Source organism: Rhodococcus sp. SGAir0479 (assembly GCF_005484805.1).
Lineage (GTDB): Bacteria > Actinomycetota > Actinomycetes > Mycobacteriales > Mycobacteriaceae > Prescottella.
Genome location: NZ_CP039432.1, coordinates 2,459,724 through 2,517,394, shown reverse-complemented (window position 1 = coordinate 2,517,394; position 57,671 = coordinate 2,459,724). Strand labels below are relative to the sequence as shown.

Here is a 57,671-nt window from a genome sequence, read left to right as displayed (position 1 = left end):
CGAATCCCGTCGGGGCTACCACGGAAACGTCCTCCGATCTCGGAGGGTTTTTTCGCGGAGCGAGCTTGTGGAGAACGCAGTCCTGGCCCCGTCGTCTAGCGGCCTAGGACGCCGCCCTCTCAAGGCGGTAGCGCGGGTTCGAATCCCGTCGGGGCTACAAGAGCGGAACACCCTCCGATCGTCATCGATGATCGGAGGGTGTTCCGCTTTCTCGTCGTAGCGATCGGTTTCCCGCGGGCGATTCCTAACCACTCTTGCGGCGGAACTGCCGTTTGTGGTCGGCGCTGCCGTGGGCGTCGTGCACCTTGGACTGTCCGTCCAGATGGGCGGTCGCGGCGGTGCGTGCGTGATTCTTGCGATCGAGCGCCTCGCGGAACTGACGTTTGATGTTCTCGGACCCGGGTTCGGCCACGTCGTCCTCCTCCCTGTCGTCGGTCCTCGGAATGTACCGCCGAGGGGGAGGAGGCGTCGCGTGGTTTTTCGGTCTACAGGTAAGCGGCCGTGGATCCGCCGACCGGCATCGCGGGCAGCCCGAGCTTCCGGTGGTCCCACGAGCGGACGCGCTCGGGCACGACGCGGACGGCAATCCGCTTGTGCAGCATCATCTCGACTGCGGGCTTGACGTCCTCGGAGTACGGGCCGGTGTAGCGCTCCCAGATGCTGATGCCGACCTTGAAGAGAGCCTCGGGGTCGTCGACGATCTCGCCACGGCCCTCGATGGAAACGCCACGGAGGGTGTCGTAGGTGTCGCCGTCCTCGATCATCATGGTGAGCCGGCCGTCACGGCGCAGATTGACCGCCTTCTGGGACTTCGCCTTGGTCTCGAACCACAACTCACCGTCGATGACGGCGTACCACATCGCGACGAGGTGCGGCATGCCGCCGGGGCCGACCGTCGCCATCGTCGAAACGCGACTGCGTTCGACGAATCGGGTGATCTCGTCCTCGGTCATCCTGATCTGTCCGCGCTGATTCGTCCCCACCGCACTACCTCCGCTCGACTGGAATTCGTTCGAACAAGACTGTGCCACGCATCACGTTCGCGGCGGCGGCGTGGGGCCCCGTGCCGCTCACAGGCGTTTGTGCAGTGCCTCCGCGGCTGCGAGGAGATCGGCGGCCCAACGCGCACCCGGACGTCGGCCCATACGGTCGATCGGACCCGAGACGGAGATGGCGGCGACGACGTTGCCGGCGGCATCGCGCACCGGCGCGGCGACGCTCGCGACGCCCTGTTCGCGCTCGGCGGCGCTCTGCGCCCAGCCGCGACGCCGAACCTCGACCAGCACCCGTTCGCCGAACGAGGCGTCGGGCAGAATTGCTCTCTGGGTCTGAGGATCCGCCCACGCGAGCAGAACCTTGGCGCCCGAGCCCGCGGTCATCGGCAGGCGCGCGCCGACGAGAACGGTGTCCCGGAGGCCGGTCGGCGGCTCCATGGCCGCCACACACACCCGCTGGGTGCCCTCGCGTCGGTACAGCTGCACGCTCTCGCCGGTGATCTCGCGTAGGCGGGGGAGCACCAGGGCGGCCGCGTCGACGAGCGGGTCGGTGGCGCTGGCCGCCAGTTCGCTCAGGCCGGGTCCGGGGCACCACAGACCGTCGTTGTCGCGAGTGAGGAGACGGTGGACCTCGAGTCCCACCGCGAGCCGGTGTGCCGTGGCCCGCGGCAGCCCCGTCCGGTTGCACAGTTCGGTGAGGCTGCAGGGCTGTTCGGCCACTGCGTGGAGTACGCCCATTGCTTTGTCGAGTACCCCGATGCCGCTATGCTGTCTCATAGGTCGATACTCCGTTCTCGCATATTGGGATCATAGCCGAAGTGCGGAGCGGATGGTTCGGCACATCACGCGACACGGGTCAGCCCGGAAACCCGGCGGCGCGACATCGGAGATTGCAGAGGTGGAAGAGATGGCTCACAGAGGACGCACTCTGGCCGAGAAGGTGTGGGACGAGCACGTTGTCGTGCGCGGAGAGGGTGAGGGTGCGGCGCAGAAGCCGGACCTGATCTACATCGACCTGCACCTCGTGCACGAGGTGACCAGCCCCCAGGCCTTCGACGGGCTGCGGCTCGCCGGCCGCAAGCTGCGCCGGCCGGACCTGACGATCGCCACCGAGGACCACAACGTCCCGACGGTCGACATCGACAAGCCGATCGCCGACCCGGTCTCGCGCACGCAGGTCGAGACCCTGCGCAAGAACTGCGAGGAGTTCGGCGTCCGGCTGCACCCGATGGGTGACCTCGACCAGGGCATCGTGCACGTCGTCGGTCCCCAGCTGGGTCTGACGCAGCCCGGGATGACGGTGGTCTGCGGTGACAGCCACACCTCCACGCACGGCGCCTTCGGCGCTCTCGCAATGGGAATCGGCACCAGTGAGGTCGAGCACGTGATGGCGACGCAGACGCTGTCGCTGCGTCCGTTCAAGACCATGGCGGTCACCGTCGACGGTGAGTTGGCTCCCGGCGTCACGAGCAAGGACCTCATCCTCGCGGTCATCGCGAAGATCGGTACCGGTGGCGGACAGGGGTACGTGATCGAGTACCGCGGTGAGGCCATCCGGAAGCTGTCGATGGAAGCCCGGATGACGATCTGCAACATGTCGATCGAGGCCGGCGCCCGGGCCGGCATGATCGCGCCCGACGACATCACGTACGAGTTCATCAAGGGCCGTCCGCACGCACCGCAGGGAGCCGACTGGGATGCCGCGGTGGCCGCGTGGAACGAGTTGCGGACCGACGACGACGCGGTCTTCGACACCGAGGTGCACATCGACGGCGCGTCCCTGACCCCGTTCGTGACGTGGGGAACCAATCCCGGCCAGGGTGCTCCGCTGGGGGACGCGGTGCCCGATCCGGCCGATTTCGCCGACGAGAGCGAACGATTGGCTGCGGAGAAGGCTCTGGCCTACATGGGTCTGGAGGCCGGTACTCCGCTGCGCGAGGTCGCGGTGGACACCGTCTTCGTCGGGTCGTGCACCAACGGACGTATCGAGGATCTGCGTGCTGTCGCAAACGTTCTGAAGGGGCGCCGCGTCGCCGACGGGGTCCGGATGCTCATCGTTCCGGGTTCGATGCGCGTGCGCGCGCAGGCGGAGGAGGAGGGTCTCGGTGAGATCTTCACCACGGCCGGGGCGGAGTGGCGGCAGGCCGGCTGCTCGATGTGTCTGGGAATGAACCCGGATCAGTTGGCTCCGGGCGAGCGTTCCGCGTCGACGTCCAATCGTAATTTCGAAGGCCGCCAAGGAAAGGGCGGTCGTACGCACCTCGTCTCGCCCGCAGTGGCGGCGGCGACCGCGGTCCGGGGCACGCTGGCGGCACCGGCAGACCTGGCACTGGGCTCGAGGAACTAGGAGAAGAACGATGGAAGCCTTTACCACCCATAAGGGAATCGGTGTTCCGCTGCGCCGCTCCAATGTGGACACCGACCAGATCATCCCGGCCGTCTACCTGAAGCGGGTGACCCGCACCGGCTTCGAGGACGGGCTCTTCGCGGCATGGCGGAACGACCCGGAGTTCATCCTTAACGTCGAGCCGTACGACAAGGGAACGGTTCTCGTGGCCGGGCCGGACTTCGGTACCGGTTCGTCCCGCGAGCACGCAGTCTGGGCGCTGTCGGACTTCGGATTCCGGGTCGTGATCGCATCGCGCTTCGCCGACATCTTCCGGGGCAACGCCGGCAAGGCCGGTCTGCTCGCCGCGCAGGTCGACCAGAACGACGTCGAGCTGCTGTGGAAGTTGCTCGACGAGCAGCCGGGCCTGGAATTGGTCGTGAACCTCGAGGACAAGACCGTGACCGCCGGAACGACGGTGGTGCGCTTCGAAATTGACGACTACACGCGGTGGCGCCTGCTCGAGGGCCTGGACGACATCGGACTCACGTTGCGCCAGGTGGACGCGATTTCGGAGTTCGAAAAGTCAAGGCCGTCATGGAAACCTACGACGCTTCCGGCGCGAGTCGCGAACGACATTTGACGCAATCCGAATCCTGATGCGGCCCCCCGATCTATCACAGATCGGGGGGCCGCGCTTGATGAGAATTGGCGTGCCGCATAGACTCTTGCCGATTTCGGGTTTACCGTAGTTCGTAGTCGGTCCGACGGTGGACCATTAGTTTGCGGAGGAATTTCCATGAACAAGGCAGAGCTCATCGATGTTCTGACCGAGAAGCTCGGCACTGATCGGCGCACCGCCACCGAGGCCGTCGAGCACGTCGTCGACACCATCGTGCGTGCCGTTCACGCCGGAGAGAGCGTCACCATCACCGGTTTCGGCGTCTTCGAGCAGCGCCGCCGCGCCGCCCGCGTCGCTCGCAACCCGCGTACGGGTGAGACCGTCAAGGTCAAGCCGACGTCGGTGCCGGCCTTCCGTCCGGGCGCTCAGTTCAAGGCGCTCATCGCCGGTGGCCAGAAGCTCCCGGCCAGCGGTCCGGCCGTCAAGCGCGGCGCTGCCGAGCCCGTGAAGAAGGCTGCCGCCAAGAAGACGGCCGCCAAGAAGACCGCGGCCAAGAAGACTGCCGCGAAGAAGACTGCGGCCAAGGCTCCGGCCAAGACCGCGGCCAAGAAGACCACGGCGACCAAGGCTCCGGCCAAGACCGCAGCGAAGAAGACCGCCACCAAGACCGTCGCCAAGAAGACCACGGCGACCAAGGCTCCGGCCAAGACCGCGGCGAAGAAGACCACGGCGACCAAGGCTCCGGCCAAGACCGCGGCGAAGAAGACCACTGCGGCCAAGAAGACCACTGCGACCAAGGCTCCCGCCAAGACCGCAGCCAAGAAGACTGCGGCCAAGGCTCCCGCCAAGACCGCAGCGAAGAAGACCACCGCCGCCAAGAAGACCACGGCGGCCAAGAAGGCTCCGGCCAAGCGCGGCGCCCGCAAGTGACGCGTCCGGCGCCTCGGCGTCGGCGGAACCCTCCGTAAACGAAACTCGGCGGCCACGGGATCACTCCCGCGGCCGCCGAGTTGTTTTCCGTGTCCGGCGCGCTCAGTTCGCGGCGCGAACGACCGGCAAGGGGCTGTCGATGTGATCGGCCGCCACGAGGCGCCCGCCCGACATCGACAGAACCCACGTGCTGGCCTTGCGGTTTCGTGCCGGCGGCAGTGTCACCCCGTCACGATCGGCCCACCACTCCAGCAGATCCGGGATGACACCGCCCTGGCTGCAGATCACCTGGACGCCGCCCAGCGCGGCGATCTTGCGGGCCCGGGCACGTGCTCCGGACGGGTCCGCGGCATAGCCCTCCTCCGACAGCAGGGGCTCGATCCGGACCGGTACCGAGAGCGCCTCGGCGAGCGGTTCGACCGTCTGGACGCACCGCGTGCGGTCGGCCGAGCAGACATCGCTCGCGCCGAAAGCCTGCAGTTGGGGGACGAGCGCTTCCGCCTGGAGCCGCCCCTTGGTCTCGAGTGGCCGGAGGTTGTCGTCTCCGGTGTACTTCTTACGGCTCCCGGCCTTCGCGTGCCGAACGAGCAGCACCGTCGTGGTATCCGGCGGCAGCTGCGCGAATCGCCTGAGAATGGTCCGATCCATCGGATACGAGAGTTGCTCGGCGACGCGATCGAGCGGCAGCCACAGCATCTCGTCCACTTCGTCGTTCGGCTCGAAACGTCCCGAGACCGCCTCTGCCGCCCAGTATTCGACCCGCTTGAGCTTGCGGTGCCCAGGTATCGGATATGTCACACCTGAGAGATGACGGCCCAATTGCGCGTCGATTCCGGTTTCCTCCCGGATCTCGCGAACCGCGGCGACAATCGCCGTTTCCCCCGGATCGAGTTTTCCCTTGGGGAACGACCAGTCGTCATACCGCGGTCGGTGAATCAGGGCGATTTCGATCTCATAGGGATTCGAGGGAGACTTCCGCCACAGAACGGCGCCGGCCGCGAAAATGTTTGCTTTGACAGGTTTGTCGGTCGTCGAATTGTCGGGGTGCGGCTTGTCTGAACTCAAGGGCTCCGTTCCTTCCATCGGCCGCGGGCCGCGGTGCTCGGCAGGGTGAATCGGGGAAACGCGGTCAGGTGTGGGACCGGCGACGGCGCATCATCTCCTCCTGGTGCTCACGCACCTCCTCCCCACGAGCGGGCGAGGCCTTCCAACTGCTGTCCGGCTGCAGGACCCAGCATCGCGTCGTCGGATCCAGCGCGGATTCGAAGATCTCGTCGAGTTGGCGCGTCAGCCGCGGATCCTTGACCTGTGCCATCACCTCGACGCGGCGATCGAGGTTGCGGTGCATCATGTCCGCGCTGCCGATCCAGAACTCGTTCGAGCCGCGGAAGTGCATGATCCGGGAGTGCTCGAGGAAACGTCCGAGAATCGAGCGCACCTCGATGTTCTCGCTCAGGCCCGGGACACCGGTCCGGAGCGCGCAGATGCCGCGCACGACCACCTGTACCGGCACGCCGGCACGGGAGGCGCGGTACAGGGCGTCGATCACCTGCTCGTCGACGAGCGCGTTGGCCTTGAGCCGGATTCCGGCCTCGCGCCCCGCCTGCCGGTGCTCGATCTCGGCCTCGATGCGGCCGATGATGCCCGCGCGCACGCCGTACGGAGCGACCAGCAGGTTGCGGTACTGGGACTTGCGTGAGTAGCCGGTGAGCGAGTTGAACAGGTCGGTCAGATCGGCACCGATCTCCGGAGCCGCCGTCAACAGGCCCACGTCCTCGTACAACCGCGCGGTCTTGGGGTTGTAGTTGCCGGTTCCGATGTGGCAGTACCGACGGATGGTCGAACCCTCGCGCCGCACCACCAGGCAGGTCTTGCAGTGAGTCTTCAACCCCACCAGGCCGTACACGACGTGAACGCCGGCCTGTTCCAGTTTGCGCGCCCACTTGATGTTCGCCTGTTCGTCGAAGCGCGCCTTGATCTCGACGAGCGCGACCACCTGCTTGCCCGCTTCGGCGGCGGCGACCAGCGCGTTGACGATGGGCGAGTCACCCGACGTCCGGTACAGCGTTTGTTTGATCGCGAGAACCTGGGGATCTGCCGCGGCCTGCTCGATGAAACGCTGCACGCTGGTCGAGAAGGAGTCGTACGGGTGCTGGACGAGAACGTCGCCGTCGCGGAGCGTGGAGAACACGCTCTTCGGGGTCTCCCGTTCGCCGAAGGCCGGATGCGTCGCCGGGACGAAGGGCGCGTCCTTGAGGTTGGGCCGGTCCACGCCGTAGACCTGCCACAGGGACGAAAGATCAAGTAGACCAGGCACTTGGATGATGTCGCCGGGGTCGACATCGAGTTCGCGGAGCAACACTTCGAGCATGTGCTCGGTCATGTCGTCGGCGACCTCGAGCCGGACCGGGGAGCCGAACCGCCGGCGCGCGAGTTCGCGTTCGAGAGCCTTGAGGAGATCCTCGTCCCGGTCCTCGTCGACCTCGAAGTCGGCGTTGCGAGTGACCCGGAAAGCGTGGTGTTCCACAACTTCCATCCCGGGGAAGAGGACGTCGAGGTGCGCGGCGATGAGGTCCTCGGTGGGGAGGAACGCCGCGATCGCGCCGGGCGCGTCCCCGGTCCGCGTGACCCGCACGAACCGGTCGACGTTGTCGGGAACCTTCACGCGCGCGAAGTGTTCGCCACCGGTCGTGCCGTCCTTCACCGTCACCGCGAGATTCAGACTCAGCCCACTGATGTACGGGAACGGGTGCGCCGGATCGACCGCCAGAGGGGTCAGCACCGGGAAGACCTGTTCGTGGAAGTGGTCCGACAGACGACGACGTTCCTCACCGTCGAGGTCCGCCCACCCGATGATCGAGATGCCCTCGGCGGCCAGTGCGGGGCGGACGGAGTCGAGGAACACTCGGGCGTGCTTGTCGGAGATCTCTTGTGTCCGTTTGCCGATCAGTGCCAGCTGCTCGCGCGGGGACAGGCCGTCCGCAGACCGGACGGACAGCCCGGTTTCGTCTCGACGCTTGAGGCCCGCGACCCGGACCATGTAGAACTCGTCGAGGTTCGACGCGAAGATCGCCAGGAACTTCGCGCGTTCGAGAAGGGGCAGCGACGTGTCCTCGGCCAGCGCCAGCACCCGCGAGTTGAAGTCGAGCCAACTGAGTTCGCGATTGAGATAGCGATCGCGCGGCAGTCCGCCGTCCTCCGGGCCGGTCGGCGTCGCGGCGGGCGGGGCGGTGGGAATGCTCGGGCGGACGCCGCCGTCACCGCCACCGGCGGGAACCTTCCGGTCGGTGCCGACGCCGTCTTCCGACGGACGGGCGGTGTCTGTACGTGATTCGAGTGCTCTCCCGTTGCTCACTCCTCGATCATCCCTCGAGAATCGGAGGCGCGACAATCGATCACACGCAGTTCACGGCGAGGACCGTCGTGCGACACCGGGCAGACACGTGATCCGTTCGAGAACTGCTCGCGTCGAGGGCCCGAGCCCGAGCCGGGTGGCGGCCGTGAGATCGGCGACGGTGTCGACGTCCTGGCGCAGTCCCGGCCAGTCACCCTCGAGCACCTTGGCTCCGGACGCGATGTGGCGGGCCGCCGAATCCGTTCCGAACCGCGGCTCGAGGGTGCGTCCGGGCCCGCACGCGAAGAGCGCGGCGGTGCCGCTGCCGGTGTGGTCCACGACGATCGCACGCCCGGCGCGCCGCGCGGCTCCGAGCGCGTCGAGCAGTTCCTCGGGGCGCAGGGCCGGCAGGTCCGCCTGCAGCGCGACGAGATCCGGCGCGCCGGCCGCGAATCCCACGCCGGCCTCGGCTGCCGCCAACGCCGCGTTGAGCCCGTCGTCGCCGGTCCGTGCGGGCTCCGGATCCGGCCAGTGCCGGACGCCGTGGCGTTCGGCGATCGCGGCCACCGCCGGGTCCGGCGTGACGACCGTGACGCCGGAGCCCGCAGCGGCACCGAAGCCGGCGTCGACGAGCGTGGCCAGAGTGTCGTGGAGCATCGCGGCGACGAGGTCGGCGCGGTCGGTGGCGGACAGGTGGTCGGCGAGCCGGGACTTCGCGAGGCGGAGTTCCTTCACCGCGATCAGGACATGGGCGTGCACCGGTCGCTCGGATCGGTGTTGCGCGTCCACGCGCGCAATCTTGCCAGCAGCCGCGTCGAGTCGGGGACGGGCAGCCGGAGGGGCGCGGAGAGATATCGTGTTCTGGTGCCGTCGGCGGAGCGGGCAGGTCGACGCGCGGCGGTGTGTGAGTGGTGACGACACGAGTGACGAGCGCGGAACGGAGGGGCAGCGTGAGCAAGGCGGCAGTGCTGGGGGCTGGTTCGTGGGGCACGGCGTTCGCCAAGGTGCTCGCCGATGCGGGGACGGATGTCACGCTGTGGGCGCGCCGCGCGGAGGTCGCCGACAGTGTCGCCACCCGCCACGAGAATCCGGACTACCTGCCGGGAATCGTGCTGCCGACAGCGGTACACGCGACGACCGACCACGAACAGGCGCTCGACGGCGCCGACATCGTCGTACTGGCGGTGCCGTCGCAGTCGTTGCGCGGCAACCTCGAGCACTGGTCGGCCGCGATCGGTCCGGACGCCACGTTGCTGAGCCTCGCCAAGGGCATCGAGAGCGTGACGCTGCTGCGGATGAGTGAGGTGATCTCCCAGGTGGCCGCGGTCGATCCCGCGCGGGTGGCGGTGCTGTCGGGCCCCAACCTCGCCGGGGAGATCGCGCTGGGCCAGCCGGCCGCCACCGTGGTCGCCTGCACCGACGAGGCGCGCGCCATCGAGATTCAGAAGTCTTGCGCGACAGGATATTTCCGTCCGTACACCAACACGGACGTGATCGGCTGCGAGGTCGGCGGTGCGTGCAAGAACGTCATCGCGCTCGCGTGCGGTATGGCGTCCGGGATCGGGCTGGGCGAGAACACGATCGCGAGTCTCATCACCCGCGGCCTCGCGGAGATCATCCGACTGGGTGTCGCGCTGGGCGCGAACGCGGCGACACTGGCGGGTCTGGCGGGCGTCGGCGACCTGGTCGCCACGTGCACCTCGCCGCTGTCCCGGAACCGGTCCTTCGGGGAGCGGCTCGGCCGCGGCGGATCCCTCGAGAGCGCCCAGGCCGCGACGAACGGACAGGTGGCGGAGGGCGTCAAATCCTGCACCTCGGTGCGCGCGCTCGCCGCCGCGCACGGCGTCGAGATGCCGCTCACGGACGCCGTCCACCGTGTGTGTCACGAAGGAATGGCCGTACGCGACGCGGTCGGTATGTTGCTGGGACGCCGCGTCAAGCCGGAGTGACGGCCCGCGGCAGCGCGATCCGGCGGCTCGGGCGGTGCGGACGGTCGAAGCCGGCGACGGTACGGTTTGGGGCGTGAACAATCCGCGTACCAGGGTCGCCGTCGTCTTCGGCGGCCGCAGCAACGAGCATTCCGTGTCCTGTGTATCCGCCGGCAGCGTCCTGAGGAACCTCGACCCGGACCGCTACGAGGTGGTACCGATCGGGATCACGACGGACGGTGCGTGGGTACTGGGGTCCGCCGATCCCGCCGCCCTCGCGATCAAGGATCGCTCGATGCCGACGGTCGACGCGGACGGGACGGCGCTGGCGCTGACGGCCGACCCCACGCGGGCCGGTGCGCTCGTCGCGCTCGACGAGTCCCGGGCCGGGCAGGCGCTCGCCTCGGTCGACGTCGTGTTCCCGGTACTGCACGGCGCGTACGGCGAGGACGGCACCATCCAGGGACTGCTGGAGCTGGCCGGCATCCCGTACGTCGGTCCCGGTGTCCTGGCCAGCGCGGCCGGAATGGACAAGGAGTTCACGAAGAAACTGCTGGCCGCCGAGGGCCTCCCGGTCGGCTTCCAGGTGGTGTTGCGGCCGGGCACTGCGGGCCTCACCGAGGAACAGAAGCAGCAGCTGGGCCTTCCCGTCTTCGTCAAACCCGCCCGGGGCGGTTCGTCGATCGGCATCACGCGGGTGGCCGACTGGGCCGACTTCGACGCGGCGGTCGCGCACGCACGCGAGCACGACCCCAAGGTGATCGTCGAGTCCGGCGTCGTCGGACGCGAGGTCGAGTGCGGGGTCCTCGAGTTCCCCGACGGCGACGTCCGGGCGAGCGTCGTGGCCGAGATCCGGATGCCCGACGCGGCGGGCGACGAGTCGGCCTTCTACGACTTCGACACCAAGTACCTGGACGACGTGTGTGAGTTCGACGTCCCCGCCGACCTCGACGACAGCGTCAGCGAACAGATCCGCGCGCTCGCGGTGCGGGCCTTCCGAGCGCTCGACTGCCAGGGCCTGGCGCGGGTCGACTTCTTCGTCACCGCCGACGGCCCGGTGATCAACGAGATCAACACGATGCCCGGCTTCACGTCGATCTCGATGTTCCCGCGCATGTGGCAGGCGGCGGGTGTCGAGTACGCCGAGCTGGTGTCCACACTGGTCGACACCGCGCTGGCCCGGGGCACCGGACTGCGCTGACACCGGGCCGCGCGAGGCCGGGCTGCGTCGGACTCAGGGGTTGGAGATCGGCGCCGGGTCGAGCGGCTGCGGAGGCAGCGCCTTCGACACCGCCGCGGACGCGTCCTGCAGCGGCGTGGGACCGGACCCGTTGGGGACGGTGACCGCGACGTAGACCCCGCGGTCGACCGCGTACCACGTGCTGGCCTCGATGCCCTGCGCGGCGCCGGAGATCTCGAACCACTGCACGCCGTCCACGACGCTGAGCGGCGACGCCTGGTCGAACTCGGGCGGTCGCGGCAGCCCGCACCGCATCACCACGGGATCGCCCTCGGCCGGTTGCCATGCCGCGGTCGCCTCGGGCGCCGGATCCCGCAACTGGGCGCGGGTGTAGTCGCCGAGGCTCTCGGGCAGGTCGGACATGAGCGTCGTGCACTCGCTGGACTGCGCGGCGGGCGCCTCGACGGGGCCGAGACCGACATCCTCCTTGGCGGGGGAGCGGTTCGCGATCGCGGCGGCGGCGATCACGCCCACGACCAGCGCGACGGGCAGTGCCACTGCCGTCGCGATCAGCGCCGGGTGGCGCTTCTCGGTGGGTTCGGTTTCGGAAGCTGCGGGGGCATGCGGTTCGGGTTCGGACATCTCAGTTCTCGGTCGGCGCGGCCGGAGCCGCGATCTGGCAGGTCAGGATCCGGGTGATGCCCGGCACCTTCTTCATGTCGTCGACGACGTCGGACAGGCCCGACTCGACGGGGGCGCCCACTCGGGCGATCACGTCGTAGGGTCCCCGCACGTCCTCGGCGGAGGCGACGCCCGGGATCCGGGACAGCGTCGCTGCGACCGCGGCGGCCTTCCCGACCTCGGTCTGGATCAGCACGAATGCCTGCGCCACGGGTCCATCCCTTCCCGTCGTCGTGCGCCGTCGTCTCGGTAGAGTCACCGCCGTCTCGGTAGTGTCTCCGGGACCGCGGGCAGACCCGTACCGGGATGTCCGGCCGCAAATTAAAAGGTACCCCAGTCGCGATGCCAGTCCGAACGTGTGACCTGGCGCGACCGGCCGGAACGACGCATTCGAACGATACTTCGGAGGACGATCATCGACACCCCGCGCACCGGGCGGTACCAGGCCGACCCCACCGTTGCCGAACTCGGCGAGTTCGCGGTGATCGGCCGCGCGGTCGAGCGGCGGCGGCAACCGCCCACGACACTTCTCGGGCCCGGCGACGACGCCGCGGTGGTACGGGCCGCCGACGGCCGCGTCGCGGTGTCGGCGGACATGCTCGTCGAGGGCCGGCACTTCCGGCTGGACTGGTCCACGCCCGAACAGGTCGGCCGGAAGGCTGTGGCGCAGAACGGTGCCGACATCGCCGCGATGGGCGGCCGGCCGACCGCCTTCCTGGTGTCGTTGGGCTGCCCGCCCGACACCCCCGTGTCGGTGGCCTCGGGCATCTCGGACGGCATCGGGCTCGCGGCGGAGGCGCTCGATGCCGGCGTGGTCGGTGGAGACCTCGTGCAGTCCGCCGCCGTCGTGGTGTCGGTGACCGTGCTCGGCGACCTCGAGGGCCGCGCACCGGTGCTCCGCTCGGGCGCCCGCGCCGGTGACGTCGTCGCCGTCGCGGGAACGCTGGGGCACTCGGCCGCGGGTCTGGCGTTCCTGTCGACCGCGCATGCCGGCACCGATCCCTCGTCCGCTCCGCTGATCGATGCGCACCGTGTGCCGTCGCCCCCGTACACGGCGGGTGTGGACGCCGCCCGTGCCGGCGCCCACGCCATGACCGACATCTCCGACGGCCTCGTCGCGGACCTGCGCCACATCGCGGAGGCGTCGGAGGTCCGGATCCGGATCGACCGCCGACTCTTCGGCGGCGACCCGCTACTGGAGGCCGCGGGCGAGGTGCTGCACATCGATCCGTGGGAGTGGATCCTGACCGGTGGCGAGGATCACGCGCTGGTGGCGACGTTCGCGCCGGAGACCGAACTGCCCGCGGGATGGACCGTGATCGGGGACGTCGTGTCGGGGGAGGATGCGCCGGGGGTTCTGGTCGACGGACGGGACTGGGCGGCGTCCGGCGGCTGGCAGAGCTTCGACGCGGGATAGGTTGCAGACATGGCTATCTATGCACTCGGTGATCGCGAGCCGGACATCGCGCCGGACGCCTACGTCCACCCCGACGCCGTCGTGATCGGTGCGGTCACGCTCGGAGCGGGCGCGTCGGTGTGGCCCCAGGCGGTACTGCGCGGCGACTACGGCACGATCAGCGTGGGCGACGGCACCAACATCCAGGACGGCACGATCGTCCACTGCACGTCGATCGACGCCACCGTCATCGGGGCAGGCTGCGTGGTGGGCCACAATGCCCACATCGAGGGCGCCACGATCGGCGACCACTGCCTCATCGCGTCCGGCTCCGTGGTGCTCAACGGTTCGGTCGTGGGCGCGGGGTCGATCGTCGGCGCCGGTGCCGTGGTCCCGTTCAAGTTCGAGGTGCCGCCGCGCAGCATGGCGCTCGGGGTGCCGGCCAAGGTGCGGGAGGGCTACGAGGTCCCCGAGGGTCATCTCGACCTCAACGTGAAGCTGTACCAGGCCAACGCCGCGTACTACCGCGACGCGCTGCGCAGGCTCGACTGATGGTGACGAAGGAATTGGTCGACCTGATCGATCCGGGCTGGGCCAAGGCCCTGGCGCCCGTCGAGGGGCGGATCGCCGAGATGGGCGACTTCCTGCGGGCCGAGGTCGCGGCAGGACGCCGGTACCTGCCGGCAGGCGCCGACGTGCTGCGCGCCTTCACGCAACCCTTCGAGGACGTGCGTGTGCTGATCGTCGGCCAGGATCCGTATCCGACTCCGGGACACGCTGTGGGGCTGAGCTTTTCGGTCGCGCCGGACGTGCGGCCCGTGCCGCGGAGCCTGAACAACATCTTCGCCGAGTACAGCCGGGACCTCGGCTACCCGACCCCCTCGAACGGTGATCTCACCCCGTGGACCGAGAACGGCGTCCTGTTGCTCAACCGGGTGCTCACCGTCGCGCCGGGGGAGGCCGGATCGCATCGTCGCAAGGGCTGGGAGGCCGTCACCGAGCAGGCGATTCGCGCGCTCGTCGAGCGCGGGACGCCGATGGTGGCGATCCTGTGGGGCCGCGATGCGGCCACCCTGAAACCGATGCTGGGTGATGTCCCCACCGTGGAATCGGCGCACCCCTCGCCGTTGTCGGCGTCACGTGGGTTCTTCGGGTCCCGGCCCTTCAGCCGCGCCAACGCGCTCCTGACGGAACTCGGTGCGGACCCGGTGGACTGGCGTCTGCCCTGAGGACGTGCGTGCCCGGTCGCCGGGACGGTGGAGTCCGGACCGGCGACCGGGGCACGAGGGTTCGGGACTAGGCGTCGCGGACCGAGGAGAAGTCGGGACGACGCTTCTCGACGAAGGCGTCGACGCCCTCACGTCCGGTCGCTCCGTCCGCCGCGGCGGAGATGGAGGCGGTCTCGGCGTCGAGCTGTTCCGACAGCGTGTTGGTGCGGCTGCTCACGAACAGGGCCTTGATGCCCGCGTAGGAGGCGGTCGGACCGGCGGCGAGCATGCGCGCGAGCCGCAGGGCCTCGTCCTGGACCTGGTCGTCCTCGACCAGGCGACTCAGCAGACCCAAGCGGCACGCCTCGTCGCTGTTGAGAACGGCGTCGGTGAGCAGGATCTCGCGGGCCCGCGACGCCCCGACGATCCTGGGCAGAGTCCACGACATGCCGCCGTCCGGGGTGAAGCCGATCGACGGGTACGCCGGCCGCAGCTTGGTGGAGGTCCCGCCGATCGCGATGTCGGCCAGGCACACGATGGACATACCGGCGCCGGCCGCCCAACCGTGGACGGCCGCCACCACCGGCGCGGACGTCTCGTCCAGGGCGCGGACGAACTCGTGGAACGCGCGCGCGATCTCGCCGACGAACTCGCCGCGGTTCTCCGCCGACGCGAAGGCCCGCACGTTGCCGCCGGCGCAGAAGTTCGCGCCGTCACCGACGAGAAGCACGGCGCGCACGTCGTCGCCCGCCTCGCGCAGGGCCGCGGTGGCCTGAGTGATGCCCTCGATGTCGAGCGAGGTTCCGTTCGCGGCGGTGGCCACGGCCACGCGCAGAACACCGTCCTCGATCCGGACATTGCTGGGTGCGTCTGTTGCAGTCACGTGGAGCACAGTAGTCGCCACGCGCGGGGAGGACGCCAGTGCTGTCCCATCCACCGCGACTGTCTCGCGCACCGAGCCGAAAACGACTGGACCCCCGACACTTCGGTGTCGGGGGTCCAGTCGAGAACTGTCCGGGACGGCGTCTCAGCCGCGGACGACCTTGCCGGCCTTGAGGCAGGAGGTGCAGACGTTCAGCTTCTTGGTGTTGCCCGGGGCAACCTCGGCACGAACGGTCTGGATGTTCGGGTTCCAGCGACGGTTGGTACGCCGGTGCGAGTGCGAGACCGACTTACCGAAGCCGGGGCCCTTGGCGCAAACGTCGCAGACGGCAGCCATAGTCGCGAACTCCTTGTGATAGTCAAACATTGTCTTGTTGCGGCGCCTTCGAACACGCACAGCTGAGCTGCTCGTGCGAGGCAACCTAGCAAGGGTAACCGCTCCCGCCTCGAATGGCCAAATCACCATGGTCGTGACGGAAAAGGGCACCCCGAACCTCGTCGAAGGACTCGACAGACCGTACCTTCCACGGTTCGGGCGCAGGACAGGAGGGTTGTCCGTCGTCCCCGCTAGGCTGGGCCGACAGGACCGGCGGCCGCGTGACGGGTGCCGGTCCGGTGATCGTGCGAGGTCGGTGCAGGAGAGGACAGGCGAGTGCTCGAGGTCCCGGAGACGGTGGACGGCCCGACCCTGCACCGGTGGGCCCGCGCGTGCGTGACCGGTCTCGAGCGGCACTGCGACGAGATCAACGACCTCAACGTCTTCCCCGTCCCGGATGCGGACACCGGCACCAACCTCCTGGCCACGATGCGGTCCGCGGTTCGCGCCGTCGACGCCCCCGCCACCGGCTCCGCGTCGTCGGTCGCCCGGGCACTCGCGCGGGGAGCGGTGTCGGGGGCGCGGGGGAACTCGGGCGCCATCCTGTCGCAGGTGCTGCGCGGATTCGCCCGCGGCATCACGGACTCGGCGACCCCCGAGGTGCTCGACGTGGACACGGTGCGCTCGGCGTTCCGTCACGCAACCGACCTGGCGCTCGACGCCGTGAGCGTCCCGATGCCGGGAACGATCGTGACGGTCCTCGAGGCCGCGGCCCGTGCCACCGACACGGCCGGGGCGGACACGGGACTGTGCCAGCTCCTGCGCACCGCCGCCGACGCCGCCGCCGACGCGCTCTCGCGCACCCCCGCCCAACTCGACGTCCTCTCGGCCGCCGGGGTGGTCGACGCGGGTGGTCGCGGACTGGTCGTCATCCTCGATGCGCTCGTCGAAGTGGTGACCGGGCACGCGCCGGAGCGTGCCCCCGCACCTGCCCGCCGCACCGGCGCAGTGGACGCCGAGCACCCGGCGCCGCACTTCGTGCACGAGGCGTCGGGACAGGACTACGAGGTGATGTACCTCGTGTCGGACAGTGATCGCGGTCGGATCGACGCGCTCCGGTCACGGCTCGGCGACCTCGGCGACTCGGTAGTCATCGTGAGCGACGGCGGTGACGTCGATGACGCCGGGGCGACCTGGTCCGTGCACGTGCACTGCGGCGACGCGGGCGCCGCCGTGGAGGCGGGGCTCGCGGCCGGAACGCTCTCCGAGGTGCGCATCACGTGCTTCGTGCTCGACGCGGCGCGGACCGCGGTCACCGGCCGGGGACCACGTGCCGTCGTGTCGGTGGTGGAGGGCGACGGCGCTGCCGACCTGTTCGCCGCCGAGGGCGCGCACGTGCTCCGCGCGGACGGCGGGCTCTCGCGCACCCGGCTGCTGGCCGCGATCAGGGGCACCGGCCGGCGCGAGGTGCTGGTCCTGCCCAACGGAGCACTGCCCGCCCAGGACCTCGTCGCCGTCGGCGCCCAGGCACGTGCGGACGGGCGCGAGGTGGTGTTCCTGCCGAGTTCCTCGACCGTCCAGGCGCTCGCGGCGCTCGCGGTGCACGACCCCGGACGGATCGCCGTCGACGACGCGTTCTCCATGTCCGAGGCTGCCGCCGCGACCCGGTGGGGTTCGCTGCGCATCGCCGAACAGCGCGCGCTGACGTACGTCGGAACCTGCGAACCGGGCGACTGTCTCGGACTGGTCGGGCACGAGGTGGTCGTGATCGAACCCGACGTCGCCACCGCGGGCTGCCGCCTGGTCGACCTGGTGTTGGGGGCGGGCGGCGAACTGGTCACCATCCTGTTGGGTGCGAAGGCGTCCGAGGAACTGGGCGCGCGCGTGGAGGCGTACATCGCCGCACGGCACCCGGGCGTCGAGGTCATGGTGTACCGGGGCGGGCAGAGTCGCGACCTGCTGCAGTTCGGCGTCGAGTAGGACGTCGAGTAGGACACGGAGGGACGGCACGAGGATGGCAACGCTGAACGATCGTCTCGACCAGCTGTTGGGAGCGAAGACGGCCGACGCGCTCGTCGACGCCTTCGACATCCGCACGGTCGAGGACCTGTTGCGGCACTACCCGCACCGGTACGCCGCGCAGGGGCGGGAGCTCACCGAGAAGGAGCCCGAGGAGGGCTCGCACGTGACGATCATCGCGCGGGTCGTCAAGGCCGACGTCGTGAACATGAAGAGCCGGCGCGGGCAGATGCTCAAGGTCGTGCTCGCCGCGGAATCGCAGAGCGTGGACGTCACCTTCTTCAACCCGCACAAGGTCAAGCACGCGGTCCGTGCCGGGGTGCGGGCGATGTTCTCGGGCACGGTCAAGTACTTCCGCGGCAAGTGGAGCCTGACCCATCCGAGCTATCTCATCCTGCCCGAGCCGACCGACGGGGAGGATCCGGTGGTGTCCATGGCGCACGTCAAGGGGGCCGGTGCCCTCGCCGGAATGGCCCGCGCCACCCAGGACACCGGGGCCTCGGTCGACATGTCGATCTTCGATCGGGAGCTGATTCCGCTCTATCCGGCGACCCGGGAGGTGGAGAGCTGGACGATCCTGCGTTGTGTCCGGCAGGTGCTCGATCAGCTCGACACCGTCGACGACCCGCTGCCGCGTGCGGTACGGGAGGAGCACGGTCTGATCGGTCTGGACGAGGCGCTGCGCAAGGTGCACCTGCCCGACCACCGCGACGACATCGGCCAGGCGCAGGAACGGCTGCGCTTCGACGAGGCCGCCGCCCTGCAGTTGGTCCTGGCCCGGCGTCGCCGGGACGTCGCGTCCCGCGTCGCCCCCGAGTGCCCACCCGAGCCGGACGGGCTCGCGGCCGCCTTCGACCAGCGGTTGCCGTTCGAGCTCACCGAGGGGCAGCAGGAGGTGGCGCGCGAGATCGCCGCCGACCTCGCCCGCCCCCACCCGATGAACCGCCTGCTGCAGGGCGAGGTCGGTTCGGGCAAGACGATCGTGGCGTTGCGCGCGATGCTCCAGGCCATCGACGCCGGATACCAGTGCGCACTGCTCGCCCCCACGGAAGTGCTTGCAGCGCAACACGCACGGTCCCTGCGCGAGTTGCTCGGGCCGCTCGGCGTCGCGGGCGAACTGGGGGCCGAGGACGTCGCCACCAAGGTGACGCTGCTGACCGGGTCGATGTCGACCGCGGCCCGGCGGGCGGCGCTCCTCGACATCGTGACCGGTGACGCCGGCATCGTGATCGGCACGCACGCGCTCATCCAGGACCGGGTGGAGTTCTTCGACCTGGGCTTCGTGGTGATCGACGAGCAACACCGCTTCGGCGTGGAGCAGCGTGACGAGCTGCGTTCCCGGGCGCGCGACGGCATCAGCCCGCACGTCCTGGTGATGACGGCCACCCCCATCCCGCGCACGATCGCGATGACGGTCCTCGGCGACCTCGAGACGTCGACGTTGCGGCAGCTCCCGCAGGGCCGCGCCCCGATCGTCAGCAAGGTGGTCGCGGCGCGGCAGACCCCGCAGTGGGTGGGCCGGGCGTGGGAGCGGATCAGCGAGGAGGTCGCCGCCGGCCGCCAGGCCTACGTGGTGTGTTCCCGGATCGGCGACGGTGAGAGCGACGCGGAACTGATCAAGGCGGGCAAGGAGCCGCCCGAGACGACGTCGGCGGTGGACCTGTTCGACCAGTTGCGGTCCGGACCGATGCGGGACCTGCGCCTGGGTCTGCTGCACGGGCGGCTGCCGTCGGACGAGAAGGACGCGGTGATGCGCGATTTCACGGCCGGCGAGATCGACGTGCTGGTGTGCACGACCGTCGTCGAGGTCGGGGTGAACGTCCCCAACGCGACGGTCATGGTGCTCGTGGACGCCGACCGGTTCGGTGTCAGCCAGCTCCACCAGTTGCGCGGTCGGGTGGGCCGGGGCAGTCACCAGGGACTGTGCATCCTCATCACCGACATGATGCCGGGCTCGCCGGCCTTCGAGCGGCTCACCGCGGTGGCCGGTACCAACGACGGCTTCGAGTTGGCGCAGCTGGATCTGCGTCAGCGACGCGAGGGTGACGTCCTGGGCGCGGCACAGTCCGGCAGCGCCACCACGCTGCGGCTGCTGTCCTTGCTCGAACACGAGGATGTGATCGAGGCCGCCCGCGAGTTCGCCCGCGACGTCACGGAGGCGGACCCGGATCTGGCCGAGCACCCCGGACTCGCGGCGATGGTGGCGTCCGCGCTGGACGCCGAGCGGATCGAGTTTCTGGAGAAGTCCTAGCTGGGAGCGCCCGTGACGGATCCGCGACGCGTCCCGGGCGGTGCCCCCTCCTTCCCCCCTTTGCAAACTTGCCGATTTCGCACGTCAGCGGTGCTGTTTGCAAAGGTTGCAAAGAGTCCGCATCGTGGGAAGGGTGGTACCGCGAAGTGATGCGCGGCACGGTACTTTGCTTCCCATGTTCACCAAAGTCCTCGTCGCCAACCGCGGCGAAATCGCGATCCGCGCGTTCCGTGCCGCCTACGAACTGGGTGCCGGAACGGTGGCGGTGTTCCCGTACGAAGACCGCAACTCGGTGCACCGTCTGAAGGCGGACGAGTCGTATCAGATCGGGGAGGTCGGGCACCCGGTCCGCGCCTACCTGTCGGTCGACGAGATCGTCGCCGCGGCCGAACGCGCCGGCGCGGACGCGATCTACCCCGGGTACGGGTTCCTGTCGGAGAACCCGGATCTCGCAGCGGCATGCGAGGCGAACGGGCTCACGTTCGTCGGTCCGTCGGCCGACGTGCTCGAGTTGACCGGCAACAAGGCGCGCGCGATCGCGGCGGCGAAGGCCGCGGGTCTGCCGGTGTTGACGTCGTCGGAACCGTCGGCGGACGTCGATGCGCTGTTGGCAGCGGCGGAGGACATGGAGTTCCCCGTCTTCGTGAAGGCCGTCGCCGGCGGCGGTGGTCGCGGTATGCGCCGGGTCGCCGAGCGCGCTCAGCTGCGGGAGTCCATCGAGGCGGCCTCGCGCGAGGCGGAGTCGGCGTTCGGCGATCCGACGGTGTTCCTCGAGCAGGCGGTGGTCGATCCGCGGCACATCGAGGTCCAGATCCTCGCCGACGGCGAGGGCAACGTGATCCACCTGTTCGAGCGGGACTGCTCGGTGCAGCGTCGCCACCAGAAGGTGATCGAACTGGCGCCGGCCCCCAATCTCGATCCTGCGCTGCGGGATCGGATCTGCGCTGACGCGGTGGCGTTCGCCAAGCAGATCGGCTACCGGTGCGCCGGCACGGTCGAGTTCCTCCTCGACACCCGTGGCAACCACGTGTTCATCGAGATGAATCCGCGCATCCAGGTGGAGCACACGGTGACCGAGGAGATCACCGACGTCGACCTGGTGCAGGCCCAGTTGCGGATCGCGTCGGGCGAGACGCTGGCCGACCTCGGACTGTCCCAGGAGTCGATCACCATCCGCGGGGCCGCGTTGCAGTGCCGGATCACCACCGAGGATCCGGCCAACGGCTTCCGTCCGGACACCGGCCGCATCACCGCCTACCGCACCCCGGGCGGTGCCGGGGTGCGACTGGACGGTGGCGCCCACCTCGGGGCCGAGGTGGGCGCGCACTTCGACTCGATGCTGGTCAAGCTCACCTGCCGGGGCCGCGATCTCACGGCCGCCATCGCCCGCGCCCGGCGCGCGGTGACCGAGTTCCGCATCCGCGGTGTCGCCACCAACATCCCGTTCCTGCAAGCCGTTCTGGACGACGACGACTTCCGCGCCGGACGCGTGACGACGTCGTTCATCGAGCAGCGGCCGGAGCTGCTGACGCTGCGCAGTTCGGCCGACCGCGGCACCAAGATCCTCAACTACCTGGCGGACGTGACGGTGAACAAGCCGCACGGCGAGCGGCCGACCGCGGTGTACCCGCACGACAAGCTGCCGAAGATCGACCTCGACGTCGCACCGCCGGACGGCTCCCGGCAGCGGCTGCTCGCGCTCGGCCCGGAGGGGTTCGCGAAGGCCCTGCGTGAGCAGAAGGCTCTCGCGGTCACCGACACCACGTTCCGGGACGCGCACCAGTCGCTGCTGGCCACCCGCGTGCGCACCTCGGGTCTGCTCGACGTCGCCGGACACGTCGCCCGGATGACGCCCGAACTGCTGTCGATCGAGGCCTGGGGCGGGGCGACCTACGATGTGGCGCTTCGGTTCCTGCACGAGGACCCGTGGTACCGCCTGGCGGCGCTGCGCGAGGCCGTACCGAACATCAACCTGCAGATGCTGCTGCGTGGACGCAACACCGTCGGCTACACGCCGTACCCGGAGAAGGTGACCCGCGCGTTCGTCGAGGAGGCCGCGGCCACCGGTATCGACATCTTCCGAATCTTCGACGCACTCAACAACGTCGACCAGATGCGGCCCGCGATCGAGGCGGTCCGCGAGAGCGGCACCACCGTCGCCGAGGTCGCGATGTCCTACACCGGCGACCTGGCGAACCCGAACGAGACCCTCTACACGCTGGACTACTACCTGCGCCTGGCGGAGGAGATCGTCGAAGCCGGCGCCCACGTGCTGGCGATCAAGGACATGGCCGGACTGCTGCGTGCCCCCGCCGCGACCAAGCTGGTGACGGCGCTGCGTTCAAACTTCGACCTGCCCGTCCACGTGCACACCCACGACACCCCCGGCGGCCAGCTGGCCACGTACCTCGCCGCGTGGCAGGCCGGTGCCGATGCCGTGGACGGTGCCGCCGCCCCGCTCGCGGGCACCACCAGCCAGCCCGCGCTGTCGGCGATCGTGGCAGCCGCCGCCCACACCGAGTACGACACCGGGATCGACCTGCAGGCGGTGTGCGACCTGGAACCGTACTGGGAGTCGCTGCGAAAGGTGTACGCGCCGTTCGAGTCCGGCATCCCCGCGCCTACCGGACGCGTCTACACCCACGAGATTCCCGGCGGTCAGCTGTCGAACCTGCGTCAGCAGGCCATCGCTCTCGGCCTCGGGGACCGGTTCGAGGAGGTGGAGGCCAAGTACGCGGCGGCCGACCGCATGCTCGGGCGTCTGGTCAAGGTGACGCCCTCGTCGAAGGTCGTGGGCGATCTCGCCCTGCACATGGTCGGGTCCGACGTCCCGGCCGAGGAGTTCGCGGCCGATCCGGCCCGCTTCGACATCCCCGACTCGGTCGTCGGTTTCCTGCGCGGCGAGCTCGGCACCCCGGCGGGCGGCTGGCCGGAACCGTTCCGCAGCAAGGCCCTCGAGGGCCGCGGTCCGGCCAAGGCGGAGACCCCGCTCAGCCCGGAGGAGGAGAAGGGCCTGTCGGGCTCGTCCGAGGAGCGCCAGGCGACCCTGAACCGCCTGCTGTTCCCCGGCCCCACCAAGGAATTCGAGGAGCACCGCGACAAGTACGGCGACACGTCGCAGCTGTCGGCCAACCAGTTCTTCTACGGCCTGCGCCGTGGCGAGGAACACCGGGTCAAGCTCGACAAGGGTGTGGAACTCCTGATCGGCCTGGAGGCGATCTCCGAGCCCGACGAGCGCGGCTACCGGACGGTCATGTGCATCCTCAACGGCCAGCTGCGGCCGGTGTCGGTGCGGGACCGGTCCGTCGCCAGCGAGGCACCCGCGGTCGAGAAGGCCGACCGGAACAACCCCGGCCACGTCGCTGCGCCCTTCGCGGGTGTGGTGAGCCTGGTCGTCACCGAGGGACAGCACGTGTCGGCCGGTGACACCGTCGCCACGATCGAGGCGATGAAGATGGAGGCGGCGATCACAGCACCGCGCAGCGGTATCGTCTCGCGCGTTGCCATCGGCGGCGCCTCGCAGGTCGAAGGTGGCGATCTCCTCGCCGTCGTGTCGACGCGGGAGACTGCCGGCAACGAGTGACGAACCAGCGAGCGGACAGGACCAGAGCGTGACACGAATCGTCGCCGGCCGAGCCGGGGGCAGGCGGTTGAAGGTGCCCGCGAGCGGTACCCGGCCCACCTCCGAACGCGTCCGTGAGGCCCTGTTCAGCTCGCTCGACAGCAGGATCGATCTCGAGGGCGCCGCGGTGCTGGACCTGTACGCGGGTTCCGGCGCCCTCGGGCTCGAGGCGCTGTCGCGGGGAGCCGAGCACGTGCTCCTCGTCGAGTCCGACGCGAAGGCGGCCGCCGTCGTCAAGCAGAACGTGGCGACGGTCGGCCTGCCCGGCGCGGTCGTGCGGACCGCGTCGGTCGCGTCGGTGGTGGGCGGGACCGCCGAACGCGAATACGATGTGGTGCTTGCGGATCCGCCGTACGCGGTGACCGAACAGGCCGTCACCGCGGCGTTGGGGGCACTCGTCGCGAACGGTTGGGTGGGGGAGGGCTCGGTCGTCGTGGTGGAGCGCTCCTCCCGCTCACCCGAGACGTCGTGGCCGGACGGGATGCGCGCCGAGCGGGTCAAGCGATACGGCGAGACCAGAATCGAGGTCGCTACCTGCTACGGTCTGGATTCATGACTGGCGCCGTCTGCCCCGGATCCTTCGACCCCGTGACCAACGGTCATCTGGACGTGATCGGCCGTGCGGCCGCCCTGTTCGACGAGGTCGTCGTCACCGTGATGATCAACAAGAGCAAGAGCGGTCTGTTCACCGTCGACGAGCGCATCGAGATGCTCGAGGACGCCACCGGCCACCTCGGCAACGTGCGGGTGGCGGCGTGGCACGGTCTCCTCGTCGATTACGCGAAGTCGCAAGGGATAACGGCGATCGTGAAGGGCCTGCGCGGCGCCAACGACTTCGACTACGAGCTGCAGATGGCGCAGATGAACCAGAAGCTCTCGGGCGTCGACACGCTCTTCATCCCCACCAACCCGACCTACAGTTTCCTGTCGAGCTCGCTCGTCAAGGAGGTCGCGACGTTCGGTGGAGAGGTCGCCGACATGGTCCCCGACAAGGTCCACGCCCGGCTCGTTGCGCGGCTCGCCGAGCGCGCGGCAGAGCGGGGCTGAGCGAGTCCCACGGCCGACACACCGGCCGCCGCGCGGCCGGTGTGCCGTTACTGGGGCAGACTGTTTCCAGCACCAGCGATGGCAACTGACGATTGGGGTTGTGCGTGTACCGGGTATTCGAGGCACTCGACGAGCTAGTCGCGATCGTCGAGGAGGCGCGTGGCGTTCCGATGACCGCGGGATGCGTCGTGCCGCGTGGAGACGTCCTCGAGCTTCTCGACGACGTGCGGGACGCGATTCCGGGCGAGCTGGACGACGCGCAGGACGTGCTGGATCACCGCGACAAGCTCGTCGGTGACGCTCGGCAGAACGCCGAACAGACCGTCACCCGCGCCAATGCGGAGGCCCACGAGACGATTACGGACGCGCGTGAGAACGCGGACCGGATCCTCGCGGACGCCAAGGCACAGGCCGACCGCATGGTCGCCGAGGCCCGCTCGCATGCCGAGCAGTTGGTGCACGAGGCGCGTGAGGAAGCCGATGCGACCGTCGCGGAGGGACAGCGTGAGTACGAATCCGTGACCTCGCGGGCACGGGCCGAGTCGGACCGCATGATCGAGTCCGGCAAGGCGTCGTACGAGCGGTCCGTCGCCGACGGCCTCGCCGAGCAGGAGCGGCTCGTCTCGCAGGCCGAGGTGGTCCAGGCCGCGAACGCCGAGTCCGCACGGGTCATCGACGCGGCGCACGCCGAGTCCGATCGGCTGCGGTCCGAGTGCGACCTGTACGTCGACACGAAGCTCGCGGAGTTCGAGGACTTTCTCAACGGGACCATCCGGTCGGTCGGCCGGGGTCGCCAGCAGCTCCGCACGGGAACCGGCGTGCCGGACTACGACGCCGGCTACGGCGACCGGCGCCGCTAGCGGCCACCGTCGATTTCCCTCCGAGACCCTCCGTCGCGTACCGTGGAGTGGTTGCCCGTTCCATGTTCTTCCTGAAAGAGAATCCCGTGTCATCCCATCGTCACAACTCCTCGCGCCCCACGCGCGACGAGGGTTTCGTGCTCGACACGCTCTCGCTGGGCCGCAGCCCCGGCTCGATGCGTACCGTGTCCCGGGTCGTCCCGGCTCCGGCGCGCATCGGCCTCGATCTCATCGGGATCGAAAAGGGGGCGGATGTGGAATTCGATCTGCGGCTCGAGGCGGTGTCCGAGGGCGTCCTCGTCACCGGAGACGTGCACGCGCCGCTCGTCGGCGAGTGCTCGCGCTGCCTCGAACCGTTCGAAGACTCGTTGGATCTCCATCTGACGGAGCTGTTCGCGTACCCGAACAGTGCCACGGAGGAGACCACCGAGGAGGACGAGGTCTACCGGATCGTGGACGACGAGATCGACCTCGAACCGGTGATCGTCGATGCCGTCGGACTGGAGCTTCCGCTCCAGCCGCTGTGCAGCGACGACTGTGAGGGATTGTGCCCCGAATGTGGCGTTCGCCTGGCGATTGCCGAATCCGGGCACGGTCATGAAATAATGGATCCCCGCTGGGCTGGGCTCGCAGCCAAATTCGGTGCAGGATCCGACGCCAGCAATGCAACTGCTGAAGCCAGCAAGAACAACGAGGAGAAGTAGACGTGGCCGTCCCCAAGCGCAGAATGTCGCGGTCCAACACGAGGTCGCGACGGAGCCAGTGGAAGACCACTGCGCCCACCCTCATCACCTGCCCGAACCGTGGCTGCGGCGAGAAGACGCTGCCCCACATCGCGTGCCCGTCGTGCGGCACCTACAAGGGCCGTCAGGTTACAGCCGCGGTCTAGTCTGATCAGTGGCGCTGTGACCAGCAAAAACAGTAATACAGCACCCGCGGGCGGCGAGGGGGATCACGGATCCCTCCTCGCCGCTCTTGGCGTGCCTGTAGAAGATTCCCTCCTGACGCTCGCGCTCACCCACCGTTCGTACGCGTACGAGCACGGGGGTCTGCCGACCAACGAGCGCCTCGAGTTCCTCGGTGACTCGGTCCTCGGATTGACCATCACCGAACGCCTCTACCTCTCGCACCCCGAGAAGTCCGAGGGCGAGCTCGCGAAGATCCGCGCCAGCATCGTGAACATGCACGCGCTGGCGGAGGTGGCTCGCGGCCTGGGACCCGGTGGCCTCGGTGCGCATCTACTGCTCGGCAAGGGCGAGGAGATGACCGGCGGCCGCGACAAGCCCAGCATCCTCGCGGACGGCATGGAGTCGCTGCTCGGTGCGATCCACCTGCAGTACGGCATCGACACCGCCCGCAAGGTGGTGCTCGACCTGTTCGCCGACCTGCTCACGCGTGCACCCAAGCTCGGTGCCGGCCTGGACTGGAAGACCAGCCTCCAGGAGCTCACCGCCGAGCGCGGTGTGGGGGTGCCGGTGTACGAGATCACCGCGACGGGACCGGACCACGACAAGGAGTTCACCGCGACGGTCATCGTCGGTGGCGGCGCTCTCGGTGTCGGGGTCGGGCGTTCCAAGAAGGAAGCCGAGCAGAAGGCGGCCAGTACGGCGTGGAGTGCGCTGTCGGAGGTGCCCGCAGCCGCCGAGGCGACCGAGACCGTCGTCGAGTCCTAGGCCGTCGGCGGAGCGAGACGTAGCGTGCCCGAACTTCCCGAGGTAGAGGTCGTACGGCGGGGTCTCGACGCCCACGTCGTCGGCCGGACGATCGACTCCGTCGAGGTGCTCCATCCCCGCGCGGTGCGCCGGCACCTGCTCGGCTCGGTGGACCTCGCGCAGCGGCTGGAGCGGCAGACGATTGCCGCGGCCGAGCGCCGCGGCAAGTATCTCTGGCTCGTGCTCGAACCCAGCGCTACGGCACTCGTCGTGCACCTGGGAATGAGTGGGCAGATGCTCGTCCAGGATCCGGCCGTCCCCGACGAGAAGCACCTGCGAATCCGCGCCCGACTCGACTCGGGGACGGATCTGCGTTTCGTCGACCAACGCACGTTCGGCGGATGGGCGCTCGCAGACCTCGTCACCGTGGACGGCACGGAGTTGCCGGACTCGGTGGCGCACATCGCGCGTGACCCACTCGACCCGCGGTTCGATCCGGCCGCGGTGGTGAAGGTGCTGCGCGGCAAGCAGACCGAGATCAAGCGCGCGCTGCTCGACCAGACGGTCGTCTCCGGGGTGGGCAACATCTACGCGGACGAAGCGTTGTGGCGTGCGGAGATCCACGGCAACCGTCCCACCGACAAGCTCAGTGCTCCGAGGCTGCACCGACTGCTGGGGCACGTGGGCGACGTCATGCGGGAGGCACTGGACCAGGGCGGCACGTCGTTCGACGCCCTCTACGTCAACGTCAACGGGCAGTCCGGCTACTTCGACCGGTCGCTCAACGCGTACGGCCAGGAGAATCTGCCGTGCCGACGCTGCGGCGCCCCCATCCGCCGCGAGAAGTTCATGAACCGCTCGTCCTACAGCTGCCCCAGGTGTCAGCCGCGGCCCCGGCTCGTTCGCGGATGACGTCGGCGATCGTCCTCGCGGCGGCGTCGGCCTTCGATTCGGGCAGCCGCGCATAGCCGCAGAGCAGCCCGCGCGGGCCGGGTTCGGTCGCCCGATACCGCGCCAACGGTGGCACCCTCACCCCGCGCCGGGCGATCTCCGCGGCGACGGCGACGTCGTCGGTACCCTCCGGCAGCTGCAGCGCCACGTGCAGACCGGCGTCGACGCCGGTCAGCCGGACGTCGGGGAGATACCGGCGCAGCGCCGCCACGAATGCGTGGCGGCGGGCAGCGTACGTGCGTGCGGCCCTGGCGAGATGACGCGTGAGAGCGCCGGAGTCGACGAAGCGGGCCAGTGCTGCCGATGTCACGGCGCACGCGGAGTCCCCGCTCTCACGCAGCGCGGCGTGAATCGGTTGCACCAGGGCGGGCGGGGGAACGATCCAGGCCAGGCGTAGGCCCGGCGAGACGATCTTCGACGCGGTTCCCACGTAGGCGACGCAGTCGCGGCCGCCCGCCACGCTCCGCAACGCCGGTAACGGAGCCACGCCGTAGCGGAACTCACCGTCGTAGTCGTCCTCGATCACCAGGCGCCCGGCGGCCCGCGCCTCGGCGACGAGCACGGCCCGACGCGATGCCGGCAGTCGACACCCCATCGGATACTGATGTGCCGGTGTGCAGTAGACGGCCGCGTCCGATGCGCGCACCCGCGCAGGGTCGAGTCCGTCGGCGTCGACGGCCTCGGGGCGGACGCGGGCCCCGCCCGACTCGAGCGCCCATCGCGCCTTCGGGTAGCCGGGGTCCTCGAAAGCGATCGTGCGGCCGGCCGCGCCGGACGCCGTCACGAGGGTCCGCAACGCCGATCCCACTCCCGGTACGATCACGAGTTCGTCGGGGGCAGCGGCGATTCCACGGGTGCGGCGCAGGTGCATCGCGAGGGCGTGCCGTAGTTCGGCATGTCCGTCGGGACCGGGCACGCCGGGTGGCACGGGCGCGGCCGCCGCCGAGCGCCAGGCGCTGCGCCAGTCCCGCGTCGACACCAGCTCGGTGTCCGGGTAGCCGGGGGAGAGGTCGATACCGGGCGCCGGCCGACTCGCGGCAGCAGGTGCGGCCACACTCGTGGGCGGAAGGACATGCGGTTCGACGCCCGCGCGAGCGGCCCGGTCGGCACCCGCCGCGACGCGGGTTCCCGACCCGGCGCGCGCGACCACGAAGCCCGCGGCCGCCAGTTCGTCGTACGCGTCGACGACGGCGGCCCGCGAGACACCCAGGTCGGCGGCGAGAGTGCGCGACGGTGGCAGCGCGTCCCCGGGTGCGAGCCCGCCCTCCCGGAGCGCCGCGACGACGGCTCCGGCGATCCGATGGCGCAGCGGTGCCGCGGTGGGCGCGAGCTCGAGCCGGACGTGGACGTCGCGCGGGGTGCGGGCCATGCCGCGACTCTAATTGGTCTACCGCCTCGGGCAATTCCGGATCTGTCGACCGAACCGGTATTCGGCGACGATCCGTCCGTGACTTCCTTCACCGACATGACCCGTATCCGCAGGCTGCCCGAACGATCCCGCTCCGAACGGGCCGACCTCGACGCCGTTCTCGACGCGTGCTCCGTCGGCACGCTGGCGACCGTCGTCGACGGGATGCCGTGGGCGGTACCGATGTTGTACGCGCGGGTGGGTGACCGGATCCTGCTGCACGGCTCGACCGGCGCCGGCGCACTACGGCACGTCGCGGCCGCCGCCCCCGCAGTGCTGTGTGTCACCGTGCTCGACGCGATCGTGGTGGCGGACAACTTGTTCGACTCGTCGGCCAACTACCGTTCCGCGGTGGTGCGCGGGAATCCGATCCCGCTCGCGGCACACGAGGCGGAGCAGGCGTTGACGGCCCTGTCGGACGCCCTGGTTCCGGGGCGCAGCGCCGAGGTGCGGCCGGCGACGCGCAAGGAACTGGCCGCGACCCTCACCCTGGCGCTGCCGATCGAACCGGGACAGTGGACGGTCAAGATCCGCGCGGCGCCGCCCGGCGAGGGTGATCTGAACCCGGACGTGTGGGCCGGCATCGTGCCGATGCGAACGGTTGCGGGAGAAGCGGTCCGGGCGCCGTGGGTGCCGGACCGCGTCCCGACACCCCCCTCGGTGATCGCCCTCACAGGCGAGGGGGCGGCGCCGTAAAGATCGCGTCAATGCGCTCTGGTGCCGACGTCAGCGAAGTGTCAGGACAGCGCTGACGGGTTCCGGACGGGTGCAGGCTCCGGTGGTGCGCGTCGAACACCGACGCCACGCGCGACGCTGCGGTCCGGAGCGTGCGCCCGAATTCGAAGCCGGAAGGGAACGCCATGGCTGACTTGGCATACGTCGGGTTGATCATCGCTGTGTTCATCGTGTGCGCGCTGGTGCTGCGCGGACTGCAGTCGAGGAGCGTGCGGTGACCGCTGCGGGAACGGCCGGTGCCGTCGTCGTCGTGATCGCCGCCGCCCTGGTGGTCTACCTGCTCGTCGCGCTGCTGAACCCCGAACGGTTCTGACTCCGCGTGATCGACGAGCGGTCCCTGACACGCGCCAGCGTGGTCCCTGAAAGGTCACAGTCCACATGAATCCCGCTCTCGCCGCGGGACTGCAGGTAGCACTGGTCGTTGCCGTGCTCGCGATCCTGTACGTCCCCGTCGGTGACTACATGGCGAAGGTCTACACGACCGACACCGATCTCCGGTCGGCCGACCTGCGCCTGGAATCCTTCCTCTACCGGCTCTGCCGGATCGACCCGCGCGCCGAGCAGACCTGGTACGGCTACGCGGGCAGCCTGCTCGGCTTCTCCGCCGCGAGCGTGCTGCTGCTGTACCTCCTCCAACGCGTCCAGGGCGTGCTGCCGCTCGGCGGCGGGCTCGACGGCGTCAGCCCCGCCGTCGCGTTCAACACGGCGGCGTCGTTCGTCGCCAACACCAACTGGCAGTCGTACGTTCCCGAGACCACGATGAGCCACCTGACCCAGGCGGCCGGCCTGGCGGTCCAGAACTTCGTCTCGGCAGCGGTCGGCATGGCGGTGGCTGCCGCGCTGATCCGAGGCTTCGTCCGGGTGTCGCGCGGCGGCGAGGTCGGCAACTTCTGGGTCGATCTCGTCCGCGGCAGCCTGCGCATCTTGCTACCGATCGCGTTCGTCGTCGCGCTCGTGCTGCTGAGCCAGGGCGTGATCCAGTCTTTCCACACCGGATTCGCGTCGACCGGACTCGACGGCACGAGCGTCACCAACGCGCTCGCACCGGTCGCCTCGCAGGAGGCGATCAAGGAACTCGGCACCAACGGCGGCGGCATCCTCGCTGCCAACTCCGCGCATCCGTTCGAGAACCCGACACCGCTGACGAACGTCGTGGAGATCCTCGCGATCCTGCTCATCCCGGTCGCGCTGACCCGCACGTTCGGCACCATGGTCGGCGACCGCCGGCAGGGGCTGACGCTGCTGGCAGTGATGTCGACGCTGTACTTCGGGCTGCTCGCGGTCACGCTCGCCGCCGAGTCCGGAGCCCGCGGTGCGGCCGCGACCGCGGCCGGATCCATGATGGAAGGCAAGGAAGTTCGGTTCGGCATCCCCGGCTCGGCGCTGTTCGCCGTGTCCACCACCGGCACCAGTACCGGTGCTGTCAACTCGGCGCACGACAGCATGTCGCCGCTGGGCGGCGGCGCCGTGCTGCTGAACATGCTGCTCGGCGAGATCGCGCCGGGAGGTGTCGGCACCGGCCTCTACGGAATTCTCGTGCTGGCGCTGATCGCGGTGTTCGTCGGCGGCTTGCTGGTCGGCCGCACGCCCGAGTACCTCGGCAAGAAGCTGGGGCAGCGGGAGATCACGCTCGCGGCGTTGTCGGTCCTCGTGATGCCCGCGCTCGTCCTGATCGGCACCGGGGTCACGGTGATCCTCGGTTCCACCGCCGGATACCTCGGCAACAGCGGCGATCCGGGTAGCCCGCAGTCGATCCACGGTTTCACCGAGGTGCTCTACGCGTACGCGTCGGCGTCGAACAACAACGGCAGCGCGTTCGGCGGCCTCACCGTGACCAGCGACTGGTTCCAGTCGTCGCTCGGCGTGTGCATGTTGCTGGGCCGCTTCCTGCCGATCCTCTTCGTGCTCGCCCTCGCCGGATCACTCTCGGCGCAGCGCCGCACCCCGGCCGGCGCGGGCACCCTGCCCACCGCCGGCCCCATGTTCGCGGGCCTGCTCACCGGCACCGTCGTGCTGGTCGCGGCCCTCACCTTCTTCCCGGCCCTCGCTCTCGGGCCCATCTCGGAGGCCCTGCAATGAGTCTGCGGACAGATACGACAGATACGACCGTCACTACCGACGACACCGCTACCGACACCACCGTCCACCAGCCGGGCACCGGGCAGTCACCGGTGCGGGCAGGCATCTTCAGCCCCCGCCAGCTGATCACGTCGCTCCCGGGTGCGGTGCGCAAACTCGATCCGCGTCACCAGGCGCGCAACCCGGTGATGTTCGTGGTCCTGGTCGGGTCGATCGTCACGACCGTCATGGCGATCGCTCAGCCCACGCTCTTCGCGTGGCTGGTGGCCGCGTGGCTGTGGTTCACCGTGCTGTTCGCGAACCTCGCCGAGTCGGTCGCGGAGGGGCGCGGCAAGGCGCAGGCCGCGAGCCTGCGGAAAGTCAAACAGGACACCGTGGCCCGACGACTGACCGCGTCCGGTGCGATCGAGGAGGTCTCCGCCACCGCGCTCACCGTCGGTGACACCGTGGTGGTGTCGACCGGCGAGGTGATCCCGGGCGACGGCGACGTCGTCGACGGCATCGCCACCGTCGACGAATCCGCCATCACCGGCGAATCGGCGCCCGTGGTCCGCGAATCCGGCGGTGATCGCTGCGCGGTCACCGGCGGCACCACGGTGCTGTCCGATCGGATCGTCGTGCAGATCACGTGTGCGCCGGGGCAGTCGTTCGTCGACCGGATGATCGCGCTCGTCGAGGGGGCCGCACGCAAGAAGACCCCCAACGAGATCGCGCTGAACATCCTGCTCGCATCGCTCACGATCGTCTTCCTGCTCGCCGTCGTCGCGATCGGGCCGATGGGGCAGTACGCCGGTGAGGCGCAGGATCCGATCAAGTTGATCGCGCTGCTGGTGTGCCTGATTCCCACCACGATCGGGGCGCTGCTGTCCGCGATCGGGATCGCCGGGATGGACCGGCTGGTCCAGCGCAACGTCCTGGCGATGTCGGGACGGGCGGTGGAGGCCGCCGGAGACATCGACACGCTGCTGATGGACAAGACCGGCACCATCACCTTCGGCAACCGACGGGCGACGGCGCTGTATCCCGCCCCCGGTCGGTCCGAGGTCGAACTCGCGGCCGCCGCGCGGATGTCGAGTCTCGCCGACGGAACTCCCGAGGGGCGCAGCATCGTCGAGCTGTGCGCCGAACGATTCGGGCTGGTCACCGACGCCGCGGCACACGAGCGGGCCGGCGAGTTCGTGGCGTTCACCGCGCAGACCCGGATGAGCGGTCTGGACGTCGCGACCGCGGCCGGCCCACAGCGGGTGCGCAAGGGCGCCGGCGACGCCGTGCTGGCCTGGGTGGCCGGGTTCGGGGCGACCGTCGACCCGGCCGTGTCCGCCGCCGTGGAGAAGGTCGCGCTCGCCGGGGGCACCCCGCTGGTCGTCGCCGTCGCCGAGCGCGGCACCGCGACCGTGCTGGGCGTGATCGCCCTGACCGACGTGGTCAAGCCGGGGATCGCCGACCGATTCGCCGAGCTGCGCGCGATGGGCATCCGCACGATCATGGTCACGGGCGACAATCCGCTCACCGCGCGGGCGATCGCCGAGGAGGCCGGCGTCGACGACTTCATGGCCGAGGCGACCCCCGAGGACAAGCTCGACCGCATCCGCCGGGAACAGGAGGGCGGCCGGCTGGTCGCGATGACCGGGGACGGCACCAACGACGCGCCCGCACTGGCGCAGGCGGACGTGGGCGTGGCGATGAACACCGGGACGTCGGCGGCCAAGGAGGCCGGCAACATGGTGGATCTGGACTCGGATCCCACCAAGCTCATCGAGGTGGTCGAGATCGGCAAGCAGTTGCTGATCACGCGCGGCGCGCTGACGACGTTCTCGCTCGCGAACGATCTGGCGAAGTACTTCGCGATCCTGCCGGCGCTGTTCAGCAGCATCTACCCCCAGCTGGCGGTGCTGAACATCATGCAGCTGGCGAGCCCGCAGTCGGCGATCCTGTCGGCGGTGATCTTCAACGCCCTCGTCATCATCGGTCTGATCCCGTTGGCACTCAAGGGAGTCCGCTACCGGCCGGCGGCGGCGTCGAAGCTGCTCGGCCGCAACCTGTTGATCTACGGTGTGGGTGGTGTCGTCACCCCCTTCATCGGCATCTGGCTGATCGACCTCGTCGTCCGCCTCGTTCCTGGAATCGGGTGAACCCAATGAGATTCGGAATCACAATGCTCAAACAGGTGTGGGCCGGGCTGCTGGTGCTGCTCGCCCTCACCGCGATCCTCGGGGTGCTGTACCCGGCCGCGGTGTGGGGAGTCGGGCGCCTCGGTGCGGGCTCCGCGGAGGGGTCGCCGGTGGCCGACGCGGCCGGGTGCGTGGTCGGAAGCCGTTGGGTGGGAGTCGATCCCACGGCGCCGGCGGGCCAGCCGGACCCGTTCTTCCACAACCGAGTGGTCGGTTCGGTCACGGGCAACGACCCCTTCGCCACGGGCGACCCGGCCGCGGCGCTGCCGTCCAACCAGGGGCCCAGCAGCGAGGTGCTCGCCGGGTTCGTCGTAGCCCGGCGTGCCGCAGTCGCCGAACGGGAGGGGGTGGCGGCGACCGACGTGCCGGTCGACGCCGTCACCGGCTCCGGGTCCGGGATCGACCCGCACATCTCGCCGGAATACGCCGCGCTGCAGGTGCGCCGTGTCGCCGCCGCCAACGGCCTGAGCGAGGGGTGGGTGCGCGAGTTGGTCGCCGAGCACACCGACGGCCGGCAGTTCGGGTTCCTCGGGGCCGAGCGGGTGAACGTACTCGAGCTCAACGTGGCACTGGGACTGACCGCGCCTGGGTGCGGCCCGGTGGCGCCGGGTGAATGATGACGGGGTGAGCAACCTCGAGCCGGCCCGCCCGCGTCGACGCGGAGAACTGCGGATCTATCTCGGTGCGGCGCCGGGCGTGGGCAAGACGTACGCGATGCTCGGGGAGGCGCAGCGGCGGGTCGAGCGTGGCGGTGACGTCGTGGCGGCCGTCGTGGAGACCCACGGCCGCCCCCGCACCGCCGCGCAACTGTCCGGGCTCGAGGTAGTCGCACCGAAGCTGGTCCGGTACCGCGGCACCGCGATGCCCGAACTCGACGTCGAGGCGGTGCTGGCGCGTCGGCCCGCGGTGGTGCTGGTGGACGAACTGGCGCACACGAACACGCCGGGCAGCCGCAACGAGAAGCGTTGGCAGGACGTGAACGAACTGCTCGACGCGGGCATCGACGTGCTGTCGACGCTCAACGTGCAGCATCTGGAAAGTCTCAACGACGTGGTGCAGCAGATCACGGGCGTGGCGCAACACGAGACCGTGCCCGACGAGGTGGTGCGTTCGGCCGCGCAGGTGGAGTTGGTCGACATCACGCCGGAGGCGTTGCGGCGCAGGCTCTCTCACGGGAACGTGTATGCGGCCGACAAGGTCGATGCGGCGCTGGGTAACTACTTCCGGCGCGGGAATCTGACGGCGTTGCGCGAACTGGCGCTGCTGTGGGTGGCCGACCAGGTGGACGCGGCGCTCGCGAAGTACCGGGCCGAGAACAAGATCACCGACACGTGGGAGACGCGGGAGCGGGTGGTCGTCGCGGTCACCGGTGGCCCCGAATCCGAGACGCTGGTCCGCCGGGCCGGGCGCATCGCCGGTAGGTCCAGCGCCGAACTGATGGTCGTGCACGTCGTGCGCGGTGACGGTCGGGAAGGCGTCTCGGCCTCCGACATGGGCCGGGTGCGCAAGTTGGCGGCGAACATCGGCGCGAGCCTGCACAGCGTGGTGGGCGACGACGTCCCGACGACGCTGCTCGAGTTCGCCCGAGAGGTCAACGCCACGCAGCTGGTGATCGGGACGTCACGGAGGTCGCGATGGGCGCGGATCTTCGACGAGGGCATCGGGGCGGCCATCGTCCAGCAGTCCGGGAAGATCGACGTCCACATGGTCACGCACGACGAGGCCGCCACTCGCAGCCGAATCTCGATCCGCGGAAGCCGCGAGCGCCGGCTGGTGTCCTGGCTGGCGGCGGTGGTCGTGCCGTCGCTCGCGAGTGTGCTGATGGGGGTCGTCGACCGGTTCTCCGGTGTCGGGGGCCAGAACGCCCTGTTCTTCGTGGTAGTCCTGGCTGTCGCGTTGCTCGGTGGCGTCGGGCCGGCGATCGTGTCCGCTCTCGTCTCCGGGCTGCTGCTCAACTACTTCTTCACGGCGCCGCTCCACAGCCTCACGATCGCCCAGCCCGACAACTTCATCACCACCGTGGTGTTGCTGGTCGTGGCGGTCGCGGTCGCGGTGCTGGTCGACGCGGCGGCCGAAAGGGCGCGAGACGCCCGGCGGGCGTCACAGGAGGCCGAGCTGCTGGCACTGTTCGCGGGGTCGGTGCTACGTGGCGCGGATCTGCCGGCGCTGCTCGAGAAGGTGCGTGAGACATACGCACAGACGGGCGTCAGCGTGGTCCGGCGGGGCGACGGCGTGGTCAGTTCCGCGGGAGTGTCGCCGCCGACTTCCGTCGACGAGGCGGGGACCGTGTGCGAGGCCGGTGACGGCGAGTACGCGCTGCTGCTAGGGGGGAACGAACTGGGTGCGCGGGACCGAAAGGTTCTCTATGCGGTCGCGAATCAGGCCGTCGGGCTGATCCGCCAGCGTCAGCTCGCCGAGGAGGCGGGCCAGGCTTCGGCCCTGGCCGAGGCCGACCGGCTGCGCCGTTCGCTGCTCTCGGCCGTCAGCCACGACCTGCGCACCCCGCTCGCCGCCGTGAAGGCCGCGGTGTCGAGCCTGCGCAGCGACGACATCGAGTTCTCGCCCGAGGACACCGCGGAGCTGCTGGCCACCATCGAGGAGTCGGCCGACCAGCTGACCGCGCTCGTCGGCAACCTGCTCGATTCGTCGCGGCTGGCTGCGGGCGTCGTGAAACCGACGCTGCGACGGGTCTACCTCGAGGAGGTGGTGCACCGCGCGCTGGTCGGCGCCGGCTTCGGCGGGCCCGGTTCGGCGCGGCGGGTGCGGGATCAGGTGAAGGTCGAGGTGGGGGACGCCGCGGTGATGGCCGACGCCGGCCTGCTCGAGCGGGTGCTGGCCAACCTCGTCGACAACGCGCTCCGGCATGCGCCGGACGAGCCGGTGCGGATCGGTGCGGCCCGCATCGGCGACCGGACCACGATCACCGTGGCCGACACCGGGCGTGGGCTCGTGCGCGGCACCCACGAGCAGGTGTTCGACGCGTTCCAGCGGCTCGGCGACCGGGACAACACCACGGGCGTCGGGTTGGGGCTGTCGGTGGTCAAGGGATTCGTCGAGGCGATGGGTGGCACGGTGAGCGCGACGGACACCCCTGGCGGGGGTCTGACGATGGTGGTGGAACTGGCAGCCTGGCCCGGGGAGTCCACGGAGGACGGTGCGCCGGCGGGGCCGGCAGATGATGGGCCGGCGGGGCCGGCAGACGGTGCGGAGGGAGCCCGATGATCCGGGTACTGGTGGTCGACGACGAGCCGCAGATCCTGCGGGCGCTGCGGATCAATCTGAGCGTCCGTGGCTACGAGGTGACGACGGCGTCGACCGGGGCGGCCGCGTTGCGCGCGGCGGCCGACAAGCATCCCGAGGTGATCGTGCTCGATCTCGGTCTGCCCGACATGGACGGCATCGAGGTCCTCGCGGGCCTGCGGGGCTGGTGCACCGCCCCGGTGATCGTGCTGTCGGCGCGCACGGATTCGTCGGACAAGGTGGAGGCGTTGGATGCCGGGGCCGACGACTACGTCACCAAGCCGTTCGGGATGGACGAGTTCCTCGCGCGGCTGCGGGCCGCGGTGCGGCGCGGGGCGGCGGCAGCGGAGACCAGCGAACCGGTGGTGGTGACCGAGTCTTTCACGGTGGATCTGGCCGCGAAGAAGGTCACCCGCGACGGTTCGGAGGTGCACCTGACTCCCACGGAGTGGGGGATGCTCGAGATGCTCGTGCGCAACAAGGGCAAGCTCGTGGGGCAGAAGGAGTTGCTGCGGGAGGTGTGGGGTCCCGCGTACGCCACCGAGACCCATTATCTGCGTGTCTATCTCGCGCAGTTGCGGCGCAAGCTGGAGAAGGACCCGTCGCATCCGCAGCACCTGTTGACCGAGACCGGGATGGGGTACCGCTTCCAGGTGTGAACGGCGCGGTGGGTACTGTCGTCCGCCCCACCGCGGTGGCAGGATCGGTCCATGATCAGTCGCCACGTCAGCCGCGTGATCGCGGCGTCGCCGAATGCGGTGTACGAGTTCGCGTCCGATCCCGACAACCTGCCGAGGTGGGCGGCGGGTCTGGCCAGGACCGAGGTGGTGCGCGAGGGGGACGCGCTCGTGGTCGACTCGCCCATGGGGCGGGTCACCGTGCGGTTCGTGCCCCGCAACGGATACGGAATCGTCGATCACGACGTGACGCTGCCGTCGGGCGCGACCGTGACCAATCCGGTGCGGGTCCTCGCCCACCCCGAGGGTGCGGAGATCGTGTTCACGATCCGCCAGCTCGAACTCACCGACGACGAGTTCGACCGTGACACCCGCATGGTGGAGGAGGACCTCGACCGACTCGCGCGGCTGCTGACCTCGCCCTGAGCGCCCGAGTCCCCCGGGCGGCGCGGCGCGACACAGGGCGGATGGCAGGATCTTCACTCATGGCTGAACAGACTCCGAACTCCGCTCCCGCTCCGACCGAACTGTGGGTGGAGCGCACCGGCACACGCCTGTACACCGGTCGCAGCTCTCGCGGCGCCGAGGTGCGGATCGGATCGGAATCGGTGGAGGGCGTGTTCACGCCCGGCGAGCTGCTCAAGATCGCGCTGGCGGCGTGCTCCGGCATGAGCTCGGACTTCCCGCTGTCGCGCCGGCTCGGTGACGACTACGACGCGACGATCCGGGTCTCGGGTGCCGCCGACCGGGAGAACGAGGTGTACCCGCATCTCGAGGAGACGCTCGAGCTCGACCTGAGTGAACTCGACGAGGCGGCGCGGGACCGGCTGGTCGCGCTCGTCGAACGGTCGATCGACAAGGTGTGCACGGTCGGGCGCACGCTGAAGGCGGGCACCACGATCACCCTGAACGTCACGCAGGACTGAGCGCCGAGCCGTCCGCGACCCGAGCCCGCCGATCGATAATGGCCCCCATGTACGACACCGACGAGATCGAACGCCTCACCGCCTGGGTCCACGGCTACGTCCAGGGCGTCGGGTTCCGGTGGTGGACCCGGGCCCGGGCGCTCGAACTGGGGCTGGTCGGTCACGCGACCAACCACGCCGACGGCCGGGTGCTCGTGATCGCCGAAGGGTCGCGGGATGCGCTCGAGCGGCTCCTCGCGCTGCTGCGCTCGGGTGAGACGCCCGGAAGTGTGACCCTGGTGGTCGAGCACTTCGGTGCGGCGCGCGGGGGACTTTCCGGGTTCGTCGAGCGCTGATCCGCAGGTAGAGTCCACCGTCATGCATCTGAAGAGTCTGACGCTGAAGGGTTTCAAATCCTTCGCGTCCGCAACGACTCTGCGGTTCGAGCCCGGCATCACGTGCGTGGTGGGGCCCAACGGCTCGGGTAAGTCGAACGTCGTCGACGCGCTCACCTGGGTGATGGGCGAGCAGGGCGCCAAGGCGCTGCGCGGCGGTAAGATGCAGGACGTGATCTTCGCCGGCACCGCCGGGCGGAGCCCGCTGGGGCGTGCCGAGGTCACCCTCACGATCGACAACTCCGACGGTGCCCTGCCCATCGAGTACTCCGAGGTGTCCATCACCCGGCGGATGTTCCGGGACGGGGCCGGCGAGTACGAGATCAACGGCAACTCGTGCCGCCTCATGGACGTGCAGGAGTTGCTGAGCGACTCCGGCATCGGCCGCGAAATGCACGTCATCGTGGGCCAGGGACAGTTGTCGGCGATCCTCGAGTCCCGGCCCGAGGAGCGGCGCGCGTTCATCGAGGAGGCGGCCGGCGTCCTCAAGCATCGCAAGCGCAAGGAAAAGGCGGTCCGCAAGCTCGACGCCATGCAGGCCAACCTGGCCCGCCTCAACGACCTCACCGCGGAACTGCGCCGACAACTCAAGCCCCTGGGCCGGCAGGCCGAGGTCGCCCGCCGGGCCCAGACCGTGCAGGCGGATCTTCGGGACGCCCGCCTGCGCCTGGCGGCCGACGACCTCGTTGCGCGCCGCGCCGAGCTGGCGAACCAGACGCACGACGAGAAGCGCGCCCGCGAACAGCAGGAGGCGGTGCAGGCCGCACTGGACGCTGCGACCGCCGAGTTGGGCGGCCACGAGCAGGCGCTGGCCCGGCTGGCCCCGCAGGCGGAGGCCGCCGGCCAGACGTGGTTCCGGTTGTCGGCGCTGGCCGAACGGGTGAGCGCGACCGTCCGGATCGCGCAGGAACGCGCCCGGCATCTCGAAGCCGAGCCGGTGGCTGGTCGGAGCCAGGACCCCGACGAGATGGAGGCCCGCGCCGACCGGATCGCGCAGGAGGAAGCCGAACTGGTCGCGGCCGTCGAACTGGCGCGGGCGACCCTCGATGCTGCCCGCGAACAACTCGCCGACCGGGAGGAGGCGGCCGCGGCGGCCGAGCGGGCGCACCTGGCCGCGGTCCGCGCTGCGGCCGATCGCCGGGAGGGGCTGGCCCGGTTGGCCGGTCAGGTCGACACCCTGCGGACACGGGCCGAATCCGTCGACGCCGAGGTTGCCCGCCTCGACGTCGCGATCGAGGAGGCCCGACAGCGCGGTGACGCCGCGCAGGCCGAGTTCGACGCCGTCGCGGCCACGGTCGACGACCTGGACGCCGGTGAGGTGGGACTCGACGGCCAGCACGAACGTGCCGTCGCCGCACTGGAACTCGTCTCCGGACGGGTCGCGCAGCTGCAGGCCGAGGAGCGCGACGCGGGTCAGCAGGTGGTCTCGCTGAAGGCCCGCATCGACGCGCTGGCGATCGGTCTGGAACGCAAGGACGGCAGCGCGTGGCTGCTCGAACACCACACCGGCGGCCTCACCGGGGCGGTGGCCGAACTGTTGCACGTCGAAGCCGGATTCGAGGCGGCGGTCGCGGCGGTGCTCGGACCTGCCGCCGATGCCCTCGTCGCGGACTCGGCGCAGGCCGCGGCCGCCGCGGTGTGGGCGCTCGCCGACGGGGACGGCGGCCGGGCCGCGATCGTGTTCCCGGCCGAGACCGCGGTCGCGCCGGTGCTGTCGGATCTTCCCGGCGGTGCTCGGCCGCTCGTCGACGTCGTCGAGGTCCCGGACGGGGCGCGCGCCGGCGTCGTCGCGCTGCTCGGCGGTGTCGCGGTCGTCGAGTCCGTCGACGACGGGTTGGCACTGGTCGGCTCGACGCCCGGGTGGCGGGCCGTGACCCGGGCCGGGGACCTCCTCGGTCCCGGCTGGATCACCGGCGGCTCGGACCGGCGCCCCAGCACGCTCGAGGTGCAGGCGGCGATCGACGCGTCGGTCGCGGCGCTGGGGGACGCCGAACGCCGCTCGCAGGAACTGTCCGCGGCGCTGGCCGGTGCGCTGGCCGAGCAGCGCGACCGTGCGGAGGTGGCCGAGCAGACCCTCGCAGCGCTGCACGAATCCGATGCCGCACTGTCCGCCGTCTACGAGCAGCTGGGGCGGCTGGGACAGGTGGTGCGCACCGCGCGCGCCGAGTCCGATCGGCTCGTCGCGCAGCGCACCGAGGCAGAAGCGGGCCGGGGGGAGACGCTCGCGTCGCTCGCCGAGCTCGAGGAACGGCTCCGGCGCGCCGAGGAGGACGTGGACGCCCGGCCCGACGACGCGTCGGCGGCCCCGGGCGGTCACAGCGACGCCGAACGTGAGCTCGCGGCCGCCGCACTCGCCGAGGTGCGGGCGGTGGAGGTGGAGGCGCGGCTCGCGGTGCGGACCGCCGAGGAGCGAGCGGAATCCGTTCGGGGCAAGGCCGATTCGCTGCGCCGCGCCGCCCAGGCCGAGCGGGAGGCGCGGGCGCGTGCCGAGCGGGCGCAGCGGGCCCGGCAGGCCGCGGCCGCTGTCGCCGCCGCGGTCGCCGACGCGGGCACCCGGGTGGCGGCCCGGCTCGAGACCGCGGTGGCGGCCGCGGCCGCGGACCGGGACGAGCTGACCCGGCTGCGGGCGGCGCACACCGAACAGGTGGAGGCGCTCAAGGAGCAGGTGCGTCAGCTCACCGGGCAGATGGCGGCGCTCACCGACGCCGTCCACCGCGACGAGGTCGCCCGCGCGCAGGCAGCGCTGCGGATCGAGCAGCTCGAGCAGACAATCCTGGAGCAGCACGCGATTACCCCCGACGACCTGATCGCCGAGTACGGCCCCGACGTCCCGCTGCCGCCGTCCGAGCTGGAGATCGCGGAGTACGAGCAGGCCCGCGAGCGCGGCGAACAGGTCACCCGGCCCGCGCCGGTGCCGTACGACCGGGCCTCGCAGGAGCGGCGGGCCAAGCGGGCCGAGAAGGACCTGGCGACGCTCGGCAAGGTCAATCCGCTGGCGCTCGAGGAGTTCGCCGCGCTCGAGGAGCGCTACAACTTCCTCTCCACGCAACTCGAGGACGTCAAGAACGCGCGCAAGGATCTGCTCGGTGTGGTCGCCGACGTCGATGCGCGGATCCTGCAGTTGTTCACCGAGGCGTACACCGACGTCGAGCGGGAGTTCGTCGAGGTGTTCGCGACGCTGTTCCCGGGTGGCGAGGGTCGACTCGTACTGACCGACCCGTCGGACATGCTGACGACCGGTATCGACGTCGAGGCCCGCCCGCCCGGCAAGAAGGTCAAGCGGCTGTCGCTGCTGTCGGGCGGCGAGAAGTCGCTCACCGCCGTCGCCATGCTGGTCGCGATCTTCCGGGCCCGGCCGTCGCCGTTCTACGTCATGGACGAGGTGGAGGCCGCGCTCGACGACACCAACCTGCGGAGACTGATCGGGCTGTTCGAGCAGCTGCGGGAGAAGTCGCAGCTGATCGTGATCACGCATCAGAAACCGACGATGGAGGTCGCCGACGCGCTGTACGGCGTCAGCATGCGCGGGGACGGCATCACCACCGTCATCTCGCAGCGCCTGCGCGGCCAGAACCTGGTCGCCGGCTGAGCCGGCGCCGTGCACCCAGCGGCGTGCACCCCGCACGCCGTATCCGAACACTCCGGGAGAACCGATGAATGCCCACACCTTCCCCGTCCGGACCGCCGACGGAGCCACCGAGGACCTGAGCGCGTACCGGGGCAAGCTGCTGCTGATCGTCAACGTGGCGAGCAAGTGCGGCCTCACTCCGCAGTACGAGGGCCTCGAGGCGCTGTACCGCGCGCACGCGGACCGGGGCCTGCAGGTCGTCGGCTTCCCGTGCAACCAGTTCGGTGACCAGGAACCCGGCGACGACGCCGAGATCCAGGAGTTCTGCAGCGTCAACTACGACGTCACCTTCCCGGTGTACGCGAAGCTCGAGGTCAACGGCGACGACGCCCACCCGCTGTACCGATACCTGCGTGCCGCCGCCCCAGGCGACTTCGGCCCGGACCACGGTTTCCTGTACGAGCACGTGAGCAAGACCCGCCCCGAGGCGATCGGCACCGATGAGGTGAAGTGGAACTTCACCAAGTTCCTCGTCGATCGGGACGGTGAGGTGGTCCGCCGCTTCGAGCCCACCGTCACCCCCGAGCAGATCGCCGAGGACATCGCGGACCTGCTGTAGCACCTGCGGTGCGGCGCGCGGCCGATTCGCCCGGGGGCTCCGCGGCGGCGCGTCGCCTGACAGGATGTCGGTGTGACTACCGGAGCCTGGATAGCAATAGCGGCCGTACTGGCCGTCCTCGTCGTGGCACTCGTCGTCGGCCTGATTCTGGCCCGGCGCCGCCGCGTCAGCCTCGCCGCGCCCGAGAAGCCCGAGCTGACCGAACGTCCGAAGGACCGTTCGGGTGGTTATCAGGCCGGGGGAGGCTTCAACTTCAGTCAGGGCCCGTCCGCCACCGCGCCGCCGAAGGTGCCCCCGGCCGCACCGAAGACGCCGCCCGCTCCGCCGGTGCCTCCGGTGGTGCCGCCGGTTCCGCCCACCCCGGCCCCGGAGCCGAAGGCCGAGCCGATCGCGCCCGAGCCCGTCGCACCGCCCGAGCCGGTGGCACCGCCCCAGCCCACGGTGGCGCCCGAGCCCGTCGTCGAGGAGCCCGCGCCGGCCGCGGAACCCGTCGCCGAGGAGTCGGCTCCGGCCGCCCCGCCCGCCGAGCCCGCGGCTCCTGCCGAACCCGAGGCGCCCGCCGAGCTTGCTCCCACGCCGGAGCCGCCCGCCCCGCCCGCGCCCGAACCCGCCGCCCCCGACTCGGTGGTCGTGGTCGAGCCGGAGCCGGGCGCCGCGGCACCCGCGATCGAGGAGATCGCTCCCACCGCGGGCCGCCTGGATCGTCTGCGTGGCCGGCTGTCGCGGTCGCAGAACGCGGTCGGCAAGAGCCTGCTGGGCCTGCTCGGCGGTGGCGACCTCGACGAGGACTCGTGGGAAGAGGTCGAGGACACGCTGCTGATCGCCGACCTCGGCACCGCGACCACCACCAAGGTCGTCACTCGGTTGCGCGAGGAGATGGCGGCGCGCGGTGTCCGCACCGAGGCCGAGGCGCGCGCCGTGCTGCGCGAGGTGCTCGTCGACGAACTGCGTCCCGAGATGGACCGCTCCATCCACGCGCTCCCGCACGCCGACCATCCGGCGGTGCTGCTCGTCGTCGGTGTCAACGGCACCGGCAAGACCACGACCACCGGCAAGCTCGCGCGCGTCCTCGTCGCCGACGGCCGTCGGGTGCTGCTCGGCGCGGCCGACACCTTCCGCGCGGCCGCGGCCGACCAGTTGCAGACGTGGGCCGAGCGCGTGGGTGCCGAGGTGGTCCGCGGCAAGGAGGGCGGCGATCCCGCCGCGATCGCGTTCGACTCCGTCGCCCGGGGCATCGAGGACGGTGTCGACTGCGTGCTCATCGACACGGCCGGACGCCTGCACACCAAGACCGGCCTGATGGACGAGCTGGGCAAGGTCAAGCGCGTGGTCGAGAAGAAGGCCGCCGTCGACGACGTCCTGCTGGTGCTCGACGCCACCGTCGGGCAGAACGGCCTCATGCAGGCCCGGGTGTTCGCCGAGGTCGTCGACATCACTGGTGTCGTGCTCACCAAGCTCGACGGCACCGCCAAGGGCGGCATCGTGTTCCAGGTCCAGCACGAGCTCGGTGTGCCGGTCAAGCTCGTCGGTCTCGGCGAGGGCGCCGACGACCTCGCGCCCTTCGAACCGGGGGCCTTCGTCGACGCGCTGCTCGGCTGACCCTCCTTCCTCCCGCCGCTGCCCGGTCCCTGAACCCAGGGGCCGGGCAGCGGCGTTTCGCGGCCTTCGGGCCGTTCGACCGGCTCCTCGGGGCCGGAAACGCCGCCAGGAAACGCGACCGCAACACGAGGGGCCGATCCGTTCACGTGCCCGAAACCGCGGAAAACCACGGACGAAACACCGCCTGAGCAGTCTGTGTCTGCAGAACGACAAGACAGACGAGGAGGCTCACCGTGGACTTTCCCACTCTCGGAGCCCCGGACACCGGGGACACCGCGTGGATGCTCATGAGCGCCGCGCTGGTGCTCCTGATGACCCCGGGTGTCGCGTTCTTCTACGGCGGCATGGTCCGCGCGAAGAACGTGCTGAACATGATCATGATGAGCGTCGGCGCGATGGGCGTCGTCGGCGTGCTGTGGGTGCTGTTCGGCTATTCCGTCGCCTTCGGTGACGACAAGGGCGGCGTGATCGGGGATCCGACCGAGTTCTTCGGCCTGAGGGGACTGTTCGGGGGCGACTACCTCGGCGACGCGGAGACGGGAGCCGCAGTGTCGATCCCGCTGGTCGGCACGGTTCCGGCCCTGGTGTTCGTCGCCTTCCAGGCGATGTTCGCGATCCTCACGGTCGCGCTGATCTCGGGTGCGGTCGCCGACCGTATGAAGTTCGGTGCCTGGCTGCTGTTCGCGGGGCTGTGGGCGACGGTCGTCTACTTCCCGGTTGCGCACTGGGTGTTCTCGTTCGACGGGGTCACCGCCGCGACCGGTGGTTGGATCGCGAACAAGCTCGGTGCCATCGACTTCGCCGGCGGCACGGCCGTGCACATCAACGCCGGTGTCGCGGGTCTGGTCCTCGCGCTCATGCTGGGTAAGCGTCGCGGCTGGCCCAAGACGCCCTTCCGGCCGCACAACCTGCCGTTCGTGATGCTCGGTGCCGCGCTGCTGTGGTTCGGGTGGTTCGGCTTCAACGCCGGTTCGGCCGTCGGCTCCAACGGCGTCGCGGCTGCCGCGTTCGTCACCACCATCGTCGCGACCTGCGCCGCGATGCTCGCCTGGCTGCTGGTCGAGAAGCTCCGCGACGGTCACGCCACCACCCTCGGCGGCGCGTCCGGCATCGTTGCGGGCCTGGTCGCCATCACCCCCGCCTGCTCGTCCGTGGACGTCGTCGGCTCGATCGTGATCGGCGTGGTCGCCGGTGCACTGTGTGCGCTGGCCGTCGGCCTCAAGTACCGCTTCGGCTACGACGACTCGCTCGACGTGGTGGGCGTCCACCTCGTCGGCGGTCTCGTCGGAACGCTGCTGGTCGGTCTGGTCGCCACCGACGCCGCCCCGGCCGGTGTCGACGGGCTGTTCTACGGCGGCGGACTCGACCAGTTGTGGCGTCAGGCGGTCGGCGCGGGCGCGGTGCTCGTGTACTCCTGCATCGCTACGGCCGTCATCGCGCTTATCGTGAAGGTCACGATCGGACTGCGGGTCGGCACCGAAGCCGAGGTTCGCGGCGTGGACGAGAGTGAGCACGCCGAGAGCGCCTACGACTTCGTCGCACTCGCCGGTAGCCCGGTCCCGGGGCGCGCACCGGCGCCCGCAACTGTTGCCGCCAGGGAGGCATGAGGTTATGAAGCTGATCACCGCAATCGTCAAGCCGTTCACGCTCGAGGATGTCAAGACGGGACTCGAACAGGCTGGTGTACTCGGTATGACGGTCAGCGAGGTCCAGGGGTACGGGCGGCAGAAGGGCCACACCGAGGTCTACCGCGGAGCCGAGTACTCGGTGGACTTCGTGCCCAAGGTCCGGGTGGAGGTCGTCGTGGACGACGCCGTCGTGGACAAGGTCGTCGAGGTCATCGTCGAGGCCGCCCGCACCGGCAAGATCGGCGACGGCAAGGTCTGGGTCACCTCGGTCGAATCGGTCGTCCGGGTTCGCACCGGCGAACGGGGCGCGGATGCCATCTGACCCTCACGGGTCCGGATTTCACGGCCCTGATCCAGTCGCCCTCACGGCGGCCGGGTCGGGGCCGTTCCGGTCCCAGGACCCCGACACCGTGACCGGCGCCGCCCGCCCCGACGACGCGGGTGATCTCGCGCGGGCCCGCGAACAACTGCTCGCGGGCGGCACACGCAACCACCGGCTCGACGCCGCCGCGCTGCGGCACGCGCTGGTCGACCTGCACGAGTTCTGGCTCACCACAAAAGGAAACGAGCTGGGGATCCGACCCGACTCCGGCTTCGCGATCGTCGCGGTCGGGGGACTGGGCCGTCGCGAGATGATGCCGTACTCGGACCTGGACCTGATCCTGCTGCACGACGACGTGGACCCGGCCGTGGTCGCGCGGGTCGCCGACCAGCTGTGGTATCCGCTGTGGGACGCGCACATCAAGCTCGACCACAGTGTGCGGACGGTGCCGCAGGCGCTTCAGGTGGCCGCCACCGACCTCACCGCGACGCTCGGCATGCTCGAGGCGCGGCACATCGTGGGCGACGTCGAACTGAGCCACCTGCTCATCGGCGGGGTACGCCGGCAGTGGCGCACCGGAATCCGTTCGCGCTTCGACGAACTCGTCGAGCAGGCGCAGTCGCGGTGGGCGCGCAGCGGCCAGATCGCGCACCGTGCCGAACCGGACATCAAGAACGGCCGGGGCGGCTTGCGCGACGTCCAGTTGCTCAACGCGCTGTCCATCGCCCAGCTCACCGACGGTATGCCCGGACTCGGCCCCGACACCCCCGGCGGTGGTCTCGCGCTGGCGCACCGCCGGCTGCTCGACGTCCGGACCGAACTGCACCGCGTCGCGCGGCGCTCGCGGGACCAGCTGCGCGCCCAGGACGCCGACGAGATCGGGGCCGCGCTGCGGATCGGCGACCGGTTCGACCTGGCGCGCACGCTCAGCGACTGCGCCCGGACCATCGGGTACTCGGTGGACGTGGGACTGCGCACCGCCGGCAACTCGCTGCCGCGGCGCGGACTGTCGAAGCTGCGCCGGGTGCCGCTGCGCCGGCCGATCGACGAGGGGGTCGTCGAGCAGTCGGGGGAACTGGTCCTCGCCCGCGACGCCCGGCCCAAGCGTGATCCCGGGCTGGTGGTGCGGGTGGCGGCGGCGTCGGCGACCACCGGACTGCCCATCTCCGCGTCCACGCTGGGGCGGCTGTCCGACAGCGCGCCGGAACTGCGCGAACCGTGGCCCAAGGGCGCGCTGGCCGACCTGCTGGTGCTGCTGGGGTCCGGGCAGCGGGCGATCCCGACGATCGAGGCGCTCGACCGGACCGGGCTGTGGGGCCGGCTGCTGCCCGAGTGGGGGGCCGTGCGGGACCTGCCCCCGCGCGACGCCGTGCACACGTGGACCGTCGACCGGCACCTCGTCGAGGCGGTCGCGCAGGCGGGTGCGCTCACCACGCGGGTCTCCCGGCCCGACCTGTTGATGCTGGGGGCGCTGCTGCACGACATCGGCAAGGGCCGCGGCGGCGACCACAGCGTCGTCGGCGCCGAGCTGGCGGCGCAGATCGGCGCGCGGCTGGGGCTGTGGCCGTCGGACATCGAGATCCTGACCGGCATGGTGCGCCACCACCTGCTGCTGGCCCAGACCGCGAGCCGCCGCGATCTCGACGATCCGGCGACCGTGGAGTCGGTCGTCGAGAAGGTCGGCGGCGATCCCGTGCTGCTCGAGCTGCTGCACGCCCTCGCCGAGGCGGACTCGCTCGCGACCGGCCCCGGCGTGTGGGGCGACTGGAAGTCGTCGCTCATCGGGGAACTCGTGCGCCGCTGCCGGCTCGCGATGGCAGGGGAGCCGCTGCCGGTACCCGACCCGATCGACCCGGCGCTCGTCGACCTGGCCGCGCAGGGCGGCGTCCACGTCACGCTCGACCCGGGCACGGCGGCACACACGTATCTGGTGACCGTCGTCGCGCCCGACAGCCCCGGGTTGTTGTCGCACGAGGCGGGCGTGTTGGCGCTCAGCTCGCTGCGGGTGCTGTCCGCGTCGCTCGGCCATCACGGCGAATCGGCGATCAACGCGTTCGTCGTGGCCCCCAGGTTCGGCGCGCCACCCCAGGCCGGTCTGCTGCGGCAGGAACTCGTCCGGGCGATCGGGGGCGACGTCGACGTCCTCGAGCTGCTGGACACGAAGGAGCGGGAGGCCCGCGAGAACCAGGCGCTCGAGGATCGGACGTCCGCGGCCGTGCCGGTGCAGTACGCGCAGGCGCCGCCCCGGGTGATCTGGTTCGACGCCCCGGACGGCGCCGAGCCGGGCGAGGTGATCGTGGAGGTGCGCGCCGAGGACCGGCCGGGACTGCTCAGCCGGCTGGCCCGGGTGTTCGAGCGGCACGGCGCCGACGTGCGCTGGGCGCGGGTGAGCACGCTGGGGTCCGCCGTGGTCGACGCGTTCTGCATCCGGCAGTCCGACGGCGACACCCGCGCCGGCCGTGAACGCCTCGAGCGCGCGATCCTCGCGGTCGTGCCGGCCCCGCAGCCGAAGAAGAAGGAGGAGTGAGCGCGTTCGCGCCCCGCCGCCGCAGGGTTGCCGCGCGGTGGCAGGGGTCAGAACGGTTACCCTGGTCGGAGAATATTCACGGCTTGCAGCCAGACCAGCACAGAGCTCAGGAGCGCATTCGGTGTTCGAATCCCTTTCCGACCGGTTGACCGGAGCCCTCAAGGATCTGCGTGGCAAGGGTCGCCTCTCCGGAGCCGACATCGACGCCACGTGCCGCGAGATCCGTCTCGCGCTCCTCGAGGCCGACGTCGCGCTCCCCGTCGTCCGTTCCTTCATCGCCAAGATCAAGGAACGCGCGAAGGGCGCCGAGGTCTCGGCCGCGCTCAACCCGGCGCAGCAGGTCGTCAAGATCGTCAACGAGGAGCTCGTCGGCATCCTCGGTGGTGAGACGCGGCGCCTGCAGTTCGCGAAGACGCCGCCCACCGTGATCATGCTGGCCGGTCTGCAGGGTTCCGGTAAGACGACCCTCGCCGGCAAGCTGGCCAAGTGGCTGAGGGACCAGGGTCACACGCCGCTGCTCGTCGCCTGTGACCTCCAGCGTCCGGGCGCGGTCAGCCAGCTGCAGATCGTCGGTGAGCGTGCCGGTGCGGCCGTGTTCGCGCCGCACCCCGGCACGTCCGTCGGCGGCGGGGAGAACCCGCTCGGCATCTCGGCGGCCGATCCGGTGGAGGTCGCGCGCGCCGGTGTCGAGGAAGCCCGCTCCAAGCAGTACGACGTGGTCATCGTCGACACCGCGGGTCGCCTCGGTATCGACCAGGAACTCATGGCGCAGGCCGCGGGCATCCGCGACGCCGTGCAGCCGGACGAGACGCTGTTCGTGCTCGACGCCATGATCGGCCAGGACGCGGTGCACACCGCGGAGTCGTTCAAGTCGGGTGTCGGCTTCACCGGTGTCGTGCTCACCAAGCTCGACGGCGACGCGCGCGGTGGCGCCGCGCTGAGCGTCCGCGAGATCACCGGCGAGCCGATCCTGTTCGCCTCCACCGGTGAGAAGCTCGAGGACTTCGACGTCTTCCACCCGGACCGCATGTCCAGCCGCATCCTCGGCATGGGCGACGTGCTCACGCTCATCGAGCAGGCCGAGCAGGTGTTCGACGCGCAGCAGGCCGAGGCCACCGCCGCGAAGATCGGCTCGGGTGAGCTCACGCTCGAGGACTTCCTCGAGCAGATGATGGCAGTGCGCAAGATGGGCCCGATCGGCAACCTTCTCGGCATGCTGCCGGGCGCCGGTCAGATGAAGGACGCGCTCGCCAACGTCGACGAGAAGCAGCTCGACCGCATCCAGGCGATCATCCGCGGCATGACGCCGGCCGAGCGCGAGAACCCGAAGATCATCAACGCCTCCCGCCGGCTGCGCATCGCGAACGGTTCCGGCGTGAAGGTCTCGGACGTCAACCAGCTGGTCGACCGATTCTTCGAGGCCCGCAAGATGATGGCCGCGATGGCCGGGCGCATGGGTATGCCGGGCGCGCGCAAGCAGCTCAAGGGCAAGAAGGGGAAGAAGGGCAAGAAGGGCGGCAAGGGCCCGACGCAGCCGAAGATCAAGGGCGGGTTCCCGGGCGGTTTCCCCGCGGGCATGCCCGGCGGCATGCCGGCCGGGTTCCCCGACCTGTCGAAGATGCCCAAGGGCCTCGACCAGTTGCCCCCGGGCCTTGAGGGCCTGGACCTGTCGCAGCTCAAGCTTCCCAAGAAGTAGACCGCGGTGACGTCGTTCCACCTGCGGGGCATCGGTCTGCCCGACGAGCAGCCGCTCGAGTTGTGGGTCCGGGACGGGCAGATCACCGACGAGCCGGTTCCGGGTGCGCAGACGCTGTGCACCGCGGGCTGGATCCTGCCCGGGCTCGTCGACGCCCACTGCCACATCGGCATTCGCTACGGCGGGGGCGCCGAAGACCTGGACGGCGCACTCGCGCAGGCCCGCATCGAGCGGGACCGTGGTGTGCTGCTGGTCCGCGACGCCGGGTCGCCGGTGGACACCCGATCGCTCGACGACGTGGCCGGGTTGCCGCGGATCATCCGCGCCGGCCGGCACATCGCCGCGCCCAAGCGCTACATCCGCGGTCTGCCGGTGGATCTCGAGGACGAGTCGCAGCTGCCCGACGAGGTGGTGCGGCAGGCCCGCGGCGGGGACGGCTGGGTGAAGCTGGTGGGCGACTGGATCGACCGTGAGGTCGGTGATCTGGCGCCGCTGTGGAGCGACGAAATCCTCGTCGACGCGATCGCGGCCGCGCACCGCGAGGGCGCTCGGGTCACCGCGCACGTGTTCGGGGAGGACGCGCTGCCGGGTCTTCTCGCTGCCGGAATCGACTGCATCGAGCACGGCACCGGCCTGACCGACACCACGATCGCCATGATGGCCGAGCGGGGTACCGCGCTGGTCCCGACGCTGATCAACATCGACAACTTCCCGGAGATCGCCGACGGCGCCACCCGGTTCCCGGTGTACGCCGCGCACATGCGCGATCTGTACGCCCGGGTGAACGACACCATCGGCGGCGCCCGCGACGCCGGCATCCCGATCTACGCGGGCACCGACGCCGGCGGGCACGTCCGGCACGGCCGGATCGCCGACGAGGTCGCCTCCCTCGGGAAGGTCGGCATGACGCCCACCGAGGCTCTGGGCGCCGCGTGCTGGAATGCGCAGGCATGGCTCGGCGGTGGCGGGCTCGCGGCGGGTGCACCCGCGGATCTCCTTGTGTACGAGCAGGATCCGCGCACCGGGCCCGAGGTCCTCTCGCAGCCGTCGCTGGTTGTCGTGGGTGGCGAGGTCGTGACGGCGCGGGGTTCGTTCGCCTGACGTCGGAAACCGCGCTCGTTGTCGCGGTGTCGCAGGACGTTCCCGTACCGACAACGCGTGCGACTCCGCCGAAACCTTTGCGACGCGGGTGAATCGGCCGCTCAGGGCGTTGCGCCGGCGGCGTCGATCCGGCTCGGCAGTGCCGGTAGGTGGGCGCTGCCCCAGTGCTCGACGATCCGGCCGTCGCGCACCCGCATCACGTCGACGGCGTCGAACGCGGCGGGGCGTCCGGAGGGCGGAATGCCGAGGAACGCTCCGCGGTGGCTGCCGTGGTACGTCAGGTAGGTGGTGACCAGGTCGCCGTCGACGGACTGCCAGTGGATCTCGGCCCGGAGATCGGGGAACGCGCCGCGCATCGACTGATAGAGCAGCTTCGTCCCGGACTTGTCGGGTGCGAGTCCGGGATGCGGGGTGTGGTCGACGTAGTCGTCGGCGAACAGTTCGTCGAACACCGCGAAATCGCCGCTGCCGTGCACCTCCTCCGCGTTCCGCCGGATCACGGCCTTCGCGGCCGCACCGTCGGTCTCGCCTGTCGAGGTGGTCGCAAGAGGTACGGCGGTGGGCGAGACGGCGGCATGGCGCCCGTTCGAGTTCGCCGCCCGACGGCCGATGCTGTCCGCGAGCAGCGGCGTCTCACGGCGAACGTGGTCGCCGTACGCCGCGGCGCACGCCGCGGCCGCGTCCTCGAAGACGATCCCGCGTTCGTCGAGGTGGGCAAAGTAGTCCCCGGTAGGGGAGACGAGGATCCGGTCGGTGACGGTGCACCGGCCGTCGCCGTCGGGTTCGGCCCGCAGCTCCCACGTCACGTCCACCGTCGTGCGCCCTGCCGCGGACACGACCTCCGAGGTCGACACCATCCGGCAGTGGTGCGGGTCGGTGACGGCGCCGACGAAATGGTGGATCAGGAGGGCGTCGTCGATCGTCTCCACGCCGATCCAGATCGGCCGCCCGTCCTCGGAGGCGCCGACGCCGGTCGTGAGGTGGTCCGGGGGACAGCACCGCCGGTACTCCGCGTCGGACAGCGAGTACAGCCACTCCGCGATGTCCACCCGGCGCGCGGGCACGTCGATGACGGCCGTATGGACCGAGTCCGTGAGCAGGCGAGTGGACATCGGCGTCCCCCAGGTGCTGCGAGGTGCGTCGCGCCGAGATCGACCGCGACATCGACACGCTAACGCCGGGACCGGTCGACCTGTGGGTGCTCACCGGAATGGTTGCAGCATCGACACCGGCGGGACCCGAAGCATCCACCGGTGTCGGGAGTGACGCCCGGGCAACCAACCTATTCGGTCACGCGGGCCGGCACGCGAGCGGACAGTGACAAGCACAGCGCGCCGACGGACGTCACGACCGCGGCGACCGGTGCCAGCTCGGCGACCCCGAAGCCCACTGTCAGGCCGCCGAGAGCAGCGCCGCCGGCAATACCCAGGTTGAGCACGGTGACGACCACGCTGCCTGCCGCAGGACGAAACTCCGGGGAAGCCAGCCGGAGAACCCGTACCTGCATCGCGGCGGGGAGCACTCCGACCACCGTTCCCCACAGCACGATGGTGGTCACGAACACTGCCGGGACGGCAGGCGCGGCCGCCAGCATCGCGAACGCCGTCAGCGCCGCGAACGCCGACACGGGCAGTGTTGCGCTGGGCCACCGGTCCGACAGCCATCCCGATATCGCTACGCCGATCGCCCCGGCGGCACCGAACAGTACGAGCACGGCTGCCACAGCCCCGGAGTCGAATCCCGCGACGTCGGTGACCACCAGCGAAACGTAGGTGAACAACACGAAGTGCCCTACCAGCACGAGCGCCGCAGCCAACGCGGTGCCGAGGCACAGGATCGCGCTGCGATCCCACCGGATCACCGACCTCGGGCGGGGACCGGACGTCTCGGTATCGGCGAGTATCGGTACGAGGGCACCTGCGACGAGGGCCGACACCACGGACGCACCTGCGAAGACGCCGCGCCAACCGACGGTGTCCACGAGTGCAGTCGCGACCGGAAGCCCGGCGCACCCCGCGATGGTCGGGCCGGACAACACGATCGCCAACGCACGTCCGAGCCGCTCGGGTGCAACGGTGTCGGCAACGTGGACGACGATCAGAGCCCAGAACACCCCGTGCCCCGCCGCGGCGAGCACTCGGCCGGCCAGCGCCACCCCGAAACTCGGCGCCGACGCCGTGACCAGTCCGGCGATCGCGACCACCCCGAGCGCTGCCGGAATCAACCGAGTTCGGCGGACACCCGCCGTGACTCGTACGAGTGGCACGCCGGTCACCACGATCGTCAGCGCCCAGGCCGTGACCAGCGTGCCGGCCAGTGCCGGGTCCACTGCGAGGCCGCGCCCGATCTGCGGAAGTAGACCCGACGGCAGCATCTCCATCGTCACCGTGGCGAATGAGGCAAAGGTGAGCGCGATCAGCACCGTCCACGGCATCGACGGTGTCGCCGGGGGCGGAGTGGGAAGTTGCCGTGTCGGAGCAGTTTTCGGTGTGGTCGAACCTTCGGTGTCGGTCATCACCCGACGCTAAACTTTGACATCGGTGTCAAGGTCAAGGAGAGACATGCGGATCGGTGAACTGTCTCGGCGGACCGGGCTCACCCCCCGGATGCTCCGCTATTACGAACAGCAAGGTTTACTTCAGCCGAACCGAAGTGCCAACGGGTACCGCGACTTCAGCGAGCGCGATGTCGAACGCGCGCAGACGATTCGTGATCTCGTCACCTCGGGCGTGCCCACGCGTCTGATTCCCGCGGTTCTGGACCGGCGCGACGGTGCACGAGTCGGCTGGACAGGTGAGTGCGATCGAATTCTCGCCGGACAGCTCAGCAGCGAGATCGAGAGCCTCGACAGTCGCATCGCCTGTCTGACCCGCAGCCGCAACGCCCTGGACGAATTGCTCGGACTCGGGCCTGTGCAGCTCCGGTCGGAACGGGCGGACAACTGAGCTGTCACGCCGGCGCCGGTGGACGCGACGGCAACGCATTCACCCGAAGCGAGGGAGAAGTCGGGGGCACACCGGCTGTCGATTCGCGACGTCATTCGTCGCGGCACATGGTGCGCGAGGGGGGACTTGAACCCCCACGTCCTGAGACACTGGAACCTAAATCCAGCGCGTCTGCCAATTCCGCCACTCGCGCGAGCGATGTCAGCCTACGCCACCGGTGGCCGGGCCCGGCCTGCAGGATCGGCCACCGGAAGGCCGCGGGCGCACCGGCTACGCGGACAACGGTTTCCGTGCCGGCCCGCGCGTTCGTCGGCTCCGCCACACCGCATTGAGCAGTGCCGTCTGCGGCACGTCGAGTGATGCGGCCGCCGCACCGAGCAGACCGAGCGCCTCGGTCTCCGGAATGTCCGAACGGCCGTCGTCGAGTGCCGCCGCGACGAAGCCGCATATCTCGCCGAGCGCGAGGGGACCGACCAGGCCGAGCTGCAGGACGAACGTCTCCCAGGTCGTGGTGCCGAGGCCCGGGACGCCGGTGAGGGCGTCCCACGCGTTGCGTCCGTCGCCGATCCGCCCGCTGCTGTCGATTCCGGACGTGACGAGTGCGGCCGCGGCGGCGGCGGCCGCTTCGGCCTTGGTCGTGTAGTTCCCGGGCACACGCTGCCGGTTGCCGAGGACCGCGGCCAGGCGATCGGGTGCGGACGTGAACGACGCGAGGGCGGTGAGATCGTCGAGACGCGTGCCGCGATGCGCCCGCCAGGCGGTGACGACCCGCCGCACCCCCGACGTCGGGGTGCCGTAGGTGGCGCGAGCCGAGAAGACGGCGTCCAGCAGTGCCGCCTCGATCTCGCCGGGCCACCCCGCCGGCCAGAGGGTGTGCCCGCCGGGCAATACGTCGCCGGCGACGGCGGCGAGCGTGCGGACCGCGTTGTGCTTCATGGTTCCCCCCATGTGTTCGGTTGTGTCGCGGACGGTAACCGCCGCCCCCGACAGGGCCGCGCCGTCGCCGGAGGGACGGGACCGCACGGATGCGGCCTGCCGTCAAGGAGATCACAAATTGATAACGATCAACGTGAGGTTTCCCTCAGGTTTGTGGACATCCATGCATGGGGCCTGACCCGCAGTTTCTCGACCTACTGGCGAGTCACTTTTTGACGTTCCTGTGGCCAACGTCACTCGATACTCGCTGGTAGAAAGCGCGCCGCAAGTAAACGTGAGGATTCCCTCATGATTCTGTGCCAACCTTGTGGAGCCCGGATTCGCGCGTTCCAAGCGTGTCCGAGGGGTGCCGCGGGTTTGAAGAATTGCGCGTCAGCTCTGCCGAGGGCGGCCGAACCACCACCTAACCCCCGTCCAGGGGACCAGGAGAGGACACAACTTCAGTGACGATTGACGACACTGCAGGAAACGGACGAACCCCCAAGGAGCCCAGCCAGTTCGGTGCCGATCGGGCACCGGTCCGGTCCGCCGCGCAGGGCCCGCTCGTCGACCGGCTGCGCGCCGGGGAGCCGTACGCGCTCGCGTTCGGTGGTCAGGGCGCCCCGTGGCTGAGCGCCCTCGCCGAGCTCACCCGCGACAGTGGCCTCGAGCCGACGCTGACCGAGCTGGTGAACGATGCCGCGGCGATCCTCGAGCCCGTCGCACAGGATCTGCTCGTCGTCCGTCCCGTCGGCTTCGATCCCATCGCGTGGATCCTCGAGCAGGAGCTCGCCGACGACGAGGACACCACCGGTGCCGCCGTGCCGTCCGCAGCCGCGTTGACCTCCGCCGCGGTGTCCCTCCCCGGTGTCTTCCTCACCCAGCTCGCCGCGCTGCGGGCACTGCAGCAGCAGGGTCTCGATCCCGAGATCAACGCCCCC

Annotated in this window: 52 protein-coding genes and 3 tRNA genes (2 of these 55 cut by a window edge); 40 read left to right on the top strand and 15 right to left on the bottom strand. The window is 70.2% G+C overall.

Annotation, left to right across the window (positions count from 1 at the left end; all coding sequences use genetic code 11):
- Positions 1-21: transfer RNA gene (locus E7742_RS11790), tRNA-Glu, on the top strand (it extends 55 nt beyond the left edge of the window).
- A gap of 63 nt (positions 22-84) precedes the next feature.
- Positions 85-157, top strand: a tRNA-Glu gene (locus E7742_RS11785).
- Positions 158-244: 87 nt separating this feature from the next.
- Here E7742_RS11785 and E7742_RS23230 read toward each other — a convergent pair.
- The 3 genes from E7742_RS23230 to E7742_RS11775 form a co-directional block, all read right to left on the bottom strand.
- Complete coding sequence (locus E7742_RS23230) at positions 245-412, bottom strand: DUF5302 domain-containing protein (protein ID WP_175420473.1); 168 nt, start codon at positions 410-412, stop codon at positions 245-247.
- Between the two features lie 73 nt (positions 413-485).
- Positions 486-983 (bottom strand): pyridoxamine 5'-phosphate oxidase family protein, encoded by a 498-nt coding sequence (locus E7742_RS11780; RefSeq protein WP_137799118.1) that lies wholly within the window; start codon positions 981-983, stop codon positions 486-488.
- Positions 984-1,070: 87 nt separating this feature from the next.
- Positions 1,071-1,772 (bottom strand): IclR family transcriptional regulator, encoded by a 702-nt coding sequence (locus E7742_RS11775; RefSeq protein WP_137799117.1) that lies wholly within the window; start codon positions 1,770-1,772, stop codon positions 1,071-1,073.
- 130 nt (positions 1,773-1,902) lie between these two features.
- On the opposite strand from E7742_RS11775, the gene leuC reads away from it, so the two are divergent.
- From leuC to E7742_RS11760, 3 genes are all read left to right on the top strand, one after another.
- Positions 1,903-3,342 (top strand): 3-isopropylmalate dehydratase large subunit, encoded by a 1,440-nt coding sequence (gene leuC / locus E7742_RS11770; RefSeq protein ID WP_137799116.1) that lies wholly within the window; start codon positions 1,903-1,905, stop codon positions 3,340-3,342.
- Between the two features lie 10 nt (positions 3,343-3,352).
- Positions 3,353-3,964, top strand: coding sequence for a 3-isopropylmalate dehydratase small subunit (gene leuD / locus E7742_RS11765; protein ID WP_137799115.1), 612 nt, complete (start codon positions 3,353-3,355; stop codon positions 3,962-3,964).
- A gap of 156 nt (positions 3,965-4,120) precedes the next feature.
- A complete protein-coding gene (locus E7742_RS11760; RefSeq protein WP_137799114.1) occupies positions 4,121-4,873 on the top strand; it encodes an HU family DNA-binding protein in 753 nt (250 codons plus the stop codon).
- Between the two features lie 102 nt (positions 4,874-4,975).
- Here the strand turns inward: E7742_RS11760 and E7742_RS11755 are convergent, their stop codons facing one another.
- From E7742_RS11755 to cofC, 3 genes are all read right to left on the bottom strand, one after another.
- Entirely contained in the window at positions 4,976-5,938 is a 963-nt protein-coding gene (locus E7742_RS11755; RefSeq protein WP_254698985.1) for an NUDIX hydrolase, read from the bottom strand.
- Between the two features lie 64 nt (positions 5,939-6,002).
- Positions 6,003-8,228: an RNA degradosome polyphosphate kinase gene (locus E7742_RS11750; protein ID WP_137799112.1), complete on the bottom strand. Its 2,226-nt coding sequence runs from the start codon at positions 8,226-8,228 to the stop codon at positions 6,003-6,005.
- A 51-nt stretch (positions 8,229-8,279) separates the two neighbouring features.
- Positions 8,280-8,996: a 2-phospho-L-lactate guanylyltransferase gene (cofC, locus tag E7742_RS11745; RefSeq protein ID WP_137799111.1), complete on the bottom strand. Its 717-nt coding sequence runs from the start codon at positions 8,994-8,996 to the stop codon at positions 8,280-8,282.
- A 161-nt stretch (positions 8,997-9,157) separates the two neighbouring features.
- On the opposite strand from cofC, the gene E7742_RS11740 reads away from it, so the two are divergent.
- Both E7742_RS11740 and E7742_RS11735 read left to right on the top strand, forming a co-directional pair.
- Positions 9,158-10,156 carry an NAD(P)H-dependent glycerol-3-phosphate dehydrogenase gene (locus tag E7742_RS11740; protein WP_137799110.1) on the top strand — a complete coding sequence of 333 codons (999 nt, stop codon included), beginning with the start codon at positions 9,158-9,160 and terminating at the stop codon, positions 10,154-10,156.
- 73 nt (positions 10,157-10,229) lie between these two features.
- Positions 10,230-11,336, top strand: coding sequence for a D-alanine--D-alanine ligase family protein (locus E7742_RS11735; protein WP_137799109.1), 1,107 nt, complete (start codon positions 10,230-10,232; stop codon positions 11,334-11,336).
- A gap of 33 nt (positions 11,337-11,369) precedes the next feature.
- On the opposite strand, the gene E7742_RS11730 is transcribed toward E7742_RS11735, so the two are convergent.
- Complete coding sequence (locus E7742_RS11730) at positions 11,370-11,957, bottom strand: DUF3515 domain-containing protein (protein ID WP_137799108.1); 588 nt, start codon at positions 11,955-11,957, stop codon at positions 11,370-11,372.
- Position 11,958: 1 nt separating this feature from the next.
- Complete coding sequence (locus E7742_RS11725) at positions 11,959-12,207, bottom strand: Lrp/AsnC ligand binding domain-containing protein (RefSeq protein WP_137799107.1); 249 nt, start codon at positions 12,205-12,207, stop codon at positions 11,959-11,961.
- 270 nt (positions 12,208-12,477) lie between these two features.
- On the opposite strand from E7742_RS11725, the gene E7742_RS11720 reads away from it, so the two are divergent.
- The 3 genes from E7742_RS11720 to E7742_RS11710 are packed head-to-tail and all read left to right on the top strand — an operon-like array spanning position 12,478 to position 14,621.
- Positions 12,478-13,413: a thiamine-phosphate kinase gene (locus tag E7742_RS11720; RefSeq protein WP_254699311.1), complete on the top strand. Its 936-nt coding sequence runs from the start codon at positions 12,478-12,480 to the stop codon at positions 13,411-13,413.
- Between the two features lie 9 nt (positions 13,414-13,422).
- Positions 13,423-13,944, top strand: coding sequence for a gamma carbonic anhydrase family protein (locus E7742_RS11715; protein ID WP_137799106.1), 522 nt, complete (start codon positions 13,423-13,425; stop codon positions 13,942-13,944).
- Positions 13,944-14,621: a uracil-DNA glycosylase gene (locus tag E7742_RS11710; RefSeq protein ID WP_137799105.1), complete on the top strand. Its 678-nt coding sequence runs from the start codon at positions 13,944-13,946 to the stop codon at positions 14,619-14,621. The genes E7742_RS11715 and E7742_RS11710 overlap by 1 nt, the downstream gene beginning before the upstream one ends.
- Before the next feature lie 67 nt (positions 14,622-14,688).
- Here the strand turns inward: E7742_RS11710 and E7742_RS11705 are convergent, their stop codons facing one another.
- Together E7742_RS11705 and rpmB are read right to left on the bottom strand one after the other, a co-directional pair.
- Positions 14,689-15,483, bottom strand: coding sequence for an enoyl-CoA hydratase/isomerase family protein (locus tag E7742_RS11705; RefSeq protein WP_137799104.1), 795 nt, complete (start codon positions 15,481-15,483; stop codon positions 14,689-14,691).
- Positions 15,484-15,627: 144 nt separating this feature from the next.
- Positions 15,628-15,819, bottom strand: a complete 192-nt coding sequence (rpmB, locus tag E7742_RS11700; protein ID WP_137799103.1) for a 50S ribosomal protein L28 — start codon at positions 15,817-15,819, stop codon at positions 15,628-15,630.
- Between the two features lie 315 nt (positions 15,820-16,134).
- Between rpmB and E7742_RS11695 the strand changes: the two genes are divergently transcribed.
- The 10 genes from E7742_RS11695 to mutM all read left to right on the top strand — a co-directional run bounded on the left by E7742_RS11695 (position 16,135) and on the right by mutM (position 28,161).
- Complete coding sequence (locus E7742_RS11695; protein WP_137799102.1) at positions 16,135-17,778, top strand: DAK2 domain-containing protein; 1,644 nt, start codon at positions 16,135-16,137, stop codon at positions 17,776-17,778.
- Between the two features lie 34 nt (positions 17,779-17,812).
- Positions 17,813-20,068 (top strand): ATP-dependent DNA helicase RecG, encoded by a 2,256-nt coding sequence (recG, locus tag E7742_RS11690; protein WP_137799101.1) that lies wholly within the window; start codon positions 17,813-17,815, stop codon positions 20,066-20,068.
- A 175-nt stretch (positions 20,069-20,243) separates the two neighbouring features.
- Positions 20,244-23,651 (top strand): pyruvate carboxylase, encoded by a 3,408-nt coding sequence (locus tag E7742_RS11685; RefSeq protein ID WP_137799100.1) that lies wholly within the window; start codon positions 20,244-20,246, stop codon positions 23,649-23,651.
- A gap of 28 nt (positions 23,652-23,679) precedes the next feature.
- Positions 23,680-24,246: a 16S rRNA (guanine(966)-N(2))-methyltransferase RsmD gene (rsmD, locus tag E7742_RS11680; RefSeq protein ID WP_137799099.1), complete on the top strand. Its 567-nt coding sequence runs from the start codon at positions 23,680-23,682 to the stop codon at positions 24,244-24,246.
- Entirely contained in the window at positions 24,243-24,737 is a 495-nt protein-coding gene (gene coaD / locus E7742_RS11675) for a pantetheine-phosphate adenylyltransferase (RefSeq protein ID WP_137799098.1), read from the top strand. Before rsmD ends, coaD begins: the two co-directional genes overlap by 4 nt.
- Before the next feature lie 104 nt (positions 24,738-24,841).
- Complete coding sequence (locus tag E7742_RS11670; protein WP_137799097.1) at positions 24,842-25,597, top strand: DivIVA domain-containing protein; 756 nt, start codon at positions 24,842-24,844, stop codon at positions 25,595-25,597.
- 86 nt (positions 25,598-25,683) lie between these two features.
- Positions 25,684-26,301 carry a YceD family protein gene (locus tag E7742_RS11665; RefSeq protein WP_137801165.1) on the top strand — a complete coding sequence of 206 codons (618 nt, stop codon included), beginning with the start codon at positions 25,684-25,686 and terminating at the stop codon, positions 26,299-26,301.
- A 2-nt stretch (positions 26,302-26,303) separates the two neighbouring features.
- Positions 26,304-26,486, top strand: a complete 183-nt coding sequence (gene rpmF / locus E7742_RS11660) for a 50S ribosomal protein L32 (protein WP_137799096.1) — start codon at positions 26,304-26,306, stop codon at positions 26,484-26,486.
- A gap of 16 nt (positions 26,487-26,502) precedes the next feature.
- Complete coding sequence (gene rnc / locus E7742_RS11655) at positions 26,503-27,270, top strand: ribonuclease III (protein WP_137799095.1); 768 nt, start codon at positions 26,503-26,505, stop codon at positions 27,268-27,270.
- A 24-nt stretch (positions 27,271-27,294) separates the two neighbouring features.
- A complete protein-coding gene (mutM, locus tag E7742_RS11650; RefSeq protein ID WP_137799094.1) occupies positions 27,295-28,161 on the top strand; it encodes a bifunctional DNA-formamidopyrimidine glycosylase/DNA-(apurinic or apyrimidinic site) lyase in 867 nt (288 codons plus the stop codon).
- Here mutM and pdxR read toward each other — a convergent pair.
- Positions 28,097-29,569 (bottom strand): MocR-like pyridoxine biosynthesis transcription factor PdxR, encoded by a 1,473-nt coding sequence (pdxR, locus tag E7742_RS11645; RefSeq protein ID WP_137799093.1) that lies wholly within the window; start codon positions 29,567-29,569, stop codon positions 28,097-28,099. The genes mutM and pdxR overlap by 65 nt on opposite strands.
- Before the next feature lie 96 nt (positions 29,570-29,665).
- On the opposite strand from pdxR, the gene E7742_RS11640 reads away from it, so the two are divergent.
- The 18 genes from E7742_RS11640 to E7742_RS11555 all read left to right on the top strand — a co-directional run bounded on the left by E7742_RS11640 (position 29,666) and on the right by E7742_RS11555 (position 52,870).
- Positions 29,666-30,304 (top strand): pyridoxamine 5'-phosphate oxidase family protein, encoded by a 639-nt coding sequence (locus E7742_RS11640; RefSeq protein WP_137801164.1) that lies wholly within the window; start codon positions 29,666-29,668, stop codon positions 30,302-30,304.
- 253 nt (positions 30,305-30,557) lie between these two features.
- Entirely contained in the window at positions 30,558-30,656 is a 99-nt protein-coding gene (gene kdpF, locus E7742_RS11635; RefSeq protein ID WP_137799092.1) for a K(+)-transporting ATPase subunit F, read from the top strand.
- A gap of 65 nt (positions 30,657-30,721) precedes the next feature.
- Positions 30,722-32,422 (top strand): potassium-transporting ATPase subunit KdpA, encoded by a 1,701-nt coding sequence (kdpA, locus tag E7742_RS11630; protein WP_137799091.1) that lies wholly within the window; start codon positions 30,722-30,724, stop codon positions 32,420-32,422.
- On the top strand, positions 32,419-34,554 hold the full coding sequence (gene kdpB / locus E7742_RS11625; protein WP_137799090.1) for a potassium-transporting ATPase subunit KdpB: 2,136 nt from the start codon (positions 32,419-32,421) through the stop codon (positions 34,552-34,554). Before kdpA ends, kdpB begins: the two co-directional genes overlap by 4 nt.
- A gap of 5 nt (positions 34,555-34,559) precedes the next feature.
- Positions 34,560-35,210, top strand: a complete 651-nt coding sequence (locus tag E7742_RS11620) for a potassium-transporting ATPase subunit C (RefSeq protein WP_137799089.1) — start codon at positions 34,560-34,562, stop codon at positions 35,208-35,210.
- A gap of 7 nt (positions 35,211-35,217) precedes the next feature.
- On the top strand, positions 35,218-37,815 hold the full coding sequence (locus tag E7742_RS11615) for a sensor histidine kinase (RefSeq protein ID WP_137799088.1): 2,598 nt from the start codon (positions 35,218-35,220) through the stop codon (positions 37,813-37,815).
- On the top strand, positions 37,812-38,492 hold the full coding sequence (locus E7742_RS11610; RefSeq protein WP_137799087.1) for a response regulator: 681 nt from the start codon (positions 37,812-37,814) through the stop codon (positions 38,490-38,492). Before E7742_RS11615 ends, E7742_RS11610 begins: the two co-directional genes overlap by 4 nt.
- 51 nt (positions 38,493-38,543) lie before the next feature.
- A complete protein-coding gene (locus E7742_RS11605; RefSeq protein WP_137799086.1) occupies positions 38,544-38,936 on the top strand; it encodes an SRPBCC family protein in 393 nt (130 codons plus the stop codon).
- A gap of 59 nt (positions 38,937-38,995) precedes the next feature.
- Positions 38,996-39,436 (top strand): OsmC family protein, encoded by a 441-nt coding sequence (locus tag E7742_RS11600; protein WP_137799085.1) that lies wholly within the window; start codon positions 38,996-38,998, stop codon positions 39,434-39,436.
- Between the two features lie 47 nt (positions 39,437-39,483).
- Entirely contained in the window at positions 39,484-39,771 is a 288-nt protein-coding gene (locus E7742_RS11595) for an acylphosphatase (protein ID WP_137799084.1), read from the top strand.
- 22 nt (positions 39,772-39,793) lie between these two features.
- Positions 39,794-43,399 (top strand): chromosome segregation protein SMC, encoded by a 3,606-nt coding sequence (gene smc / locus E7742_RS11590; RefSeq protein WP_137799083.1) that lies wholly within the window; start codon positions 39,794-39,796, stop codon positions 43,397-43,399.
- Positions 43,400-43,463: 64 nt separating this feature from the next.
- Complete coding sequence (locus E7742_RS11585; RefSeq protein ID WP_137799082.1) at positions 43,464-43,997, top strand: glutathione peroxidase; 534 nt, start codon at positions 43,464-43,466, stop codon at positions 43,995-43,997.
- 72 nt (positions 43,998-44,069) lie between these two features.
- Positions 44,070-45,596, top strand: a complete 1,527-nt coding sequence (gene ftsY / locus E7742_RS11580; RefSeq protein WP_137799081.1) for a signal recognition particle-docking protein FtsY — start codon at positions 44,070-44,072, stop codon at positions 45,594-45,596.
- Between the two features lie 281 nt (positions 45,597-45,877).
- On the top strand, positions 45,878-47,203 hold the full coding sequence (locus E7742_RS11575; RefSeq protein ID WP_441346918.1) for an ammonium transporter: 1,326 nt from the start codon (positions 45,878-45,880) through the stop codon (positions 47,201-47,203).
- A gap of 4 nt (positions 47,204-47,207) precedes the next feature.
- On the top strand, positions 47,208-47,546 hold the full coding sequence (locus E7742_RS11570; RefSeq protein WP_137799079.1) for a P-II family nitrogen regulator: 339 nt from the start codon (positions 47,208-47,210) through the stop codon (positions 47,544-47,546).
- Complete coding sequence (locus E7742_RS11565; protein WP_137799078.1) at positions 47,536-50,073, top strand: [protein-PII] uridylyltransferase; 2,538 nt, start codon at positions 47,536-47,538, stop codon at positions 50,071-50,073. The genes E7742_RS11570 and E7742_RS11565 overlap by 11 nt, the downstream gene beginning before the upstream one ends.
- Before the next feature lie 121 nt (positions 50,074-50,194).
- The gene (gene ffh, locus E7742_RS11560) at positions 50,195-51,769 is read left to right on the top strand and encodes a signal recognition particle protein (RefSeq protein ID WP_137799077.1); all 1,575 of its coding nucleotides are present in this window, start codon (positions 50,195-50,197) and stop codon (positions 51,767-51,769) included.
- A 6-nt stretch (positions 51,770-51,775) separates the two neighbouring features.
- The gene (locus tag E7742_RS11555) at positions 51,776-52,870 is read left to right on the top strand and encodes an amidohydrolase family protein (protein ID WP_137799076.1); all 1,095 of its coding nucleotides are present in this window, start codon (positions 51,776-51,778) and stop codon (positions 52,868-52,870) included.
- A gap of 101 nt (positions 52,871-52,971) precedes the next feature.
- On the opposite strand, the gene E7742_RS11550 is transcribed toward E7742_RS11555, so the two are convergent.
- The gene (locus E7742_RS11550; RefSeq protein WP_137799075.1) at positions 52,972-53,982 is read right to left on the bottom strand and encodes an ester cyclase; all 1,011 of its coding nucleotides are present in this window, start codon (positions 53,980-53,982) and stop codon (positions 52,972-52,974) included.
- 170 nt (positions 53,983-54,152) lie between these two features.
- Positions 54,153-55,385 (bottom strand): MFS transporter, encoded by a 1,233-nt coding sequence (locus E7742_RS11545; RefSeq protein ID WP_137799074.1) that lies wholly within the window; start codon positions 55,383-55,385, stop codon positions 54,153-54,155.
- A 46-nt stretch (positions 55,386-55,431) separates the two neighbouring features.
- Between E7742_RS11545 and E7742_RS11540 the strand changes: the two genes are divergently transcribed.
- Entirely contained in the window at positions 55,432-55,815 is a 384-nt protein-coding gene (locus E7742_RS11540) for a MerR family transcriptional regulator (protein WP_137799073.1), read from the top strand.
- A 108-nt stretch (positions 55,816-55,923) separates the two neighbouring features.
- On the opposite strand, the gene E7742_RS11535 is transcribed toward E7742_RS11540, so the two are convergent.
- A tRNA-Leu gene (locus E7742_RS11535) sits at positions 55,924-56,008 on the bottom strand.
- Between the two features lie 77 nt (positions 56,009-56,085).
- Positions 56,086-56,763, bottom strand: coding sequence for a hypothetical protein (locus E7742_RS11530; protein WP_137799072.1), 678 nt, complete (start codon positions 56,761-56,763; stop codon positions 56,086-56,088).
- 431 nt (positions 56,764-57,194) lie between these two features.
- Between E7742_RS11530 and E7742_RS11525 the strand changes: the two genes are divergently transcribed.
- On the top strand, positions 57,195-57,671 hold the 5' end (the start) of the coding sequence (locus tag E7742_RS11525) for a type I polyketide synthase (protein WP_137799071.1). It continues 8,835 nt past the right edge of the window; 477 of the gene's 9,312 nt are visible here — the first part of the coding sequence; it begins with the start codon at positions 57,195-57,197; its stop codon lies beyond the right edge, outside the window.

Coding starts and splice junctions, on each gene's coding strand:
- E7742_RS11775 (WP_137799117.1), bottom strand. CDS start 1,772: ATGAGACAGCATAGCGGCATCGGGGTACTCGACAAAGCAATGGGCGTA.
- leuC (WP_137799116.1), top strand. CDS start 1,903: ATGGCTCACAGAGGACGCACTCTGGCCGAGAAGGTGTGGGACGAGCAC.
- leuD (WP_137799115.1), top strand. CDS start 3,353: ATGGAAGCCTTTACCACCCATAAGGGAATCGGTGTTCCGCTGCGCCGC.
- E7742_RS11760 (WP_137799114.1), top strand. CDS start 4,121: ATGAACAAGGCAGAGCTCATCGATGTTCTGACCGAGAAGCTCGGCACT.
- E7742_RS11730 (WP_137799108.1), bottom strand. CDS start 11,957: ATGTCCGAACCCGAACCGCATGCCCCCGCAGCTTCCGAAACCGAACCC.
- E7742_RS11715 (WP_137799106.1), top strand. CDS start 13,423: ATGGCTATCTATGCACTCGGTGATCGCGAGCCGGACATCGCGCCGGAC.
- E7742_RS11710 (WP_137799105.1), top strand. CDS start 13,944: ATGGTGACGAAGGAATTGGTCGACCTGATCGATCCGGGCTGGGCCAAG.
- rpmB (WP_137799103.1), bottom strand. CDS start 15,819: ATGGCTGCCGTCTGCGACGTTTGCGCCAAGGGCCCCGGCTTCGGTAAG.
- recG (WP_137799101.1), top strand. CDS start 17,813: ATGGCAACGCTGAACGATCGTCTCGACCAGCTGTTGGGAGCGAAGACG.
- E7742_RS11685 (WP_137799100.1), top strand. CDS start 20,244: ATGTTCACCAAAGTCCTCGTCGCCAACCGCGGCGAAATCGCGATCCGC.
- coaD (WP_137799098.1), top strand. CDS start 24,243: ATGACTGGCGCCGTCTGCCCCGGATCCTTCGACCCCGTGACCAACGGT.
- pdxR (WP_137799093.1), bottom strand. CDS start 29,569: ATGGCCCGCACCCCGCGCGACGTCCACGTCCGGCTCGAGCTCGCGCCC.
- E7742_RS11640 (WP_137801164.1), top strand. CDS start 29,666: ATGACCCGTATCCGCAGGCTGCCCGAACGATCCCGCTCCGAACGGGCC.
- kdpA (WP_137799091.1), top strand. CDS start 30,722: ATGAATCCCGCTCTCGCCGCGGGACTGCAGGTAGCACTGGTCGTTGCC.
- kdpB (WP_137799090.1), top strand. CDS start 32,419: ATGAGTCTGCGGACAGATACGACAGATACGACCGTCACTACCGACGAC.
- E7742_RS11620 (WP_137799089.1), top strand. CDS start 34,560: ATGAGATTCGGAATCACAATGCTCAAACAGGTGTGGGCCGGGCTGCTG.
- E7742_RS11610 (WP_137799087.1), top strand. CDS start 37,812: ATGATCCGGGTACTGGTGGTCGACGACGAGCCGCAGATCCTGCGGGCG.
- E7742_RS11605 (WP_137799086.1), top strand. CDS start 38,544: ATGATCAGTCGCCACGTCAGCCGCGTGATCGCGGCGTCGCCGAATGCG.
- E7742_RS11600 (WP_137799085.1), top strand. CDS start 38,996: ATGGCTGAACAGACTCCGAACTCCGCTCCCGCTCCGACCGAACTGTGG.
- E7742_RS11595 (WP_137799084.1), top strand. CDS start 39,484: ATGTACGACACCGACGAGATCGAACGCCTCACCGCCTGGGTCCACGGC.
- smc (WP_137799083.1), top strand. CDS start 39,794: ATGCATCTGAAGAGTCTGACGCTGAAGGGTTTCAAATCCTTCGCGTCC.
- E7742_RS11585 (WP_137799082.1), top strand. CDS start 43,464: ATGAATGCCCACACCTTCCCCGTCCGGACCGCCGACGGAGCCACCGAG.
- E7742_RS11575 (WP_441346918.1), top strand. CDS start 45,878: ATGCTCATGAGCGCCGCGCTGGTGCTCCTGATGACCCCGGGTGTCGCG.
- E7742_RS11570 (WP_137799079.1), top strand. CDS start 47,208: ATGAAGCTGATCACCGCAATCGTCAAGCCGTTCACGCTCGAGGATGTC.
- E7742_RS11565 (WP_137799078.1), top strand. CDS start 47,536: ATGCCATCTGACCCTCACGGGTCCGGATTTCACGGCCCTGATCCAGTC.
- E7742_RS11550 (WP_137799075.1), bottom strand. CDS start 53,982: ATGTCCACTCGCCTGCTCACGGACTCGGTCCATACGGCCGTCATCGAC.
- E7742_RS11545 (WP_137799074.1), bottom strand. CDS start 55,385: ATGACCGACACCGAAGGTTCGACCACACCGAAAACTGCTCCGACACGG.
- E7742_RS11540 (WP_137799073.1), top strand. CDS start 55,432: ATGCGGATCGGTGAACTGTCTCGGCGGACCGGGCTCACCCCCCGGATG.
- E7742_RS11530 (WP_137799072.1), bottom strand. CDS start 56,763: ATGGGGGGAACCATGAAGCACAACGCGGTCCGCACGCTCGCCGCCGTC.